The organism is Streptomyces triculaminicus (assembly GCF_017349075.1).
Taxonomy (GTDB): domain Bacteria; phylum Actinomycetota; class Actinomycetes; order Streptomycetales; family Streptomycetaceae; genus Streptomyces; species Streptomyces triculaminicus.
In genome coordinates, this window is sequence record NZ_JAFMOF010000003.1 from 974,225 (window position 1) to 1,031,191 (window position 56,967).

The 56,967-nt window shown below is 73.3% G+C and carries 49 protein-coding genes and 1 pseudogene (2 of these 50 only partly in view); 30 read left to right on the forward strand and 20 right to left on the reverse strand.

What is annotated here, in order from left to right; translation table 11 throughout:
• A protein-coding gene (locus J1792_RS22845) for an FAD-binding protein (RefSeq protein WP_207248070.1) crosses the window boundary here: on the forward strand, nt 1–770 show its 3' portion. The gene continues 535 nt to the left of window position 1, outside the view; the window shows 770 of its 1,305 coding nt (coding positions 536–1,305); its start codon lies off the left edge, out of view; its stop codon occupies nt 768–770.
• Here J1792_RS22845 and J1792_RS22850 read toward each other — a convergent pair.
• Complete coding sequence (locus J1792_RS22850; protein WP_086566837.1) at nt 760–1,407, reverse strand: TetR/AcrR family transcriptional regulator; 648 nt, start codon at nt 1,405–1,407, stop codon at nt 760–762. The genes J1792_RS22845 and J1792_RS22850 overlap by 11 nt on opposite strands.
• Before the next feature lie 187 nt (nt 1,408–1,594).
• On the opposite strand from J1792_RS22850, the gene J1792_RS22855 reads away from it, so the two are divergent.
• From J1792_RS22855 to J1792_RS22875, 5 genes are all read left to right on the forward strand, one after another.
• The gene (locus tag J1792_RS22855) at nt 1,595–2,572 is read left to right on the forward strand and encodes a PDR/VanB family oxidoreductase (protein ID WP_086566835.1); all 978 of its coding nucleotides are present in this window, start codon (nt 1,595–1,597) and stop codon (nt 2,570–2,572) included.
• Nucleotides 2,573–2,672: 100 nt separating this feature from the next.
• Complete coding sequence (locus tag J1792_RS22860; protein WP_207248071.1) at nt 2,673–3,929, forward strand: cytochrome P450; 1,257 nt, start codon at nt 2,673–2,675, stop codon at nt 3,927–3,929.
• 161 nt (nt 3,930–4,090) lie between these two features.
• Nucleotides 4,091–5,584: an MFS transporter gene (locus J1792_RS22865; RefSeq protein WP_242705334.1), complete on the forward strand. Its 1,494-nt coding sequence runs from the start codon at nt 4,091–4,093 to the stop codon at nt 5,582–5,584.
• A 67-nt stretch (nt 5,585–5,651) separates the two neighbouring features.
• Complete coding sequence (locus tag J1792_RS22870; RefSeq protein WP_086566834.1) at nt 5,652–6,950, forward strand: aminotransferase family protein; 1,299 nt, start codon at nt 5,652–5,654, stop codon at nt 6,948–6,950.
• A 39-nt stretch (nt 6,951–6,989) separates the two neighbouring features.
• Nucleotides 6,990–7,283 (forward strand): DUF1905 domain-containing protein, encoded by a 294-nt coding sequence (locus tag J1792_RS22875; RefSeq protein ID WP_086566832.1) that lies wholly within the window; start codon nt 6,990–6,992, stop codon nt 7,281–7,283.
• A 56-nt stretch (nt 7,284–7,339) separates the two neighbouring features.
• Here the strand turns inward: J1792_RS22875 and J1792_RS22880 are convergent, their stop codons facing one another.
• Nucleotides 7,340–8,161, reverse strand: coding sequence for an alpha/beta fold hydrolase (locus tag J1792_RS22880; RefSeq protein WP_086566831.1), 822 nt, complete (start codon nt 8,159–8,161; stop codon nt 7,340–7,342).
• A gap of 149 nt (nt 8,162–8,310) precedes the next feature.
• Complete coding sequence (locus J1792_RS22885) at nt 8,311–9,072, reverse strand: SDR family NAD(P)-dependent oxidoreductase (protein ID WP_086566829.1); 762 nt, start codon at nt 9,070–9,072, stop codon at nt 8,311–8,313.
• 218 nt (nt 9,073–9,290) lie between these two features.
• Here J1792_RS22885 and J1792_RS22890 point away from each other — a divergent pair, with 218 nt between their 5' ends.
• On the forward strand, nt 9,291–9,680 hold the full coding sequence (locus J1792_RS22890; protein WP_086566828.1) for a YciI family protein: 390 nt from the start codon (nt 9,291–9,293) through the stop codon (nt 9,678–9,680).
• Complete coding sequence (locus J1792_RS22895) at nt 9,677–10,981, forward strand: RNA polymerase sigma factor (protein WP_207248072.1); 1,305 nt, start codon at nt 9,677–9,679, stop codon at nt 10,979–10,981. Before J1792_RS22890 ends, J1792_RS22895 begins: the two co-directional genes overlap by 4 nt.
• Here J1792_RS22895 and J1792_RS22900 read toward each other — a convergent pair.
• The 3 genes from J1792_RS22900 to J1792_RS22910 all read right to left on the reverse strand — a co-directional run bounded on the left by J1792_RS22900 (nt 10,920) and on the right by J1792_RS22910 (nt 14,286).
• The gene (locus J1792_RS22900) at nt 10,920–12,158 is read right to left on the reverse strand and encodes a cytochrome P450 family protein (protein ID WP_086566824.1); all 1,239 of its coding nucleotides are present in this window, start codon (nt 12,156–12,158) and stop codon (nt 10,920–10,922) included. The two genes, J1792_RS22895 and J1792_RS22900, sit on opposite strands and share 62 nt — an antisense overlap.
• Before the next feature lie 51 nt (nt 12,159–12,209).
• Nucleotides 12,210–13,052, reverse strand: a complete 843-nt coding sequence (locus J1792_RS22905; protein ID WP_207248073.1) for an alpha/beta fold hydrolase — start codon at nt 13,050–13,052, stop codon at nt 12,210–12,212.
• Between the two features lie 124 nt (nt 13,053–13,176).
• Nucleotides 13,177–14,286, reverse strand: coding sequence for an epoxide hydrolase family protein (locus J1792_RS22910; RefSeq protein WP_086573307.1), 1,110 nt, complete (start codon nt 14,284–14,286; stop codon nt 13,177–13,179).
• A 218-nt stretch (nt 14,287–14,504) separates the two neighbouring features.
• On the opposite strand from J1792_RS22910, the gene J1792_RS22915 reads away from it, so the two are divergent.
• Together J1792_RS22915 and J1792_RS22920 are read left to right on the forward strand one after the other, a co-directional pair.
• Complete coding sequence (locus J1792_RS22915) at nt 14,505–15,893, forward strand: FAD-dependent oxidoreductase (RefSeq protein ID WP_086573298.1); 1,389 nt, start codon at nt 14,505–14,507, stop codon at nt 15,891–15,893.
• Nucleotides 15,890–17,422 (forward strand): MFS transporter, encoded by a 1,533-nt coding sequence (locus tag J1792_RS22920; RefSeq protein WP_207248074.1) that lies wholly within the window; start codon nt 15,890–15,892, stop codon nt 17,420–17,422. Before J1792_RS22915 ends, J1792_RS22920 begins: the two co-directional genes overlap by 4 nt.
• A 4-nt stretch (nt 17,423–17,426) precedes the next feature.
• Here the strand turns inward: J1792_RS22920 and J1792_RS22925 are convergent, their stop codons facing one another.
• From J1792_RS22925 to J1792_RS22940, 4 genes are all read right to left on the reverse strand, one after another.
• Nucleotides 17,427–18,164: a class I SAM-dependent methyltransferase gene (locus tag J1792_RS22925; protein WP_086573301.1), complete on the reverse strand. Its 738-nt coding sequence runs from the start codon at nt 18,162–18,164 to the stop codon at nt 17,427–17,429.
• Nucleotides 18,165–18,217: 53 nt separating this feature from the next.
• A complete protein-coding gene (locus tag J1792_RS22930) occupies nt 18,218–19,801 on the reverse strand; it encodes a tryptophan halogenase family protein (protein ID WP_086573302.1) in 1,584 nt (527 codons plus the stop codon).
• 88 nt (nt 19,802–19,889) lie between these two features.
• Nucleotides 19,890–20,447: a carboxymuconolactone decarboxylase family protein gene (locus J1792_RS22935; RefSeq protein ID WP_086573304.1), complete on the reverse strand. Its 558-nt coding sequence runs from the start codon at nt 20,445–20,447 to the stop codon at nt 19,890–19,892.
• Between the two features lie 79 nt (nt 20,448–20,526).
• Nucleotides 20,527–22,218 carry a (2,3-dihydroxybenzoyl)adenylate synthase gene (locus J1792_RS22940; protein ID WP_242646348.1) on the reverse strand — a complete coding sequence of 564 codons (1,692 nt, stop codon included), beginning with the start codon at nt 22,216–22,218 and terminating at the stop codon, nt 20,527–20,529.
• Nucleotides 22,219–22,303: 85 nt separating this feature from the next.
• On the opposite strand from J1792_RS22940, the pseudogene J1792_RS35875 reads away from it, so the two are divergent.
• Together J1792_RS35875 and J1792_RS35880 are read left to right on the forward strand one after the other, a co-directional pair.
• Nucleotides 22,304–25,080 (forward strand): annotated as a pseudogene (locus J1792_RS35875) (type I polyketide synthase); the annotation flags it as partial.
• A gap of 219 nt (nt 25,081–25,299) precedes the next feature.
• Nucleotides 25,300–27,915 carry a KR domain-containing protein gene (locus J1792_RS35880; RefSeq protein ID WP_372446166.1) on the forward strand — a complete coding sequence of 872 codons (2,616 nt, stop codon included), beginning with the start codon at nt 25,300–25,302 and terminating at the stop codon, nt 27,913–27,915.
• A gap of 129 nt (nt 27,916–28,044) precedes the next feature.
• Here the strand turns inward: J1792_RS35880 and J1792_RS22965 are convergent, their stop codons facing one another.
• Nucleotides 28,045–29,049, reverse strand: coding sequence for a methyltransferase (locus J1792_RS22965; protein ID WP_086574019.1), 1,005 nt, complete (start codon nt 29,047–29,049; stop codon nt 28,045–28,047).
• 228 nt (nt 29,050–29,277) lie between these two features.
• On the opposite strand from J1792_RS22965, the gene J1792_RS22970 reads away from it, so the two are divergent.
• The 4 genes from J1792_RS22970 (at nt 29,278) to J1792_RS22985 (ending at nt 31,915) form a co-directional block, all read left to right on the forward strand.
• On the forward strand, nt 29,278–29,685 hold the full coding sequence (locus J1792_RS22970; protein WP_086574021.1) for a cell division protein SepF: 408 nt from the start codon (nt 29,278–29,280) through the stop codon (nt 29,683–29,685).
• A gap of 25 nt (nt 29,686–29,710) precedes the next feature.
• A complete protein-coding gene (locus J1792_RS22975; protein ID WP_086574023.1) occupies nt 29,711–30,859 on the forward strand; it encodes an AAA family ATPase in 1,149 nt (382 codons plus the stop codon).
• Between the two features lie 104 nt (nt 30,860–30,963).
• Complete coding sequence (locus J1792_RS22980; RefSeq protein WP_207555535.1) at nt 30,964–31,341, forward strand: nucleotide pyrophosphohydrolase; 378 nt, start codon at nt 30,964–30,966, stop codon at nt 31,339–31,341.
• A 115-nt stretch (nt 31,342–31,456) separates the two neighbouring features.
• Nucleotides 31,457–31,915, forward strand: coding sequence for a DUF6099 family protein (locus J1792_RS22985; protein WP_086566235.1), 459 nt, complete (start codon nt 31,457–31,459; stop codon nt 31,913–31,915).
• A gap of 14 nt (nt 31,916–31,929) precedes the next feature.
• Here the strand turns inward: J1792_RS22985 and J1792_RS22990 are convergent, their stop codons facing one another.
• Nucleotides 31,930–32,136 carry a hypothetical protein gene (locus J1792_RS22990; RefSeq protein ID WP_086566234.1) on the reverse strand — a complete coding sequence of 69 codons (207 nt, stop codon included), beginning with the start codon at nt 32,134–32,136 and terminating at the stop codon, nt 31,930–31,932.
• Between the two features lie 283 nt (nt 32,137–32,419).
• Between J1792_RS22990 and mmuM the strand changes: the two genes are divergently transcribed.
• The 7 genes from mmuM to J1792_RS23025 all read left to right on the forward strand — a co-directional run bounded on the left by mmuM (nt 32,420) and on the right by J1792_RS23025 (nt 43,211).
• Complete coding sequence (gene mmuM / locus J1792_RS22995) at nt 32,420–33,334, forward strand: homocysteine S-methyltransferase (protein ID WP_207248077.1); 915 nt, start codon at nt 32,420–32,422, stop codon at nt 33,332–33,334.
• Between the two features lie 25 nt (nt 33,335–33,359).
• Nucleotides 33,360–34,886, forward strand: coding sequence for a 3' terminal RNA ribose 2'-O-methyltransferase Hen1 (locus tag J1792_RS23000; RefSeq protein WP_086566231.1), 1,527 nt, complete (start codon nt 33,360–33,362; stop codon nt 34,884–34,886).
• Entirely contained in the window at nt 34,883–37,525 is a 2,643-nt protein-coding gene (locus J1792_RS23005) for a polynucleotide kinase-phosphatase (RefSeq protein WP_086566230.1), read from the forward strand. The genes J1792_RS23000 and J1792_RS23005 overlap by 4 nt, the downstream gene beginning before the upstream one ends.
• Before the next feature lie 102 nt (nt 37,526–37,627).
• On the forward strand, nt 37,628–38,860 hold the full coding sequence (locus J1792_RS23010) for an arginine deiminase (protein ID WP_086566229.1): 1,233 nt from the start codon (nt 37,628–37,630) through the stop codon (nt 38,858–38,860).
• A gap of 84 nt (nt 38,861–38,944) precedes the next feature.
• Complete coding sequence (argF, locus tag J1792_RS23015; protein WP_086566228.1) at nt 38,945–39,955, forward strand: ornithine carbamoyltransferase; 1,011 nt, start codon at nt 38,945–38,947, stop codon at nt 39,953–39,955.
• Nucleotides 39,956–40,119: 164 nt separating this feature from the next.
• A complete protein-coding gene (locus J1792_RS23020; protein ID WP_086566227.1) occupies nt 40,120–40,947 on the forward strand; it encodes an enoyl-CoA hydratase family protein in 828 nt (275 codons plus the stop codon).
• Nucleotides 40,944–43,211: a bifunctional salicylyl-CoA 5-hydroxylase/oxidoreductase gene (locus tag J1792_RS23025; protein WP_086566226.1), complete on the forward strand. Its 2,268-nt coding sequence runs from the start codon at nt 40,944–40,946 to the stop codon at nt 43,209–43,211. The genes J1792_RS23020 and J1792_RS23025 overlap by 4 nt, the downstream gene beginning before the upstream one ends.
• A gap of 98 nt (nt 43,212–43,309) precedes the next feature.
• On the opposite strand, the gene J1792_RS23030 is transcribed toward J1792_RS23025, so the two are convergent.
• Nucleotides 43,310–44,149 carry a PaaX family transcriptional regulator gene (locus J1792_RS23030; protein WP_086566225.1) on the reverse strand — a complete coding sequence of 280 codons (840 nt, stop codon included), beginning with the start codon at nt 44,147–44,149 and terminating at the stop codon, nt 43,310–43,312.
• On the reverse strand, nt 44,142–45,782 hold the full coding sequence (locus J1792_RS23035; RefSeq protein ID WP_207248078.1) for an AMP-binding protein: 1,641 nt from the start codon (nt 45,780–45,782) through the stop codon (nt 44,142–44,144). Before J1792_RS23035 ends, J1792_RS23030 begins: the two co-directional genes overlap by 8 nt.
• 171 nt (nt 45,783–45,953) lie before the next feature.
• Here J1792_RS23035 and J1792_RS23040 point away from each other — a divergent pair, with 171 nt between their 5' ends.
• Together J1792_RS23040 and J1792_RS23045 are read left to right on the forward strand one after the other, a co-directional pair.
• Complete coding sequence (locus J1792_RS23040) at nt 45,954–47,099, forward strand: acyl-CoA dehydrogenase family protein (RefSeq protein WP_207248079.1); 1,146 nt, start codon at nt 45,954–45,956, stop codon at nt 47,097–47,099.
• Entirely contained in the window at nt 47,096–47,494 is a 399-nt protein-coding gene (locus J1792_RS23045) for a RidA family protein (RefSeq protein ID WP_086574801.1), read from the forward strand. Before J1792_RS23040 ends, J1792_RS23045 begins: the two co-directional genes overlap by 4 nt.
• A gap of 50 nt (nt 47,495–47,544) precedes the next feature.
• Here J1792_RS23045 and J1792_RS23050 read toward each other — a convergent pair whose 3' ends face one another.
• Nucleotides 47,545–48,024, reverse strand: coding sequence for a histone deacetylase (locus tag J1792_RS23050; RefSeq protein WP_307843062.1), 480 nt, complete (start codon nt 48,022–48,024; stop codon nt 47,545–47,547).
• Nucleotides 48,025–48,405: 381 nt separating this feature from the next.
• Between J1792_RS23050 and J1792_RS23055 the strand changes: the two genes are divergently transcribed.
• Complete coding sequence (locus J1792_RS23055) at nt 48,406–48,822, forward strand: hypothetical protein (protein WP_207248190.1); 417 nt, start codon at nt 48,406–48,408, stop codon at nt 48,820–48,822.
• Nucleotides 48,823–48,867: 45 nt separating this feature from the next.
• On the opposite strand, the gene J1792_RS23060 is transcribed toward J1792_RS23055, so the two are convergent.
• On the reverse strand, nt 48,868–49,446 hold the full coding sequence (locus J1792_RS23060; protein ID WP_086573889.1) for an HD domain-containing protein: 579 nt from the start codon (nt 49,444–49,446) through the stop codon (nt 48,868–48,870).
• Nucleotides 49,447–49,467: 21 nt separating this feature from the next.
• Nucleotides 49,468–50,466 carry an XRE family transcriptional regulator gene (locus tag J1792_RS23065; protein ID WP_207248080.1) on the reverse strand — a complete coding sequence of 333 codons (999 nt, stop codon included), beginning with the start codon at nt 50,464–50,466 and terminating at the stop codon, nt 49,468–49,470.
• A gap of 563 nt (nt 50,467–51,029) precedes the next feature.
• Here J1792_RS23065 and J1792_RS35130 point away from each other — a divergent pair.
• From J1792_RS35130 to J1792_RS23075, 3 genes are all read left to right on the forward strand, one after another.
• A complete protein-coding gene (locus J1792_RS35130) occupies nt 51,030–51,161 on the forward strand; it encodes a hypothetical protein (RefSeq protein WP_278186362.1) in 132 nt (43 codons plus the stop codon).
• Between the two features lie 340 nt (nt 51,162–51,501).
• Nucleotides 51,502–51,771, forward strand: a complete 270-nt coding sequence (locus J1792_RS23070) for a pentapeptide repeat-containing protein (protein ID WP_086573895.1) — start codon at nt 51,502–51,504, stop codon at nt 51,769–51,771.
• Between the two features lie 27 nt (nt 51,772–51,798).
• A complete protein-coding gene (locus tag J1792_RS23075) occupies nt 51,799–52,539 on the forward strand; it encodes a hypothetical protein (RefSeq protein WP_207248081.1) in 741 nt (246 codons plus the stop codon).
• 182 nt (nt 52,540–52,721) lie between these two features.
• Here J1792_RS23075 and J1792_RS23080 read toward each other — a convergent pair whose 3' ends face one another.
• Together J1792_RS23080 and J1792_RS23085 are read right to left on the reverse strand one after the other, a co-directional pair.
• Nucleotides 52,722–54,251 carry a helix-turn-helix domain-containing protein gene (locus J1792_RS23080; protein ID WP_086573899.1) on the reverse strand — a complete coding sequence of 510 codons (1,530 nt, stop codon included), beginning with the start codon at nt 54,249–54,251 and terminating at the stop codon, nt 52,722–52,724.
• A 79-nt stretch (nt 54,252–54,330) separates the two neighbouring features.
• The gene (locus J1792_RS23085; protein ID WP_207248082.1) at nt 54,331–54,885 is read right to left on the reverse strand and encodes a Uma2 family endonuclease; all 555 of its coding nucleotides are present in this window, start codon (nt 54,883–54,885) and stop codon (nt 54,331–54,333) included.
• A gap of 203 nt (nt 54,886–55,088) precedes the next feature.
• On the opposite strand from J1792_RS23085, the gene J1792_RS23090 reads away from it, so the two are divergent.
• Nucleotides 55,089–55,985 carry an alpha/beta fold hydrolase gene (locus J1792_RS23090; protein WP_086573903.1) on the forward strand — a complete coding sequence of 299 codons (897 nt, stop codon included), beginning with the start codon at nt 55,089–55,091 and terminating at the stop codon, nt 55,983–55,985.
• A gap of 17 nt (nt 55,986–56,002) precedes the next feature.
• On the opposite strand, the gene J1792_RS23095 is transcribed toward J1792_RS23090, so the two are convergent.
• On the reverse strand, nt 56,003–56,967 hold the 3' portion of the coding sequence (locus tag J1792_RS23095) for a PP2C family protein-serine/threonine phosphatase (protein ID WP_242646350.1). The gene runs 103 nt beyond the window's last position; the window shows 965 of its 1,068 coding nt (coding positions 104–1,068); its start codon lies beyond the right edge, outside the window — the gene reads right to left on this strand; the stop codon is at nt 56,003–56,005.

Genomic DNA, 56,967 nt, shown 5'->3' on the forward strand with positions numbered 1-56,967 from the left:
ACGCCGCGCTCTTCGACGCGGTGCGCGGCACCCAGGGCGAGCACGGGATCGTCACCCGCGCCACCCTCGCGCTGACACGGGCCCCGGGCGCGGCCCGACGCCACCTGCTCCCGTACCGCGACCTCGGCACGTTCCTCGCCGACCAGCGACGGCTGATCGAGGACGGCCGCTTCCACCACGTGGAGGGCCAGGCCCGGCCCGCCGGGGACGGGGAAGGGGCGGGCTGGGTCTTCGTCCTCGAGGCCATGGCCGCCTTCGACCCGCCGCACGAGCCCGACGACCGCGCGCTGCTCGCCGGCCTCTCCCACCGGCGCGGCGCCGAGGAGACCGAGACCACCGGCTACGGCGACTTCCTGCGGCGGGCCGCGCCGCTGGAGGCCCGGCTGCGCGACACCGGGTCGTGGCAGGACGACCCCCATCCCCGCTGCAACGTGCTGCTGCCGGGCCGGCACGCCGAGGACGTCATCGCCGCCACGCTCGCCGGCCTCACCGCCGCCGATATCGGCCCCGGCGGCGGCGTCCTGCTCTACCCGGTGCCCACCGAACGCATCCTCGCCCCGCACGCGCCGAAGGCGGCGGGCGACGCCGTCACCGTCCTCTTCGGACTGCAGCGCACGGCGCCGCGCGGGGATCCGGACGCCCTCGAGCGGATGCTGCGCGGCAACGAGGCCCTGCGCGAGGCCGCGGCGGCCGTGGGCGGCGTCCGCTACACCGCGCCCACCGCGTTCCACGAGGCGCGGGCGACCTCGGGTACGCGGCCTACGACTTGATCTCGTCGACGATGGTGTCGACGACGTGCGCGGCGAGCCCGTCGACCATGGCGCGGTCCTGCCCCTTGAGCGGGCCGCGGGTCGCCAGGTCGGCGAAGCCGTGGACCATCGACCAGCACACCCATTCGGCGTTCACCCGGCGTTCGGGGGTCAGCGCGCCGGCGGCGACCATCTCGTCGAGGGCGTCGAGCAGCAGCTGGTAGGGCGGCGCGACGCGGTCGCCCACGGTGGCGGGCGGGGCGTCGCCGTCGGACTCGTCCCGGGTCAGGATGGCGACGTCGAACCAGCCGGGCTCGCTGAGCGCGAAGTGGATGTAGCCCAGGCCCACTCCGCGCAGGTTCCGCACGGCCCGCGCGGCGCGGTCGGCGCCGGGGTCGTCGTCCCCGAGGGCGGTCATCCGGTCGCGCATGGCGTGGGCGAGCCGGTCCTGGGCCTCCGCGGCGACGGCGAGGACGAGGGCGCGACGGTCGGCGAAGTGCCGGTAGGCGGCGTTCGGGGTGACCCCCACGGAGCGGGTGACCACCCGCAGGCCCAGCGCTCCGGCCCCGCCCTCGCGCGCGAGCTTCACCCCGGCCTCCACCAGCGCGGCGCGCAGGTCGCCGTGGTGGTACGAGCGCGAGCGCGTGTCTTGGCTCATGGTCCGCAATTCCTCCCCGGCCCAGTGTACAGGGTGAACATCGCTGGTCAGCGGCCCGAGGGCGGTCCCGGCCGATGCCCGGGGGGCCGTACTGGCGTGATGCGGCGGGTGTTTGAGCACGTCAGGAGAAGACGGCGCGGAGGTCGGCATGGAAGCGTTTGACGGGAGCGGAATCACTACTTTTCGAATGTTCGAACACCGAGGGAGGGAGCCCGGTTTGGAGCCGCGCGAGCTGACGCTGCGCGTGACGGCCAAGGACGCCGTCGCCGACGACGTGGTCGTCCTCCACCTCGCCCACCCCGACGGCGACCGGCTGCCGGACTGGACGCCCGGCGCGCACATCGACCTCGTCCTGCCGTGCGGGGTCACCCGCCAGTACTCCCTGTGCGGGGACCGCTGGGACGCCCACCGCTACCGGATCGCCGTACTGCGCGAGCCGGACGGCCGGGGCGGCTCGGCGTACGTGCACGACCGGCTCCGGGTCGGGGACGGCGTCGGCGTGGGCGGCCCGCGCAACAACTTCCCGCTCGTGCCCGCCGCGCGCTACCTGTTCGTCGCGGGAGGCATCGGCATCACCCCGCTGCTGCCGATGATCCATCAGGCGCGGCTGGTCGGAGCCGACTGGCACCTCCTCTACGGCGGCCCCCGCCGCCGGTCGATGGCCTTCCTCGACGAGCTGGCCCGCTACGGCGACCGCGTCCACGTCCTGCCCGAGGACGAGCGCGGCAGACCCGACCTGGAGGCCTGGCTGGGGGAGGTGCGCGACGGCCTGCGGGTGTACTGCTGCGGCCCGGCCGGGCTGCTCGCCGCCGCCGAGGCCGCGTGCGCCCACTGGCCCGCCGCGACGCTGCGGACCGAGCGGTTCACCGCCCGCGAGCAGCAGGCGCCGGTGCGGGACGCGCCGTTCGAGGTCGTCCTGGCGCGCACCGGGGCGAGGGTGACCGTAGCCCCCGGCACGACCGTGCTGGACGCCGTGCGGTCGGCCGGCGCGGACGTGCTGTCGTCGTGCCGGGAGGGCACCTGCGGCACCTGTGAGGCCGCCGTGGTCGACGGCGTGGTGGACCATCGCGACGCCCTGCTCACCGACGACGAACGCGCCGCCGGGGACCGCATGTACCCCTGCGTGTCCCGCTCCTGCGGCGCCCGGCTCGTACTGGACCTGTGAGGTCGGGCCCGGTGGGACCCGGACCCGTGGGACGACCGCGCCCGCGACGGACACCACGACCGGCCGGACCCCCGGCCCCGAGGCGACGGAGGTCGCGACCATGACCGAGACCCTGGCCGGCGGGGCACCCGCCGGCGGGCCGTCCCTGCCCGTCATCGACACCGACCCCTTCGGCCACGAGGTGCTGACGGACCCGCTGCCGCTGGACGCCGCGCTGCGCGAGGCCGGGCCGCTGGTGTACCTGAGCGCGCACGACATCTACGCGGTGGCCCGCCACGAGCACGTGTACGCGGCCCTGCGCGACTGGCAGGGCTTCCAGTCCGGGGCCGGAGTGGGCCTGTACAACTTCCGTACGCAGAAGGCCTGGCGGCCGCTGAGCGCGCTGGTGGAGGCCGACCCGCCGCACCACGACGCCCCGCGCCGGGTGCTGTCCGCCCTGCTCGGGCCCCGTACGCAACGCCGGCTGCGCGCGGAGTGGACGGCGGCGGCACGGGACATGGTCGACCGGCTGCTGACCACGGGCCCGGGGGACGGGCGCGCCGGCTCCGTCGTGGAGTTCGACGCCGTCACCTGCCTCGCGGAGGCGTTCCCGCTGCGGGTGTTCCCCGACGCGCTCGGCCTTCCCGAGGACGGGCGGGAGAAGCTCCTGCCCTTCAGCGACTTCCTGCTCAACGCCTTCGGCCCGCGCAACGAGCTCGTCGCCCGGGACGCGCCACGGGCGAGGGAGCTGTCGGACTGGGTCGTCGCCCACTGCGAGCGCGAGGCGCTCGCCGAGGGCGGGTTCGGGACGGAGATCTGGTCGGCGGCCGACCGCGGCGATATCACCCCCGAACAGGCGCCCTCCGTGGTGCGCTCGCTGTTCGCGGCCGGCGTCAACACCACCGTGCACGCCCTGGCCGCCGTGCTGTACGCGCTCGCCACCCACCCCGCGCAGTGGCGGCGGCTGCGCGCCGAACCGGGTCTGGTGCGGGTGGCGTTCGAGGAGGCGGTGCGCTGGGCGTCGCCGGTGCAGACGTTCTTCCGTACCGCCACCGCCTCCGCGCGGGTCGACGGCGTGGCGGTGCCGGACGGCGCGAAGGTCCTGCTGTTCCTCGGCGCCGCCAACCGCGATCCCCGGCGCTGGGCCGACCCCGACGCCTACGACCTGTCCCGCGACCCGTCCGGGCATGTGGGGTTCGGCTTCGGCATCCATCAGTGCGTGGGCCAGAACCTGGCGCGCCTGGAGGCCGAGTGCCTGCTCACCGCCCTCGTCGAACGGGTCGCGGAGCTGGACGCCGCCGGGCCCGCCCGACGCCGCCTCAACAACACGCTGCGGGCCTGGGATTCGATTCCGGTTCGGGCCCGCATCGCACCGTAGTGCGGGGGTCGCTCCGTTCCCATCTGGGTGTTTGCCTCGCTCATCGATGCGATATACCGTGTGGGCACAGCTGATGTGGACAGTGTGAACTCCCGTCCTCATCGCGCGGCCGGCCGAGCGTCATCTCGCAGGCGCACAACGCTGATCAAGGGAGAAATCGCGTGACCACGGTCAATTCGAGTGCGGCGGCGGATGACGCCGAGGTCCCCCGCACGGCAGCGGACCCCCGCCGATGGCTGGTGCTGGCCCTCTTATCCGGTCTGCAGTTCATGATCCTGCTGGACATGACCGCGGTGAACGTGGCGTTACCGCAGATCCAGAACGGGCTCGGCTTCTCCCCGGCCGGCCTGGCCTGGGTCGTCAACGGCTATGTCCTCGCGGCCGGCGGGCTGTTGATGCTCGGCGGCCGGCTGGCCGACGTCTTCGGCCGACGACGACTGCTGGTGACCGGCGTCGTCGTCTTCGCGGTCTCCTCGGCGGTCTCCGGGGCGGCCGTCGACCCCTGGATGATGATCGTGGGCCGGGTCGGCCAGGGCACCGCCGAGGCGCTCGCCGCCCCCGCCTCCCTCGGCCTGATCGCCCTGCTCTTCACCGACGCGAAGGAGCGCACGAAGGCGCTCGGCGTCTGGGGCGGCATCATCGGACTGGGCAGCACCGTCGGCTCCGTCATCTCCGGACTGCTGACCGACCTGGCGTCCTGGCGCTGGATCTTCTTCATCAACCTCCCCGTCGCCCTGCTCGTCCTCGTGATGGTTCCCCGGCTGGTGTCCGAGAGCCGGATGGTGCGGGAGAAGGGCCAGGCGCTCGACGTCGTCGGCGGCATCACCCTCACCCTGGGCCTGACCGGCGTCGTCTACGGCCTGCTGCACGCGGCCGACCACTCCTGGGGCTCCACCACGGTCGTGGTCCCGCTCGTCGCCGGCGCCGCGCTGCTCGTGGCGATGCTCCTCATCGAACGCCGCGCCCGCAACCCCCTCATCCCGCTGGGCTTCTTCGCCAACCGGACCAGGTCGGTCGTCAACGCCGCCACGCTGTTCTTCATGGCCGCCTTCATCTCCTACAGCTTTATGCTGACCCTCTTCGAACAGCAGGTGCTGGACTACTCCCCGCTGGTCAGCGGGCTGGCCTGGCTGCCGCTGAGCGTCGCCATCGGCGCCGGCATCGCCGTGGGCACCGCCCTGATCCCCCGCGTGGGCATCCGCCCGGTGGCGGCCGTCGGATACGTCGGCGCCGGCGTGGGCCTCTTCATCACCAGCACGATCGACGTCCACAGCTCCTACCTCGGCGGGATCCTGCCGGGCATGGTGGTGTTCGGCCTGTTCGCCGGCGCCAGCATGCCCGCCGCGACCAACGCCGCGCTGCACGGCGTCACCGTCCAGGACTCCAGCCTGGCCTCGGGCGTACAGAGCACCATGCAGCAGATCGGCGGAGCGCTCGGCGTGGCCATCCTGGTGGCCCTCGCGATCCGGCACGCCGGCGACGCCATCGGCGGCGGCACCCGCCCCGACATCGCGACGACGGAGGGCTACGCCCTGGCCATCCGCATCGGCGGGGCGCTGATCGTCTTCGGCGGGATCCTCCTCGCGGCACTGCTGGAGAAGGTCGACACCACACTGCGGGACCCGACGGCCGAGCGCCTCGCGGACGCCCGCTGATGAGGGCCGCCGGGAGGTCCGCGACCGCTCGGCGGCCTGCCCAACCGAGCCGGAAGGGGTACGAGGGATGAACGCGCTCCCCACGGACCCGGCCGTCGAGAGCCGGGCCGGCCTGCTCGCCGTCGACGCCGACCACCTGTGGCACCCCTGGTCGCCGAGCCGCGTCAGCCCGGACACCGTCGTCGCGGTGTCCGGGCGGGGGTGCGAGGTGTGGGACGCGGACGGCCGCCGCTACCTCGACGCCAAGTCCTCGGGCCTGAACGCCACGCTCGGCTACGGCTGCCGTCCCGTCATCGACGCGGTGAACGCCCAGCTGTCCCGCCTGATGACCTACGACATGGGCGAGGGCGCCAACGTGCCGGCCATCCGGCTGGCGCGGCGCGTCGCGGAGCTGACGGGGCCGCCGCTGACCCGCACCTTCTTCTGCAACAGCGGGTCCGAGGCGATGGAGACGTGCATCCGCATCGCCCGCTTCTACCACGCGGTCCTCGGAGCGCCCCGGCGCCACCTCGTCGTCTCGTTCGAGAACGCCTACCACGGCGCGACCATGGCCGCCGCCGCGTGCTCGGCGGGCTCGTCGCCCGTGGCGAAGGAGGTGACGCCCGCCGGCTTCGTCACCCTGCCCCGGCCCGGCCGGGCCGCCGACGGGGCCGGCGCCCTGCGGGACTTCCTCGCCCGGCACGGCGACCGCACCGCCGCGGTGCTCGTCGAGCCGGTGCAGTCACGGGGCGGCCACCTCCTGCCCGACGCCAGCCTGCGCGCCGTACGGGAGCTCTGCGACCGGCACGGCGCCCTGCTGGTCCTCGACGAGGTGACGACCGGATTCGGCAGGACGGGCCGGATGTTCGGCTACCAGCACTCCGGGGTCCGCCCCGACCTCCTGGCCACCAGCAAGGGGCTGACGGCCGGGTACATGTCGCTGGCCGCGGTCACCACGACGGAGCACGTCTTCGACGTCTTCGACGCGAACAAGACGAAGGCCGGCTTCGTCCACGGCCACACCCACTCCGGCCACGCCGCCGCCTGCGCGGCCGGGCTGGCGGTGCTCGACGTCGTCGAGTCCGAGGGCCTGGTCGCCAACGCCGAGGCCCGCGGCGCCCAGCTGCTGGCCGCCCTGGAGGAGACGCGCCCGCTGCCGTACGTCCGCGACGTACGCGGCCGCGGGCTGCTGGTCTCCCTCGAACTCGACGGCTCGCGGCGCGCCGCACGCGTGCGTGCGCACATGAAGGACGGCGGCGTCCTCGTCCGGCGCACCGGACCGAACGTCCTCGTCGCCCCACCGCTGATCGTCACCCGGGACGAGACCGAGCGGATAGCGACAGCGCTGCTGGCCGCCGTGTCGGCGACGGCGACGCCCGCGCCATAACCCCCGCCACAGAGAACGACGGAACAAGGAGAACGCACCATGCCCGAGGCACCGAAGACCGCCCAGACCATCGACACGAAGTTCACTGCGCCCATCACCCAGGACAACAACAGCGGCTGGACCTGTGTGCTCATGCCCGGATCCAGCGAGTTCTTCGGCACGGGCAGGGCCGTCAAGGTCGCCGGCACGGTCGACGGGCACGCGTTCCAGGCCACCATGCTGCCGGTCGGCAACGGAGTCCACATGCTCCCGCTCAAGGCGGCGCTGCGGAAGGTCCTGGCCAAGGACCAGGGCGACGAGATCACCGTGCACCTCGAGCAGCGCTTCAGCTGACCGGGCGCACGCAGGGCCCCGCCGTCCCGTGACGGCGGGGCCCTGCGTGCGCGGTGCTACGCCAACGGGCTGCTCAGCACCTTCCGCAGCACGTCGGCGAACTCCTCGGGCCGCTCGAGGAAGCCGACGTGCTCGCCGGGGAACTCGACCGGCAGCGAGCCGAGCAGCTCGCACAGCGCCATGGACGTCCGGTACGTCTCCAGGGCGCCGGAGTCGGCGCCGATGCCGACGACGACCCGCGCCGGACCGGAGGCCAGGGCGCGCGTCCCGGGCACGTAGCGGGTGGTGTGCCGCAGCTCGTGGGCGAAGAAGCGGGCGCCGTCCACGAGATCCATGGGCGAGGGCTCGTCCGGCGCGGCCGCCGGGGCATCGCCGTCCCCGTCGCCGGCGAGCCCGGATCCGGCCATGAACTTCCACCAGGCCGCCTCCGCGCCTTCCCGGTGGAACGTCTCCACGATGTCGTCGACCATGGCACGCCGGTCGGCGGCGTCGGGCAGCAGCTCCAGCAGCGGAGGCTCGTGCGCGACGAGGGTCCGCACCCGCTCCGGGTGCCGCTCCACCAGCGCGAGCCCGGTCACCGCGCCGCCGCTGCTGCCGAACACGTCGGCGGTGCCGGCCCCCACCACGTCCAGGAGGGCGGCGACGTCGTCCGCCCGCAGCTCGGGGGTGGAGTCCTGCTCGGGGTCGTCGAGGGCGCTGCCCGCGATGCCGCGCGGGTCGTGGGTGACGACGGTGTAGTCGCCCACGAGCGCGTCGGCCAGCGGCGCGAAGGCGGCGATGCCCATGGGCGACCCCAGGAGCAGCAGCACCGGTCCCGCCCCGCGCACCTCGTAGCGCAGGTGCGCTCCCGGGACGCCGAGGGTCCGCGTCATCGTCATGGCCGGTGGTCCTTCCGTGAGCGGTCGTGGCGACGGCGGGGGAGGGGGCCGCTTCGCCCGTCCAACTCCCGTTCGTCACGCAGCTCAACGTTTCTGCAGCCCCTCAGGTCACTGCCGAGGACCCGCGAAGGACATACCGTTACCGCGTCTCAGCGGAAGACGCGCTCCATCACCCTGCGGGCGACGGGCCGCGGCGCGTGGTCGAGCGCCGCCGTCATCAGGCGCGTGACGGTGCCCGGGACGGTCACCGTGCGCCCGGCGTCCCACGCCCGCAGCGCCCCGGCCACCACCTCCTCGGCCGTGGTGTGACCCGGCGTCTTCTCCACCCGGTCGCCGAGCCCCGCGACGTCGCCGAACTCCGTGACGGTCGGCCCCGGGCACAGCGCCATGGCCCGTACGCCGGTGCCCCGCAGCTCGCACGACAGCGCCTCGGCGAACGACAGCAGGAACGCCTTGCTGGCCCCGTACGCCGCCAGATAGGGCGTGGTGACGAAGCCGAGCGTCGACGCCACGACGATGACGCCGCCGGAGCCGCGCGCGACCATCCGCGGCACCACCCGGGAGGTCAGGTCCACGCTCGCCATCACGTTCAGCCGCAGCATGGCGAGCGTGTCGGAGGGATCCGTCTCGGTGAACCTCCCGCGGATGCCCCGGCCGGCGTTGCAGACGAGCAGGCCGGCGCCGCCGAGCTCCTCGGCGCGGGCGGCCACCGCCTCGGTCGCGCCGTCCGCGGTCAGGTCGCGGACCTCGGCGACCACCCGCCCGTTCGAGCCGGCCTCGAGGGCCGCGAGGCGGTCGGCCCGCCGGGCCACGGCCAGGACCCGGTGGCCGCGCGCGAGCAGGACGCGGGTGAACTCCGCGCCGATACCGGAGGACGCCCCGGTGACGATCGCCAGTGGTGCATCAGACATGGTTGCTCCCAGGGGAAGACGCCGGCGCACGATCGGTGTCTCGAAACTACGTGCCCCGGCCTTCCGCCCGCTTCTCGCTGTGTGCCGTATGTGCGAGGGTGGCCGCGTGATCGGCGTCACGCTCCCGGCGGCCGTGCGCCGATGTCGAAATCCGCCCCGCCGCTCCGACTCCTTGGTGAGGCGCCGCCACCGGCACCCGCGATCCGAGGGAGAGTGACGTGAAGTACCTGATCCTGCTGCACAACAACCCCACCAGCTGGAAGCACCCGATGTTCCTCCACCAGGACAAGGAGCTGTCGGCCGAGGAGCGGGACGCGCGCATGGCCGAGTTCGGGATGCTGATGGAGGAGATCTCCAAGTCCGGCGAACTGGTCGACGCGCAGCCGCTGGCCGACCCGGTCCTGGGCCGGACCGTGCGGATGCGCGACGGGGCGCTGGCGGTCACGGACGGGCCCTTCGCCGACTCCAAGGAGCAGATGGCGGGCTACTTCGTCGTCGACTGCGACAGCATGGACCGCGCGGTCGAGATCGCCTCCCGGTTCCCGGACACCCGTGACGGCGTCGCCGAAGTCCGCCCGATCATGGACCAGTCCGGCTCGGAGATGTGACGGCCTCCCCCGCCATCGAGGACCTGCTGCGCGAGCTGGCGCAGCAGGTCCTCGGCCTGCTCGTGCGGCGGCACCGGGAGTTCGACGCCTGCGAGGACGCCGTCCAGGAGGCGCTGCTCGCCGCCTTCGTGCAGTGGCCCGAGAAGGGGATCCCTGACAACCCCAAGGGCTGGCTGGTCACCGTGGCCACCCGGCGGCTCGCCGACGCCTGGCGCAGCGACTCGGCCCGTCAGAACCGGGAGAGCACGGTCTTCGCGCTGACGCCCGCCGACGAGCTGCGCGCGCCCGGCCCCGGCGAGGAGGCCGCGGCCCGGGGCGACGACACGCTGACCCTGCTGTCGCTGTGCTGCCACCCGGTGCTGTCGCCCGCGTCCCGGATGGCGCTCACCCTGCGCGCCGTCGGCGGGCTCACCACCTCGCAGGTGGCCCGGGCGTTCTTCGTGCCCGACGCCACGATGGCCCAGCGCATCAGCCGGGCCAAACAGCGGATCAGGGAGGCCGGCCTCGACTTCCCGCTGCCGCCGGAGGAGGAGCGCGAGCGTCTCCCGGTCGTCATGCACGTGCTGTACCTGATCTTCAACGAGGGCTACACCGCCTCGTTCGGCGCCGACCTCGGCCCGGGCGACCTGACCCGCGAGGCCATCCGGCTCACCCGCGAGCTGCACGGCCGGCTGCCCGGTGACGCCGAGGTGGCGGGGCTGCTGGCCCTGATGCTGCTGACCGAGGCCCGCCGCCCCGCCCGCACCGGCCCCGGCGGCATCCTGGTGCCGCTCGCCGAGCAGGACCGCGGCCGCTGGCGGCAGGACCTGATCGACGAGGGCACCGCGCTCCTGGACCGCACGTTCGCCCGCGGCCCGGTCGGCCCGTACCAGCTGCAGGCCGCGATCGCGGCGCTGCACGACGAGGCGAAGTCCTCCGAGGACACCGACTGGAAGCAGATCCTGGCGCTCTACCACCTGCTCGAGACGGTCTGGCCCAGCCCCGTCGTCCAGCTCAACCGGGCCGTGGCGCTGGCCATGGTGCGCGGGCCGCACGCCGCGCTCGAGCTGCTGGAGACCCTGGAGGCCGACGCCCGGATGGCGCGCCACCACCGGCTGCACGCCGTCCGGGCCCACCTGCTGACGATGGCCGGCGACGCCGCCGGCGCGCGGGCCGCCTTCGAGACGGCGGCCCGGCGCACGACGAGCCTTTTGGAGCGGCGCTACCTCGAGGCCAGGATCGAGGAGCTGTCGCCCGGCCTCACGCGCCGGCCGGGGCCGGCTCGCCCAGACGCACCGGCAGCTCCTTGTGACCGTTCATGATGAAGGTGCCCTGCGGCTCCAGCTCCTCGGGCGCCACCGCCAGGGACAGGTCGGGGAAGCGCTCGAACAGGGCGGGCAGGGCGATCTTCAGCTCCAGGCGGGCCAGCGGCGCGCCGAGGCAGAAGTGCACCCCGTGACCGAACGAGAGGTGCGTCTTGTCCGCGCGCGCGGCGTCGAACTCCCCGGCGCTCGCTCCGTGCACCTCCGGGTCGCGGCCCACCGCCGCGAAGCCCATGAGCACCGGGTCGCCCCTGCGGACGACGACGTCCCCCAGCGTGACGTCCTCGGTCGCGAAGCGCAGCGGGAGCTGGGCGACGGGCGCCTGCACCCGTAGCGTCTCCTCGATCACGTCGTCCCAGGAGACCTTCCCCCGCACCAGCAGCTCGCGCTGGTCGGGCTGGGTGAGCAGGGCGAGCACGGCGTGGCTGAGGGCGTTCATCAGCGTCTCGGAGCCGGCGCCGAGCATGAGGTGGAGGGTGCCCACCATCTCCTCGTCGCTGAGGTGGGTGCCGTCGGCCTCCCGGGCCGCGAGCAGCAGGCTGGTCAGGTCCTCGCCGGGCGTGCGCCGCTTGAGCTCGGCGAGTTCGTACAGCTCGCGGTGCCACTGCTCGACGTTGGCCTCGGCCTCGTCGCCGGTGATGGAGGTGCTGACGTTCACCCCGGCGCCGCGCAGGGCGGCGGCCCGGGCCGACTCCGGTACGCCGAACATGTCGCAGATGACCCGGGCGGGCAGCGGGGTGGCGAAGCGGCCCTTGAGGTCGACGACCTCGCCGGGCGGGGTGTCGGCCAGGCGGTCGAGCAGGTCGCGGACGATGTTCTCGATGAGCGGCCGGGTCGCCTCGACCTGCCGGGTGGTGAAGCCGCGCTGGATCAGCTTGCGCAGCCGCATGTGGTCGTCGCCGTCGTTGGTGGTCATGTTGTCCATCAGGAGCCAGCCGATCAGCGGCCAGTTCGAGGGGATCTCGCCCGCCGCGAACGCCGGCCACTTCTGCGGGTCCTTGACGAAGCGGGGGTCCGACAGCACCTGCTTGGCCATCTCGTAGCCGGTCACCGACCAGCCCTCGACGCCGCCGGGCAGCTCGACCCGGGCGACCGGTCCCCGCTCGCGGATGCGGGCGCCTTCCGCGTGGATGTCCCGGCCCGTGGTGTCCAGGACGACGGGGCAACGATTCTCCATCGGGTGTCTCCTCCAGGGGTCAGACGGAACCAGGGGTCGGACGGAACCGGGTCAGACGGAAGTGAAGAACTCCGCGAGCAGGGGTGCGCCCAGCTTCTGGTTGAACAGGTGGCCCTCGCTCGGCATGCTCACGAACCGGCCGCGGGGAATCCCCGCGGCCAGGGCCCGGCACGGGGCGAGCATCCACTCGGGGCTGTCGTCGCCGCCGATGACGAGGGTGGGAACGGCGATCTTCGGCAGGAGGTCGAGGGGGACCTCGGTGCTGTCGTCGCTGATGACCGAGTCGTAGATGACGGTGGGTGCGACCGCCTCGAAGGACGGCCAGACCGGGTGCTCCCGGAACCGCTCGATCGACTCCTCGCCGAAGCCGATGTCGACCTTGAGGAACAGGGCCACCGCGTCGCCCCTGCGGTCGGCCGCGATCAGCCGGCGCAGCTCGTCGTGGTAGCCCTCGGGTACGCGGGGGCCGCCGTACGGGGGCTCGTACATCGCCAGGTTCGCCATGGGCAGGCCGGCGGCCGCGCCCCGGACGGCTATCATCCCGCCGGTGCAGTTGGCGAAGACCGAGGCCGATCCGCCCGCCGCCTCGAGCACCGCCGCCAGGTCCTCGACCTCCCGCTCGACCGACCACCGCTCCGGCTGCGCGTCCCCGCTCCCGCCCCGGCCGCGGCGGTCGTAGTTGAAGACGGTGAACCGCTCCGAGAGCGCCTCGGCGAGCCGGGCGAACATCGCCTTCTCGTTGAGGCCGCCACCGAGGATCACCACGGACGGCCCGCTGCCGGACCGCTCGAACGCGATCGGGGTGCCGTCGGCCGACGGCACCCTCTCCAGCTCGATGCCGCGTAACCCGAAGCCGACGTTGTCGAGGTTGGCCGCAGTCTCTGGTGTCTCCATCGGGATTCTCCTCGCGGTCGCGGTCGTACGGGCCTGTGACGACCGCTCACCACGCTAGATCCCGGACCGGCCCGTGACTTCCTCCAGATTGCCGACTTGAGGACCCCGACCGACCGACCGACCGCTACCGGGCCCGGAGCGTGCGCAGGAACGCCCGCAGGTCGTCGGTGAACAGCCCGGGCTCCTCCAGGGCGGCGAAGTGCCCTCCCCGCGCGAGCTCGTTCCAGTGCGCGAGGTCCGGGAACGCGGCCTCGGCGAGGCGCCGTTCGGGCCGCGCGATGTCGTGCGGGTACACCGCCACCCCCAGCGGCCCGGGGACCGGTGGCAGCGGGCGGGGCGGGGCCGCCGACGTGGGCAGGAACGCGGCGTTGTCGTAGTAGAAGTGGGCCGACGAGCCGGCGGTCCCGGTCAGCCAGTACAGCGTGACGCCGGCGAGCAGCGCGTCGCGGTCCACGGCCTCCTCGGGCGCCTTGTCCGCGCCGGTCCACTCCAGGAACTTCTCGGTGATCCAGGCGAGTTGGCCGACGGGCGAGTCGGTCAGGCCGTAGCCGAGGGTCTGCGGCCGGGTCGTCTGGACGGCCATGTAGCCCAGGCCCTCGGCCGCCTTCGGGTCCGGCTCCTCCGGGGGCGTCAGCAGGAAGTTCACATGCGTGCCCACGACGTGCTCGCTGTCGGTCGCGCCGAGGAGCAGGGAGACGAAGGCGCCGAGGTCGCCGCCCTGCGGGACGTAGCGGTCGTAGCCGAGCGAGGCCATCAGCGCGGCCCACACGCCCGCCACCCGCTCGACGGACCAGCCGTGCCGCGTCAGCGGGCCGGAGTAGCCGAAGCCGGGCAGCGAGGGGACGACCACGTGGAAGGCGTCCGCGGGATCGCCGCCGTGGGAGCGGGGGTCGCTCAGCGGGCCGAGGACGTCCAGGAACTCGAGGAACGATCCGGGCCAGCCGTGGGTGAGCAGCAGCGGCATCGCGCCGGGCTCGGGGGAGCGGACGTGCAGGAAGTGGATGTCGGCGCCGTCGACGGTGGCGACGAACTGCGGGAACGCGTTGACGCGCGCCTCCGTGGCGCGCCAGTCGAACTCCTCGCGCCAGTAGTCGGCGAGCTCCTGGAGGTAGGGCTGCGGCACCCCGCGGCTCCAGCCGGTGTCGGGCACCGGAGCGGGCCAGCGCGTCGACGCCAGCCGCGCGCGGAGATCGTCCAGGGCTGCCTGCGGGGTCGCGACGCGGAACGGGCGTATCACCTGGTCCTCATTTCTGCTTCCGCCGTGAGGGGTCGAGCCCGGACGCTACAAGGCGGGCCGCCGGCCGCCTACGGTCCGGGACGGATCGAGCAGTCCCGGAGAAATCGGCCGCGGTCCGGTCCGTACGCCGCAACGTGGGAGAAGAGGAGTTCGCGGCCGTCGCACTAGCGTTTCCCCCACCGCTTGCTCATTCGGATCACGGGGAGGCGCACTTCATGGCAGCCAAGATCGGCGACCACGCCGTCGTGCTCGGTGGCAGCATCGGCGGCCTGCTCGCCGCCCGCGTGCTCTCCGACGCCTACGACCGGGTCACCGTCATCGACCGCGACGACCTCACGGGCGCGGGCGCGGACGTGCGCCGCTCGGTGTCCTGGGCCGTCCACATCCACGCCCTGCTCGAGCGCGGCCGGCAGATCATCGAGGAGCTGTTCCCCGGCTTCGTCGACGACATGCTCGCCCTCGACGTGCCCGTGGGCGACTACGGAACCACCTGCCACTACTACTTCAACGGCCGGATGCTCGCGGAGACCGAGACCGGGATGGCGTGCGTGGCCGCCAACCGCCCCGTGCTCGAACACTTCCTCCGCACCCGCGTCGCGGCCCTCCCCGGCGTCGTCCTGCGCGAGGGCACCGACATCACCGGCCTGCGCGCCTCGGCCGGCAACGGCCGCATCACCGGGGTCACCGTCCGCCCGCACGGCGACGGCGACGCCGAGGGCGCGGCCGAGACCATCGAGGCCGACCTGGTCGTCGACGCCACGGGACGGGCGTCGCGCACGCCGCGCTGGCTGGAGGAGCTCGGCTACGCACCGCCGCCCGAGGAGAAGGTCCACATGGACCTGACGTACACGACCATGGACTTCGTCGGCCCGCTGCCCGACGACCCGCTCGGCGAGGACATCGCGCTGGTCCCGACCGCGACCCCCGCGTTCCCGCGCGGGGCGATCTTCGCGCGGCTGGCCGACCGGTACGCCCTCACCCTCACCGGCATCAACGGCGACCGCGCGCCCACCGACCGCGAGGGCTTCCTCGCCTACGCCAGGACGCTGCCCATACCCCAGGTCCACGCGGCCGTCCGCGACGCCGAACAGCGCGCCCCCGCGGGCAGTTTCCGCTTCCCCGCCAGCGTCCGGCGCCGCTACGAGCGCCTGCGGCGCTTCCCGGCGGGGTACCTGGTCATCGGGGACGCGGCCTGCGTCTTCAACCCCGTCTACGCCCAGGGGATGACGGTGGCGGCCCTCGGGGCGACCGTGCTGGCCCGGCACCTCCAGACGCCCGGCGGCCCCCGGGCGGACGCCTACTTCCGCGACCTCGCCCGCGTCACCGACGCGCCCTGGAGCATGTCGGCCGCCGCCGACCTCGGCTACCCCCAGGTGCGCGGCCGGCGGACGGTGGCGACCCGGATGGCCAACGTCTTCATGCCCCGCGTGCAGGCCGCCGCCGCCAACGACCCCGTCGTGGCGCGGAAGTTCATCCGGACGATCTCGCTGATCGACCCGCCGCAGGGGCTGATGAAGCCGTCCGTGATCGGGCGGGTGCTGTTCGGGCCGGGCGCACGGTCCCGCTCCGGGGTTCCCGCGAACACCCCGGCAGCCTTCCGGTGACCCGACCCCGACCCACCGGCCGGCGGACCGGCGCGCCAGGGGCCGGCGGAACCGGGAGCACCGACGAACCCGGGAGCACCGACCGGCCCGGGACCGCCGGCCCGCCCGCCGCGCGCTTCCGGTGGGGCGCGCTGGTCCTTCTGTGCTTCGCCAACTTCGCGGTCCTCCTCGACTCGCAGAGCGTCATCCTGGCGCTGCCCCGGCTGGCCGCCGACCTCGGCATGTCCACCGGCGACGCGCAGTGGGTGCTCAGCGCCAAGCTGCTGACCTTCGGCGGCCTGCTCCTGCTGGGCGGCCGGACCGCCGACCGCCTCGGGCGCCGCCGGGTCTTCATGACCGGCACGGCGCTGTTCCTCGTCAGCTCGACGGCCTGCGGCCTGGCCCCGAACGGCGCGGTGCTCATCGGCGCCCGGGCGCTGGGCGGGGTGGCGGCCGCCCTGATGGTGCCCACCGCCCTGTCGATCCTGGTGAACACCTTCCCCGAGGGCCGGAGCCGCAACACCGCGCTCGCCGGCTGGGCGGGCATCGGCGGCATCGGCGCCACGGCCGGCCTGCTCGTGGGCGGCCTGCTCACCCAGGCGCTCGGCTGGACCTGGGTGTTCTTCATCAACGTGCCCGTCAGCCTGCTCGTGCTGGCGCTCGCCCCCGCCCTGCTGACGGAGAGCCGCGCCGCCGAGCGGCAGGGCTCGTACGACGTCGCCGGAGCCGTGACCGGCACCGCCGCGCTCTTCGCGATCGTCCTCGCCGTCATCCGGGCGTCCGCCACCGGCTGGACGAGCCCGCGGACCCTCGGCCTGTTCGCCGTCGCCGCCCTGCTCGCCGCGGTGTTCGCGGCCGTCGAACGGCGGTCGGCCTCACCGCTGCTGCCCCCGGCCATGCTGCGCCGCCGCGCCCTGGCCGGCGGCGACCTCGTCACGCTGACGATGGGCATGGCGGCCTTCGGGCTGTCGGTGGCGAGCTCGCAGTACGGGCAGGTCGTGCTCGGCTACGGGCCGCTCGAGTTCGGCCTGCTGCAGTCCGTCATGCCGACCCTGGCCTTCGTGGGCGCGTACGCCGGGCAGAGCGTGGTGACCCGGGCGGGCCTCCGGCCGGTGGTCGTGGCCTGCCTGCTCCTGCTGGGCGCGGGTTCCCTGCTGCTGTCCCGGGTGCCCGCGGACGGGAGCTACGTGCCCGACATCCTGTGGGGCCTGGTCGTGTTCGGCCCCGGCCTGGGCGCCGGCACGGCCGCGGCGTCGGTGGCCGCGCTGGCGCGCGTCCCCGAGCACGCCAGCGGCGTGGCCTCCGGGCTCAACGTCGCCTCGCTGCAGATCGGCGGGGCGCTGGGGGTCGCGGTGATCACCTCGACGGCCACCACGTTCACCGCCGCGCCGGGCGGCCCGGACGGGCTGACGGCGGGCCTGCGGGCCGCCTTCCTCGCGTGCGCCGCCTGCGCCGCGCTCGGGCTGGTGCCGGCGCTCACCCTGCTGCGCCGCTCCCCGGCCGACGCCCGGCGCGAGGCCGGGCAGCGGCCGGGGACGGGGCGGGCTTGAGCGCTCACTCCCGGACGCCGCGGACGATCAGCCGCCTGGCGCGGGGGTCGTAGACGCGGCCGTCGAAGTCGCCGAAGCACTCGACGCCGGTGAAGCCGGCTTGCTCGAACATCGCCCGCAGCTCGGCCGCGCTGTAGACGTACGAGGTCAGCGACGCGGAGTGGGACCGGCCGTCGCGGATGAGCGTCCAGTCGGTCCGCAGCCGGGTGAAGTCGTCGAGGACGGTGTCGCGCAGCAGGACGGTCGCCCCGGGCAGGTCGACGACCTGGGGCCGCCCCACGCGCCGGGCCAGGACCTCCTTGCCCAGGACGTCGATCAGCAGCCGTCCGCCCGGGGCGAGGCTCGCGTGCGCGTTGCGCAGGACCTGGAGGTTCTTCTCCGGGTCGGAGAAGTACCCGAACGACGTGTACATGTTGATCACCACGTCGAAGGCGGCGGGCCGCGCGAACTCGGCCATGTCGGCCTCGACGAGCCCGGCGGACGCCCCGGCGGCGGCGCAGGCCTCCTTGGCCCGCTCCAGCATGGCGGCGCTGAGGTCGACGCCGGTCACCTGGTACCCCTGCCGGGCGAGCGGCACCAGGTACAGGCCGGGCCCGCAGCACAGGTCCAGCACCCGGGAGCCGGCCGGGAACGCCAGCAGCGGCGAGAAGGCCACGTTCTCCGCCGCCTCGGCCGCCCGCCGCGGGGAGAACATGAACTCGGCGAATCCCGACCACAGGCCGTCGTTCTCGTACCAGTGCATGAGCGTCCCGTCCTCGTCCTCTCGATGGCCTTCGTGTCCCGCCCGGATGCCGCTCACGCGCGCGTGCCGTGGGCGCCGTGCAGGACCTTGAGGTAGGCGAGGTGGTCGGGCAGGGCGGCCGCGTAGATGTCGCGCTCCTTGTCGATGTGCTCGAACATCTCCCACGCGGCGTCGTCGTTCATCAGCTCCACCGACGGTGGGGCCTTGGTGAAGCCGAACTCCATCCCGGACAGGATCGCCCACAGGCTGCGGGTCTCGAACAGCCGCAGCTGGCTGCCGTCGGGGATGATCACGCTCTGCGCGTACTCGGTGAGCTTCTGCGCCAGGCTGTCGGGAACCGGCGCCTCGCGGACCGCCCGCCAGAACTCGGTGTCGTCGCGGTCGGTGAGGCAGTAGTGCATGACGATGAAGTCGCGCAGGTCCTCGAACGCGCTCGTCATCAGCTCGTTGTAACGGGTGACCCGGCGCTCGTCCAGGTCGCTGTCCGGGAAGTGCAGGACGAGCAGCGCCAGCTGGTACTCGATCAACGCGATGGTCGTGGACTCGAGCGGCTCGACGAAGCAGCTGGACAGGCCCACCGCGACGCAGTTGTTCACCCAGGACCGGCGGTTGTGCCCCACCCGCATCCGGATGTGGTTGGCCGGCACGTCGTGCGCCCGGGGGCCCAGGAAGTCGCGCAGCTCCTGCTCGGCCTTCTCCGGGGTCGTGGTGCGGCTCGAATAGACGTAGCCGGTGCCCTCGCGGTGGTAGAGCGGGATCTCCCAGATCCAGCCGTCGCCCCGGGCGTTGGCCGTCGTGTAGGGCCGTAGTCCGTCGCCGGGGTGGTCGGCCGGCAGGGCGATCGCCGAGTCGCACAGCAGCGTGTCCCGCTCGCTGACGAACGGCTCGTGCAGGGCCTCGTTGATCAGTAGCCCGCGGAATCCGGAGCAGTCGAGGAAGAGGTCGGCGTGGAGTTCGGCGCCGGTGTCCGTCACGACCTTCTCGATGTGCCCCCGGGGGTCGAGCGCGACGGCCTTCACGTCGGCCACCAGGTGGCGCACTCCCCGGCCCGTCGCCAGGTCCCGGAGGTACTCGGCGATGAGGGCTGCGTCGAAGTGGTAGGCGTAGCGGTAGCCGGGGTCGGGCGCGTCGGTGCCCGGCAGGGGCTTGGGGGCCTTGTCGAGCTCGCACAGCCGCTGCAGGGCCATGCCCGCGTCGCCGAACGTGGCGCGGACGCGCGGATCCCCCGCCAGCCGTTGCTTCAGCCAGAAATGGGCCAGTGAGACGCCCCGGCCGAAGCGCTTGTGAAAGGGCTGCTCGTAACTCGGCACCGGTGGTTCGGGAACGGTGAAGAAGGGATGGAAATAGGTGTGCCGGCTGCCGTCCGGACGCGGTTTCCGCCAGTCGTTGAACCGGACCGCCGACTTGAACGCCGCATTGCACCGCGGCATCCAGTCCTCCTCCTTCATGCCGAGAAAGGCGAATGTCGTCCGCAGGGTGGGGACCGTGGCCTCGCCCACCCCGATCCGGCCGATGCGGGCCGATTCGACGAGTGTTATCTCGACTTTCCCGCCGAACGCGCGGTTCAGATAGGCGGCGGACAGCCAGCCCGCTGTTCCGCCGCCGACGATCACGATCTTCCGGATGGGGCGTGCCACGGACGGATCTCCTTTACGAGCGACGGTCGGCCGGCGGGGACACGGCCGGGCGGCCGCGTCCCCCTCCCTCTCGGCGTTGCGGTGCCTCTCACCGGCCCCCGGGGGCCCCGGCGAGACCGGGGTAGCCCACCTGGACCAGCTGCTGGGCGGCCCCCGCGTACCACTCCGGGGCGTCCGGAGCCTCGGTGCCCAGGCCGTCGACGTAGCGGGTGAACAGGGAGAACACCGCCGCGATCAGCACGGTGTCGTGGATCTCGGTCTCGGTGGCGCCGGCGGACCTGGCGGCCGCGATCTGCTCCGCCGTCACCGACTTCCCGCTGTCCCGGGTGGTCAGGGCGATCCGGAGCAGGGCCCGCATCTTGTCCGACAGCGGGGCGTTGTGCGGGTCCTTCTGGGTCCGCTCCACCAGATCGGAGCCGCCCTCGAGCTGGGCCGCGGCGAACGCGCCGTGCGCCTGGGAGCAGAAGGAGCAGTCATTGCTCCGCGACACCACCGCGCCGATCAGTTCCCGCTCCCCGCGGCTGAGGGAATTCGGGCCGCGCAGCAGTACCTCCACCAGTTCGCCGAGCGGTTTCGCGGTCTCCGGGCGGAAGTCGAACAGGCCGATGATGCCGGGCTTTTCGGGGTCCACTGCGATGTGTGGCATTGCGAGCGCCCTCCACGGATTGACGTCGGTCAGGCCGATAATCCGTGCGCGGATCCGCGGAATCCATACTCCAGGTTGCTCATGCCGGGCCGCCCAGAGGCCCCGCCCCGATGCGCCGTACGGCCTCGGCTCGCAGTGCCTTCTTGTCGACCTTGCCGATCGGTGTCATCGGCAGGGACGGGATTGTCAACAGCCGCTCCGGCAGCTTGAACGCGGCCACGCCGGCCGCCAGCATCACCGCCCGTACGTCCGCCAGCGCCACCTCCCGTGTGCCGTCCGGAACGACGAACAGGCATACGCGCTCGCCGAGTTCGGGGTCCGGCGTCGCCACCGCCGCCGCGTGCGCGACGCCGCCGGCCCGTAGCGCGAAGTCCTCGACCTCCTCGGCGTTGATCTTCTCGCCGCCCCGGTTGACGACGTCCTTCTCCCGGCCGGTCACGACGAGATTGCCGCCCGGCCCCTCGCGCACGATGTCGCCCGTGCGGTACCAGCCGTCCTCGGTGAACGAACGCGCGTCGGTCGCGGGGGAGTCGTAGTAGCTCCGGGCGGTGTACGGGCCCCGGGCGAGCAGCACGCCGGGCTCGCCCGGCGCCACCGGCTCGCCGTCCGCGCCGACGACGCGGATCTCGTCGTCCGGGGAGATGGGCCGGCCCTGGGTGTGATGGACGACCTCGTCCGGGTCGTCGAGCCGCGTCAGGCACAACAGGCCCTCCGCCATCCCGAACACCTGCTGCAGCGTGCAGCCCAGCACCGGCGCGACCCGCCGCGCCGCCTCCGGCGTCAGCCGCGCCGCGCCGGCCTGCAGCAGCCGCAGCGAGGAGAGATCGGCGTCGCGGTTCTCCTCGCGGTGCTCCAGCCAGCGCATGACGACCGCCGGGACCACGGACGTCGCGGTGACGCGCTCCCGCTCGATCGCCGCGAACGCAGCCTCCGGCGCCGGGGAGTCCGCTATCACCACCCGGCCCCCGGCCAGCAGCGCGCCCAGCACGCCGGGACCGGCGTTGGTGAAGCCGTGGCCGAGCGGCAGCACGGCGAGGTAGACGGTGTCCGGCCCGAACCGGCACAGCTCGGCCGCGCGCGTGATCATGTAGGCGAAGTCGTCGTGGGTCCGGGCGACGAGCTTGGGGAGCCCGGTCGTCCCCCCGGAAAGCAGGAACGTCGCGACCCCGGCGGCGTCCGGCGCGGCCTTGTCGAGCAGGGCCGCCGTCGCCTCGGGGTCCTCCGCCGGCGCGCACAGCTCCCGCAGCGAGAGGCCGCCCGGCGCGACGTCGTCGCCCGCCACGACGACGTGCTCCGCGCCCGGTACCGCCGCGACGATCTCGTGGGCCATCGCCTGGTGGTCGAACCCCTTGAGCGTGCCGGGTACCACCAGCGCCTTCGCCCGCGCGTGCGCCACCACACCGGACAGCTCGTGGTGGCGGTGCTGCGGCAGCGCCCACACCGGCACGGCGCCCAGCCGGAAGCAGGCCACCGTGACGACCACGTGCTCCCAGCGGTTCGGCAGCTGCACCACGATCCGGTCGCCGGCGCCGATCCCCAGCCCGCTCATCCGCGCCGCCGCCCCGTCCGCGCGCGCCATCAGCTCGCGGTGGCTCAGGCGGACCGGGCCGTCCACGAGGCAGATCGCCTCCGGGGTGCGGCGCGCGGCCTCGGCGAGCCGGGATCCCAGCGAACGCCCCTCCCAGTAGCCCTTGGCCGCATAGCGGGCCGCCGCGCCGGCCGGCCACGGAACGACGTCCGGAGGGGAGGAAGTGACCGCTTGCTCGGGCATGTCTGCTCCTTCGGGCATGTCTGCTGCGTGCGTGCGCGCCTTTCTCCCCGCAGCCTAGGGACGCCGTCCGGCCCCGGCCGTCTCGGTGATTGCTGAATCGGGGCGCCCTCCTGAAGCCGCACGTCAGAAGTTGTCAGACGGTCCTCGCCGGGCAGAACCTGTCGCTCAGTGGGGCGGCCCGCCCTCGCGTGAGCCCTTCCTGACGTACAGGCAAAGGGCCGGACGCCGCCGCAGAAACGGCTGCCGGAGAAGGCGATCACCGGCCCCCTTTGCGTCGTGTCCGCTCGGTGAACCGAACAGGAGCGAGGACTTGACGGAGAAAGCAGCACCCGAGGAAGCAATCGCCATCATCGGCATGAGTTGCAGGTTCGCCCCGGACCTCGACTCGCCGGAGAGGTTCTGGGAGTTCCTCGCGAGCGGCCGCAGCACGGTCGGCGACATGCCGGACAAACGCTGGAAGCCCTACGCCTCGAGCAGCCCGCAGGCCACCGCCGTGATGCGGACGACCATTCGGCGCGGATCCTTCCTCGACGACATCGAAGGCTTCGACGCGGAATTCTTCGGGATCTCCCCCCGGGAGGCCGACTTCCTCGATCCGCAACAGCGGTTCATGCTCGAACTCTCCTGGGAGGCGCTGGCCGACGCGGGCATTCCCCCGCTCTCCCTGCGCGGCACCGACGCGGGCGTGTACGTCGCCGCGAATTCCAACGACTACGGCCGGCGACTCCTCGAGGACATCCCCCTCACCGGTGCGTACGCCGTCAATGGCGCCACCTTCTACGGAATCGCCAACCGCGTCTCCTACTTCCTCGACCTGCGCGGCCCCAGCATGGCCGTCGACACCGCCTGCGCCGGCGCGCTGACCGCCCTGCACATCGCGGCCGGCGCCCTGCTGACCGGGGAGACGCCCCTGGCGATCGTCGGCGGCGTCAACATCATGTCCACTCCCGCGCTCAACGTCGCCCTCCACGGCGCCGGGGCGATGTCCCCCGACGGCCGGAGCAAGGCCTTCGACAAGAACGCCGACGGCTACGGCCGGGGCGAGGGCGCCGGGGTGGTCGTCCTCAAGCGCCTCTCCGACGCCCTCCGCGACGGCGACTCCGTCCAGGCGGTCGTCCGCGGCAGCGGCCTGTTCCAGGACGGGCGCTCCGAGGGCATGATGGCGCCGAACGGCGACGCGCAGGAGCACATGCTGCGGCAGGCCTACGAGCGGGCGGGCGTCGACCCCGCCGGCGTCGACTACGTCGAGGCGCACGGTACGGGCACGCCGGCGGGCGACGGCGAGGAGGTCACCGCACTGGCCAGGGTCTTCGGCGCCGGCCGGCCGCCGCACCGCCCCTGCCTGATCGGATCGGTGAAGCCCAACATCGGCCACATCGAGGGCGGTTCCGGGATCGCCGGCGTCATCAAGACCGTGCTCGCGCTGCGGCACGAACAGCTGCCGCCCAGCCTGCACGACGAACCCCACCCCGACGTCGACTGGGCCTCCTCCGGGCTGCGCCTCGTCGGCGAGCCGGGGCCCTGGCCCGCGGCCGCCGGCCGGACCCGGCGGGCCGGCGTCTCCAGCTACGGCGTCGGCGGCACGATCGCCCACGTCATCCTGGAGGAGGGCCCGACAGGCGAGTTGGGTCCGACCGGCGAGGAGAGCCCCGCCGGCGAGGAGAGCCCCGGCGGCCGTACACCCGAGGACACCGGCGCGCCGGTCCGTACCCCCGCGGTGTTCCCCCTGTCCGCCGCGTCGGAGGCCGGGCTGCGCGCCCTGGCGGACTCCGTCGCCGACTGGCTGGACGCCCACCCCAGCGTCGCGCCGTCCTCGGTCGGGCACACCCTCGCCCTGCGCCGCTCGCACCTGGCGCAGCGGGCGGCTCTCGTCGCGGACTCCGCCGGGGGCCTGGCCGAGCGGCTGCGCGACCTCGCCGCGGGCCGTACCGGCCCCGGCATCGCTTCGGCGCGGACCGCGCCCGGCCACGAGGGCGAGGTCGTGTGGGTGTTCTCCGGGCACGGCGCCCAGTGGTCCGGAATGGGACGCGGACTGCTGGCGAGCGAACCGGCGTTCGCGGCACAGATCGACGCGCTGGCGGACGTCTTCCGCGACGAGCTCGGCTGGACGCCCCGCGAGGCGCTCGAGACCGGCGGCCCCTGGACGGCGGCCCACGTCCAGGCGCTCACCTTCGCCGTCCAGCTCGGCCTCGCCGAGGTGTGGCGCGGCCACGGCCTCGAGCCGGGCGCGGTCATCGGGCACTCCGTCGGCGAGATCGCCGCCGCCGTGACCGCCGGCGCGCTCGACGAGCAGGAGGCCGCCCGGTTCGCCTGCCGCCGGGCGGCCGCGCTGCAACGCCTGGAAGGGCGGGGCGCCATGGCCATGGCGGGCCTGCCGTTCGAGGAGGCCCGGCGGCGGCTCGCCGGACGGCCCGGCGTGGAGGCCGCGATAGCGGCGGACCCCGGTGCGACGGTCGTCTCCGGCGACCGGGCGGCGGTCGCCCGGATCGCGGAGGAATGGCGGGAGGCGGGAATCTGGATCCGGGACGTCGACTCGGACGTGGCGTTCCACAGCGCGCACGTGGAGGAGGTGGCCGGCGAGGTCGGCGCGGCCGCCCGCCGCCTCACCCCCGCCCGCCCACGGTGCCCCTCTACGGCACGGCCCTGGACGACGCCCGGTCGAAGGCCGCCCGCGACGGCGACTACTGGGTGGCGAACCTGCGCCGGCCCGTCCGCTTCACCCAGGCCGTCCAGGCCGCCGTCGAGGACGGCCACCGGCTCTTCCTCGAGATCTCCTCGCACCCCGTCGTGGCCCACTCGGTCGGCGAGACGCTGCTGCACCTCGGCGTCGAGGACGCGGCCGTCACCGGCAGCCTGCGGCGGAACGCCGACGAGACGGCCACACTGCTGGACGGCCTGGCCCGCCTGCACTGCCACGGCGCGGCGATCGACTGGACCCGGGACCACGGCGTCGGCGCACCGCTGCCCCTGCCCGCGACCGTGTGGCAGCACCGCCCGTACTGGATCTTCCCCGAGGACACCGGCGGCGCCGGCCTGGGCAGCGGCCACGACCCGGACAGTCACACGCTGCTCGGCGGCCGGATGACGGTCAGCGGCGCGCCGTCCCGGCAGGTCTGGCAGACACGGCTGGACCTCTCCAGCCGCCCCTACCCGCAGAGCCACGGGCTCGTCGGCGTGGAGGTCACCCCGGCCGCCGCCATCATCAACACCTTCGCCGAGGCCGCACGGGAGGACGGGCCGCCGGCGCTGACCGACATCGTGCTGCGTACGCCGCTCGCCGTCGAACCGCCCCGCGTCGTGCAGGTCGTACGCGAGGGCCGGTCGCTGTCGCTGGCGACCCGCATCGCCGACGACACCGAGGACGACGGCGACGAGTGGATCACCCACACCACGGCCACCCTCGACCCGGGCGCCCCCGCGCCCTCCGGCCTCCTCGACGCCGCGCGGCTCCGCGCGCGCCTCACGGAGGGTTCGCTGACCAAGGCCGACGAGATGTTCGAGCGGATGGGCGTCGAGGGCTACGCCTTCCCCTGGGACCTGGAGGAGCTGCGGCACGACGAGGACGAGCAGCTCGCCGTCCTCACGATCGAGCCGGCCCCCGCCCGCCGGGCGAGCAGCTGGGCGCACGTCATCGACGGCGCGCTGACCATCAGCGCCATGGTGGTGGCGCCCGGCGACGCCTCCGTCCTGTGGATGTCGCGCTCGATCGAGAAGGTGACCTGGCGCGGGGAGCCGCCCGCCCGCATCGTCGTGCACAGCACCCGCTCGCCCCGCTCGCCGCACGACACGGTCGACGTACGCGTCGCCGACGAGAGCGGTGACGTCGTCTGCGAGGTCCTCGGCCTGCGCTTCGCGGCCGTCGAGCACCTCGGCACGGCGGTGCTGCCCCGGGACCTGGTGCACGAGGTCGTGTGGCGGCCGCTGGACCTCGGCGAGGGTGCGGGGGCGGGCGCCGCCGCCGTGGAGCAGGTGCTCCTCGTCGGCGAGGCGGACGTGACCGATCCGCTGGCGGAGCAGCTCGAGGCCGCCGGGGTGCGGTGCGTACGGATGGGCGAGGGGCCGGAAGCGGACCTGCGGCCGGAACTGTTCGCCCGGCCCGGCGCGCTCCTCGTCGCACCCTCGCTCTCCCGCGAGGGCGAACCGCTCGATCAGGCCACCGAACGCGTCACCTGGACGCTGATCCGCGTCGTGCAACGCCTCGCCGAGATCCAGGCGAACGCCCCCGGACACCTCGCCCCGCAGCGCGTGTGGTGCCTGACCACCGGCGTCCGCGAGGCGCGCGACGAACGGTCGGTCGCGCACGGCCCGCTGTGGGGCGTCTCCCGGATCATCGCCGGCGACCACCCCGAGCTGTGGGGCGGCGCCGTCGACCTCCCCGCGCTCGACGCCGGCACCGGCGCACGGCTGCTCACCGTGCTGCGCGGGGCCGCCGGCCAGGAGGACGTCATCGCGCTGGACCCGGACGGCCCCCGGGCCGCCCGGCTGAGCCGGATCGAGCGCAGCGCCGACGGCACACCCCTGCGCTGCTCGCCGTCGGGCACCGTACTGATCACCGGCGGCCTGGGGGCGCTCGGACTGGAGACCGCCCGGTGGCTGGTCGACCGGGGCGCGCGCAGAATCCTGCTCGCCGGCCGGCGCGGGCTGCCCGACCGCGGGGAATGGGAGACCGTCACCGACCCGGAGACCCGGCGCCGGATCGACGGCGTCCTCGCGCTGGAGGCGTTGGGCGTGACGGTGAGGGTGCTCGCCCTCGACATCACCGACGCCCGCCAGGTGGCGGCCGCGCTGGACCCGGGCACGCTCGGGCTGCCGCCGGTGTGCGGGGTCGTGCACGCCGCCGGCGTCGTCAACAACGCCCTGGTCGACAAGGTCGAGTTGGACGGGCTGCGCGAGGTGCTCGCCCCCAAGGCCGGCGGCGCCCTGGTGCTGCACCGCCTCTTCCCGCCCGGTCGGCTCGACTTCTTCGTCATGTTCTCCTCGTGCGGCCAGTTCGCCCGGCTTTCCGGTCAGGCCGGCTACGCGGCGGCGAACTCCTTCCTCGACGCCCTGGCCGCGCACCGCAACGCCGGCGGCCACACCGAGACGATCAGCCTCGGCTGGACGGCATGGCGCGGGCTGGGCCTGTCGGCGGACATCGCCACCACCATGTTCGAGGCCAACTCGCGGGGACTCGAGGCCGTGTCGGGGGCCGAGGCGCTGCGGGCGTGGGCGTTCGGCGACCGCTTCCGGGCGGACTACCAGGCCGTCCTGCGCGTCGTCCCGACCCCTTCGCACACCCCGCGGCTGCCGATGTTCCGGGAGCTGGCCGTCTCGGAGGAGACCGCGGCCGCCGGCACGGGCGGCCTCCTCGCGGCCGACATCGCGGACCTGCCCGAGGAGGAGGCCCGCGAACGCGTCACCGCCGACGTCCGCGAGCAGGTGGCCGCCGAGCTCAACCTCGACGCTCCGGCGGTCGAACTCAAGCGCCCGCTCGTCGAACTCGGCGTCGACTCCGTCATGACCGTCGCGCTGCGCGTACGCCTGCAGCGCAGGTACGCGCTCGACCTGCCGCCGACGATCCTGTGGGCCAAGCCGACCGTGGCCGCCCTGGCCGGCCACGTCTACGACAGTCTCTGCCCGCCGTCGGAGGAGGCGCCCGGCGTGGTGGCTGGCGCGGTGGCCGAGGACCCGGGGGTGCCGGCCACGGCCGGGCGGTGAGCGGCGACCGCCGGACCGGTGCGCGCCCGCTCCTGGCGGTGCGCGGCCGGTCCGGCGGTCCGGCGGGGCGTCCGGCCGGACCGTGGCGATCCGGCACCGCGTCCGGCTGGCGGGCGCCCCGGCCGGTGGTCAGGCCGGGGTCATCTCGATGAGCGAGACGTAGCCGGCCGGGCGCACCGCGCGGACCGCCAGGCCCGCCCGCGCGGCGAGCGCGCGCATCTCGGCGAGTCCGCGCTCCCTGCCGCCGTTGTAGGCGAGCATGCGCAGGTCCATCGCCGTGCTCGGCGACTCGCCGTCGCCGCCGACCGCCTCGACGACCAGGACGACCCCCTTCTCCCCGGCCGCCTCCGCGCACCGGCGCAGGATCGCGGCGGCCGGCTCGTCGGCCCAGTCGTGGATGACGGCGGACAGCACATAGCCGCCCGCCCCGGGCGGCAGCGGGTCGAAGAAGCTGCCCGCGACGGCCCGTGCGCGCCCGGCCAGTCCGCGCTCGTCGAACATCCGGCGCGCGGCGGCCGCCGGGCCCGGCAGGTCGACGACGGTGCCGTGCAGCCCCGGATGCGCCGCCAGCAGCGCGCCGAGGAGCGCGCCGCTGCCGCCGCCCACGTCGACGACGTGCCCGAGGGCCGCCCAGTCGTAGGCGTCGGCGATCCCGGCGTTGTCCAGCTCGATGTGGTGGCCCATCAGCGCGTCGAAGGACGCGGACAGCGATGGGTCGGCGCCGAGGTCCTCCCAGAACGACGTGCCGTAGCGCACCGGGTAGGCCGCCTCGCCGGTCAGCACGGTGTGGCCCAGCTCGACGAAGCTGAGGTCGCCCCTGCCCACCGCCCCGCCGAGGTCCAGCCACCTGCGCTTGCCCGCCGGGTGGTCGTCGCGCAGCTGCCGTCCGTACTCCGTCACGGCGTACGCGCCCGCGTCGTCCCTGGTGAACAGGCCGACGGTGACCAGGTGCCGCAGCAGGCGATCCAGTGCGTCCGCGTGCGCTCCGGTGGCCTCGGCGATCTCCGCGGCGGTACGCCGCCCGTCGGCCATGTGGTCGGCGACCCGCAGGGTGGCCGCCACCCGTATCGCCATCGGTGTCGCCAGGTCGGCCAGCGTCGTCAGTCCGACGCGCGGGGCCCGGTCCTCCGCCATCCGCGCTCTCCCTTCGTCCGTCTGTGGCGAGCGTAGGGGGAAAGGGGAGCGCCGGAGTTGTTCGTAAATGCTGAAGAGGCCGAAGGGCCGGGCCGGGCCCGGCCGGACGGTCCCCGGCGTCGTCGGCGGCTGGGCCGGACGGGGCGTGTCACTCGGCCTAACGGGGGGTGTTTGTCCCTAGAATCGTGGGATGTACATAGCCAGCACGTTCCCCGGAAGGGTGATCCGGTGAACAGGTCCGAAGCCACCGACGAGCAGTGGGAGGGGCTGGCCGAGGTCGTCCCGCTGCGCGGTCACCAGACATGGCCGTCCTGGCCCGATCACCGGGCCCTGCCCGAGGAGGAGCCCAAGGAGAGCCGGCGGCGGATGGTCGTGCTGCGCGTGCAGGTCTTCGCGGACGCGCGCGAGGTCGCCGAGCATCTGATGGCGCGGATTCCGGTGCTGCTGGATCTCACCAGCGCCGACATCGACGTCGCCAAGCGCATCCTGGACTTCTCCAGCGGTGTCGTCTTCGGCCTGGGCAGCGGTATGCACCGGGTCGACACCAATGTCTTCCTGCTCGCGCCCGAAGGGACGGAGGTGGCCGCCGGGTACCCCGATCGTAGGAAGAATGATCAGCTGAAACGGTTTGGCTGAGCGGCGGGCCCCTACGGTCCGGGGCATGGACGCCGCCCCCCGCCCTCAGCGCCCCGCCGTGACCGAACTGCGGCTCTCCGCCTTCAAGTCGCACCGCAACGCCGTCTTCCCGCTCGGGCCCATGACCCTCTTCCGGGGCGCGAGCGGGAGTGGTAAGTCCAGCGCCCTGCACGCCTACGCGGCGCTTGCCCGGCTCGCCGGCGGCGACAGCCTGGAGGAGGCCCTGGCCTCCGTGCCCGGCGGAGCCAGGGCCTGCGTCCCGCACACCGCCAGGCCCGACGCCCAGGGGCGGCGCGGATTCCGGATCGGCTGCACCGTGGACGGGCCGGCCGGTCCGGTCCGGCTGGACGTCGCCGTGCAGGCCGAGCCGGAGCTGCGCGTCGTCGGCGAACGGCTGACCGGCGCGGGGCGCACCCTGCTCTCCACGGCGCTGCGCGACCCGGGCCTTCCCCGGGTCGAGGCCGCCTGGCACACCGCCGGCTCCGTCCCCGTCACACGCGCCCCACTGCCCGACGACCGGCTGGGCACCGCGCTGCTGCCGCTGCGGGTCGCGGGCAAGACGGCCGGGCAGCGCATGGTCCTCGACGCCGCCGAACAACTCGTGGTCGCCCTGCGCTCCGTCTTCCCCTGCGACCCGCGCCCGGAGCTGATGCGCGCCCCCGTCGCCGCGCGGGACGGTCGGCTGCGCGGCGCGTGTGACAACGTTGCCGCGGTCCTGGGGCGCACCCGCGACGAGTGCGGCACCCGGCACGCGCTGCTGGTCGCGGCGGCGCGGGCGGGATGTCGCGGCCCGGTCGAGGGCCTCGCGGCGCAGGGCCTGGAGGGCGGGCTGGTGCGGGCCGTGCTGGCCGGGAGCGCTGGGGCGGTGACCCCGCTGGAACGGCTGGGGGACGGTGAGCTGCGCTATCTGGCGCTGTGTCTGGTGCTGCTGACGGGGCCCGGGGTGCTGGCGGTGGATCCGGCGGCCGAGGTGCTGCCGGCCCGGCAGGTGCTGACGGTCCTGGCGGACGGCCTCGACCGGTGCCTCGACGCACGGCAGGCACGGGAACTGCTGGGGCTGGCGGCGCGGATGTGCGAGCGGGGCCACATCAGGCTGGTGGGGACGGTGCGGGGCGAGGTGGGCGAGGCGGCGGAAGAGGCCAAGGGGGCGTCGATGGTAGACCTTGAGGGGTGAGCGATGAACCCCTGGACGTACCGAACACCCCACCCTTCGACCCCCTCGCGGCCCCTGCACCGGCCCCCGGACCCGCCCCGGACCTCGGGGATCTTCAGCGCCGGCTGGCGGCGTTCGCGGCGGCGCGCGACTGGCAGCCGTTCCACACGCCCAAGAACCTGGCCAGCGCGCTCAGCGTGGAGGCGTCCGAACTGGTCGAGATCTTCCAGTGGCTGACGCCCGAGCAGTCGGCCCGGGTGATGAAGGAACCGGAGACCGCGGGGCGCGTCGAGGACGAGGTCGCGGATGTGCTGGCGTACCTGCTGCAGTTCTGCGACGTCCTGGGGATCGACGTTCTGACGGCGCTGTCGGCGAAGATCGACCGAAATGAGCTGAGATTTCCGGTGCCGGGGAGCGGGGCGGCCGGGCCGGGGGCCGGGACGGCGGACAGGGTGGCGCGCGGGGCGGTGAATGAAAAGATCGTCACTCTCCGGAGTGATTGAGTTATCCACACCGCATCTGGTATCCACAGATTTCTGAATTCCCCTGGCTTTTCCGGCGGTTAGTCATCACTCTGGGTAGTGAGAGTGGGCGGAGCGGGAAACGTGGGGGACGGTCATGGACGCAGCGCGGCTCATCGAAGCCACGAGGCAGGCCCTGGCGCGGGCCAGAGGGGTGGCGGACATCGTCGCCGAGGCATGCCAGGCGCAGGCTCTCGCCGAGGCCGTCGGCAGCCGGCTCGCGGTGCAGGGGTCGTACGACATCCGTGCGGCGGCCCGGGGTCTGAGCGAGGCCGGCGGAAGTGCCTCCGGCGCGCTGCGCCAGTCCGCGCTGTACGCCGGAGGCCTACGGGCGGCGCAGCTCACCGAACTACGCGACCCCTGGCGGGCGTTGACCGACCTCGGCGAGCTCCTCGGCGAGGTCGGCATAGCCCTGGTGGGCGTGGCCTGCGTCTGCGACGAGGACGCCGTGTACTGGATGTGCATGGAAGCGATCGACGCCGCCGACGAGACGAGCGACCGGGTCGGCGGTCTCCTCAGACGGCTGGCCCTGCGTGAGCGGGGAGGTGCGGCGTGAGGGTTCTTCGGGGTTCAGTCCGTGCCGGCGCCGCCCTGGGCCGGGGGCCGCTCGGCGGGCTGCTGGCCCGACGACTGAAGGTCGGCGTCGAGCTGTGTCAGATCGGCGTTGAGCGCCGCCATCAGCTCCTCCATCTGCTGCAGCAGGCCCTTGGGTGCGCCCTGCTGCTGGGAAGCGGCCTGGCCGGGCACTGCCTCTTCGGGCGCGGCTTCCTGAGTCATGGTGGCCTCCTCGGCCCTCGCCCTCCCGGTGCGGGCGGGCGGCTATGCGATCGTCGCCACCAGCCTCGAACGCCGGTGCGCGGGCCGGGCGGTCCGGCTCCGCCCGAGCCAACGATCACCGGGGGCGCCGGACACTGGCATCTACTCCGTCGTCCCGGCCGGGCGGGGGAATTTCACCCGGCCGGAGTGAGTCGGCGGGCCCGGTCAGCAGTGGGTTGACGTGTGTTCGAGCGTGCAGGATGGAGGCGGTCAGCAGTCCGGAGACCGAAAGAGGAGCCTCGCGATGTCCGCCCCCACCGTTCCGCTCGCCACCGCGCTCGCGCGCGGCCCGCTCGTCCTGGACGGCGGGCTGTCCAACCAACTCGCGGCGCAGGGCTGCGACCTGTCCGACGAGCTGTGGTCGGCCCGCCTGCTCGCCGACGCCCCCGAGCAGATCGAAGCGGCCCACGCGGCCTACGTCCGGGCCGGCGCCCAGGTGCTCATCACCGGCAGCTACCAGGCCACGTTCGAGGGCTTCGCCCGCCGGGGCCTGGGCCGGGAGGAGACCGCCGCCCTGCTGCGCCGCAGCGTGGAGCTGGCGCGGGGCGCGGCGGCGCTGGGGGAGCGCGAGGTGTGGGTCGCGGCATCCGTCGGGCCGTACGGCGCGATGCTCGCGGACGGCAGCGAGTACCGCGGCCGCTACGGCCTGAGCGTGGCGGAGCTGGAGCGCTTCCACCGCCCCCGCGTCGAGGCGCTGGTCGCGGCGCGCCCCGACGTGCTCGCCCTGGAGACCGTGCCCGACGTCGACGAGGCCCGCGCCCTGCTCGCGGCGGTGCGTGGCTGCGGGGTGCCGGTGTGGCTGTCCTACAGCGTCGCGGGCGGCCGCACGAGGGCGGGCCAGCCGCTGGCCGAGGCCTTCGCCCTGGCCGCCGACGACGACCAGGTCATCGCCATGGGGGTGAACTGCTGCGAACCGGCCGACGCGGACCACGCCGTGCGCCTGGCGGCGCGCGTCGGCGGCAAGCCGGTGGTGGTCTACCCCAACAGCGGAGAGACCTACGCCCCCACCCGCACCTGGCAGGGCCCGCCCGGCTTCGCCCCGTCCCGGGCCGCCTCCTGGCGGACCGACGGCGCCCGCCTCATCGGCGGCTGCTGCCGCGTCGGCCCGGACCTCATCGGGAAGCTGGCGGAGGTGGTGGAAAAACAACAGCGACCGTGACGTACGGAAAGGGATAATCGGCCACGTGTTCCTGACGATCAGTACCTCCGGCGACGCCGGGCGCCCCGCGACCGACCTCGGCTTTCTGCTGCACAAACACCCCGACAAGGCGCAGCGGTTCTCCACCTCGTACGGCACCGCGCATGTGCTCTACCCGGAGGCGGGCGAGGAGCGGTGCACGGCGGCGCTGCTGCTCGAGGTCGATCCCGTGGCGCTGGTGCGCAAGGGCAAGGACAGGGGGCGGGGCGGCGCGCCGGACTCGGCGCTGGCGCAGTACGTCAACGACCGGCCGTACGCCGCCTCCTCGCTGCTGGCCGTGGCGATCGGCAGCGTCTTCTCCAGCGCTGTCAGGGGGCAGTGCGCGGCCCGGCCGGAGCTGCCGGGGCAGGTGCGGCCGCTGCGGATCGAGGTGCCGGTGCTGCCGGCGCGGGGCGGGGCCGGCCTGGTGGAGCGGCTGTTCGCGCCGCTGGGCTGGCGGGTGACGGCGCGCCCGGTGGCGCTGGACGAGCGGTTCCCCGAGTGGGGCGACTCGCGGTATGTGTCGCTGGTGCTGGAGGGCGAGCTGCGGCTCGCGGACGCGCTGCGGCATCTGTACGTCCTGCTGCCCGTGCTCGACGACGCCAAGCACTACTGGATCTCGTCCGACGAGGTCGACAAGCTGCTGCGCGCCGGCAAGGGCTGGCTCGAGGGCCACCCCGGACAGCGCCTGATCACCGACCGCTATCTGGGCCGCCGCCGGGGCCTGACCCGTGACGCGCTCGACCGGCTCGAGCGGCTCGCCCTCGCGCGTCTCGCCGAGTCCGACGACACCGAGCCCGAGGCGCTCGACAACGCCGTCGACGAGGACGAGGACACCGCGGAGCGGCCCCTGCCGCTGGCCGTGCGCCGGCGCCAGGCCATCCTCGGGGTGCTGCGCAGGTCCGGGGCGGCGCGCGTGCTCGACCTGGGCTGCGGGCAGGGCCAGCTCGTGGGCGAGCTCCTCAAGGACGCGCGCTTCACCGAGGTCGTCGGCGTCGACGTGTCCGTACGGGCGCTGAAGGAGGCCTCCCGGCGGCTGCGGCTGGAGCGGATGACCGAGCGGCAGGCCGCCCGGGTGGCCCTGTGGCAGGGCTCCCTCGCCTACACCGACCGCCGGCTCGCCGGCTACGACGCGGCCGTGCTCAGCGAGGTCGTCGAGCATGTGGACCCGCCGCGGCTGCCCGCCCTGGAGTACGCGGTGTTCGGCGCCGCGCGCCCCGGGACGGTGGTGGTGACCACACCCAACGCCGAGTACAACGTGCGCTGGGAGTCGCTGCCCGCCGGGCAGGTCCGGCACGCCGACCACCGCTTCGAGTGGACCCGGGAGGAGTTCGGCGCCTGGGCCGCCAAGGTCGCCGAGCGGCACGCCTACACCGTGGACTTCGCGCCCGTGGGCCCTGAGGACCCCGAGGTGGGCCCGCCGACCCAGATGGCCGTCTTCCGCAAGTGCGCCGCACACGACCCGCACGGTCCCCACGACCCGCAGGACACGACCGGCACCACCAGGGCCGCGAAGGAGGCGAAGGCCGCATGACCGGCACCAGCACCACCACCGGCGCCCCTGCGCCCCTCGCCGTGCCCGACCTGTGCCTCGTGGTCCTCGTCGGCGCCACCGGCTCCGGCAAGTCCACCTTCGCCGCACGGCACTTCAAGCCCACCGAGACCATCTCCAGCGACTTCTGCCGGGGCCTGGTCAGCGACGACGAGAACGACCAGAGCGCCGGCAAGGACGCCTTCGACGTCCTGCACTACATCGTCGGCAAGCGCCTGGCGGCCGGCCGGCTGACGGTCGTCGACGCCACCAACGTCCAGCCCGAGGCCCGCCAGAGCCTTGTGGCGCTGGCGCGCGAGTACGACGTGCTGCCCGTCGCCATCGTCCTGGACATGCCCGAGGAGGTCTGCGCCGAACGCAACGCCGCCCGCCCGGAGCGGGCCGGTGCCGGCCTCCGCGTCATCCAGCGCCATCGGCGCGAGCTGCGCCGTTCCCTCAAGCACCTGGAGCGGGAGGGCTTCCGCAGGGTGCACGTCCTGCGGGACACCGCACAGGCGGACGCCGCGGAGATCGTGCGCGAGCGCCGGTTCAACGACCTGCGCCACCTCACCGGCCCCTTCGACATCGTCGGCGACATCCACGGCTGCCGCTCGGAGCTGGAGAGCCTGCTCACCGCGCTCGGCTACGCCCTCGTCCGCGACGAGGCCGGCCGGCCCGTCGACGCCGCGCACCCCGAGGGCCGCACCCTCGTCTTCGTCGGCGACCTCGTCGACCGCGGCCCCGACAGCCCCGGCGTGCTGCGCCTGGCCATGGGCATGGTCGCCGCCGGGCACGCCCTGTGCGTCCCCGGCAACCACGAGAACAAGCTGGGCCGCTGGCTGAACGGCCGCCAGGTCAACGTCGCGCACGGCTTCGCGGAGACCATCGAGCAGCTGGAGCGGGAGGAGCAGCGGGATCCCGCGTTCCGGGAGCGGGCGCGGACGTTCGTCGACGCGCTCGTCAGCCACTACGTCCTCGACGGCGGCCGGCTCGTCGTCTGCCACGCCGGCCTGCCCGAGAAGTACCACGGCCGCAATTCGGGCCGCGTCCGCGCGCACGCCCTGTACGGCGACACCACGGGCGAGACCGACGAGTTCGGCCTGCCCGTGCGCTACCCGTGGGCGGAGGACTACCGCGGCCGCGCCGCCGTCGTCTACGGCCACACCCCGGCCCCGGCGGCGACGTGGCTGAACAACACCATCTGCCTGGACACCGGCGCCGTCTTCGGCGGCAAGCTGACCGCCCTGCGCTGGCCCGAGCGCGAGCTGGTGGACGTACCCGCCGAGCAGGTCTGGTACGAGCCCGTGCGGCCGCTGGCCTCCGAGGCGCCCGGCGGCGCCGACGGCCGCCCGCTCGACCTGGGCGACGTCACCGGCCGCCGGGTCGTGGAGACCCGGCACCTGGGCCCGGTGGCGGTCAAGGAGGAGAACGCCGCCGCGGCCCTGGAGGTCATGAGCCGCTTCGCCGTCGACCCCCAGCAGCTCCTCCACCTCCCGCCGACCATGGCCCCGTGCGCCACGTCCGCCGAGGAGGGCTATCTGGAGCACCCGGCCGAGGCCTTCGCGGCCTACCGGGCGGACGGCGTGCGCCAGGTGATCTGCGAGGAGAAGCACATGGGCTCCCGCGCGGCCGTGCTGGTCTGCCGTGACGCGGACGTCGCCCGCGAGCGCTTCGCGGTGACCGGCGGCGTGCCCGGCACGGTGCACACCCGCACGGGACGGCCGTTCTTCGACGACGCCGCCCTGACCGCGCGGATACTCGAGCGGCTGGGCCGCGCCGTGGAGGAGGCCGGGCTGTGGGAGGAGCTCGGCACGGACTGGCTGCTGCTCGACGCCGAGCTGATGCCCTGGTCGCTGAAGGCGACCGGCCTGCTGCGCCACCAGTACGCGGCCGTGGGCGCCGCCTCCCGCACGGTCCTCCCGGCCGCCCTCGCGGCGCTGGAGTCGGCGGCGGCGCGCGGTGTGGACGTCTCCGGCCTGCTCGGCCGCCAGCGCGAGCGTGCCGAGGACGCCGCGGCCTTCACCGAGGCGTACGGGCGGTACTGCGCGCCGGTCGGCGACGACGCCGACCCGGCGGCCGGTATCCGAATGGCTCCCTTCCAGATCCTGGCGGCCCAGGGCCGCAGCCTCGCCACGCTCCCGCACGACGAGCAGCTCGCCCTGATCGACCGCCTCGTCGCGGCGGACGGCGGCGGTGACGGCGACGGCGGCGAGGGGGGTGACGTGCGGGGCCTGCTCGCGCCCACCCGCCGTCTGGTCGTCGACACCGAGGACGAGGCCTCCGTCGCCGAGGGCACCCGGTGGTGGCTGGAGCTGACGGCCGCCGGCGGCGAGGGCATGGTCGTCAAGCCGCTCGGGGCCCACGTCCGCCGCCCCGACGGCCGGCTCGTCCAGCCGGGCGTCAAGTGCCGCGGCCGGGAGTACCTGCGCATCGTCTACGGCCCGGAGTACACCCGTCCGGACAACCTCGCCCGGCTGCGCGTACGCCACCTCGGCCACAAGCGCTCGCTCGCCCTGCGCGAGTACGCCCTCGGCCTGGAGGCGCTGGACCGGCTGGCGGAGGGGGAGCCGCTGTGGCGCGTCCACGAGGCAGTCTTCGCCGTGCTGGCGCTGGAGTCCGAGTCGGTCGACCCGCGCCTGTAGGCGGGCTGCGCGGGGGCGGGCGGCCCGGGCCGCCCGGCCCGTGGCGGCACTCCGTGCCCCGCGTACCGAGTGATCACGGCGGGTTCAGGTGAGGATGGGGGGATGGGATTCCATGTCGATTCCGAGGCCGGGCGGCTCCGCCGCGTCATCCTGCACCGCCCCGACCTGGAGCTGAAGCGGCTCACGCCGTCGAACAAGAACGCGTTGCTCTTCGACGACGTCCTGTGGGTGCGCCGGGCCCGCGCCGAGCACGACGGCTTCGCCGACGTGCTGCGCGAGCGCGGGGTGGAGGTGCATCTCTTCCAGGACCTGCTGGAGGAGAGCCTGCGGGTGCCGGCCGCGCGGGCGCTGGTGCTGGACCGGGTCTTCGACGAGAAGGAGTACGGGCCGCTGGCCACCGACCACCTGCGAACGGCGTTCGAGGCGATGCCGGTGCCGCAGCTGGCGTCGCTGCTGGTCGGGGGGATGACCAAGCGCGAGTTCCTGGCCGGCCACGCGGAGCCGGTCTCCGTCCGCTTCCATGTGATGGACCTCGACGACTTCCTGATCAACCCGCTGCCGAACCACCTGTTCACCCGGGACACCTCCGCCTGGATCTACGACGGGGTGAGCATCAACGCGATGCGCTGGCCCGCCCGTTGGCCCGAGACGGTGCACTACGAGGCGGTCTATCGCCATCACCCCATGTTCGCGGGGGGCGGCTTCCACGTCTGGTGCGACGGGCAGTCGGCGTACCCCTCGACGATCGAGGGCGGCGACGTGCTCGTCATCGGCCAGGGCGCCGTACTGATCGGGATGAGCGAGCGCACCACCCCGCAGGCCGTGGAGATGCTGGCACGGGGGCTGTTCGCGGCCGGCTCGGCGCGCACGATCGTGGCGCTGGACATGCCCAAGGGGCGGGCGTTCATGCACCTGGACACCGTGATGACGATGGTGGACGGCGACACCTTCACCCAGTACGCGGGCCTGGGCATGCTCCGCTCGTACACCATCGAGCCCGGCGTCGGCGAGCGCGACCTGAAGGTCACCGACCATCCCCCGGAGCACATGCACCGCGCCATCGCCGCCGCGCTGGGTCTGGACTCCCTCCGGGTGCTGACCGCCCGGCAGGACGTGCACGCGGCCGAGCGGGAGCAGTGGGACGACGGCTGCAACGTCCTGGCGATAGAGCCGGGCGTGGTGGTCGCCTACGAGCGGAACGCGACGACGAATACTTTCCTCCGTAAGCACGGGATCGAGGTCATCACCATTCCGGGCAGCGAGCTGGGGCGTGGCAGGGGTGGGCCGCGCTGCATGAGCTGTCCGGTCGAGCGGGATCCGGTACCGGGTGCTTAGCCGGAGAGACGCATCTGCATAATGATGCTGACTGATGTATACAGTTCCATTTACCGTGCAGTGCTGACGACGTAGGAGCCACCCATGGCGACGGACCTCAAGGGCCGCCACTTCCTCAAGGAGACGGATCTCACCGCCGAGGAGTTCCGCAGTCTGGTCGAACTGGCCGCGGAGCTGAAGGCCGCCAAGCGGGCGGGCACCGAGGAGCCTCGCCTGACGGGGCGCAACATCGCCCTCGTCTTCGAGAAGACCTCCACCCGCACCCGCTGCGCCTTCGAGGTCGCCGCCGCCGACCAGGGCGCCCGTACGACCTATCTCGACCCCGCCGGTTCGCAGATCGGACACAAGGAGTCGGTCCGGGACACCGCCCGGGTGCTCGGCCGGATGTTCGACGCCATTCAGTACCGCGGTCATGGCCAGCACATCGTCGAGGATCTCGCCGCCTACGCCGACGTGCCCGTCTACAACGGCCTGACCGACGAGTGGCACCCCACCCAGATGCTCGCCGACGTGCTCACCATGACCGAGCACACGGCCAAGGCGCTGGAGCACGTGGCGTACGCCTACCTCGGCGACGCCCGGTACAACATGGGCAACTCCTACCTGATCACCGGCGCCCTGCTCGGCATGGACGTGCGCATCGTCGCCCCCGAGGAGCTCTGGCCGGCCCCCGAGATCATCGCCCGCGCCCGGCAGCTCGCCGAGACCAGCGGCGCCCGGATCACCCTCACGGCCGACGTCGCCGAGGGCGTGCGCGGCGCGGACTTCATCGCCACGGACGTCTGGGTGTCGATGGGGGAGCCCAAGGAGGTCTGGGACGCCCGCATCGCCCTGCTCGCCCCCTACGCCGTGACCATGGACGTGCTGCACGCGACCGGCAACCCGGCCGTGAAGTTCCTGCACTGCCTGCCGGCCTTCCACGACCTCGACACCACGGTCGGCCGGGAGATCTACGAGCGGCACGGCCTGACCTCGCTGGAGGTCACGGACGAGGTCTTCGAATCGGTGCACTCCGTCGTCTTCGACGAGGCGGAGAACCGGCTGCACACCATCAAGGCCGTGCTGGTGGCGACCCTGGTGGGCTGGGGACGGTAGCGCCCCTGCGCACCGCCCGAAGGGGCGGCGGGCCCTGTGCCCGCCGCCCCTTCTTCGCGCGCTCTTCCCGCTGTTGCGTATCGCGTACTCGTGACGACAGTCACAGGACGGTGATAACTTCACGGGGCAGGCACCAGCCCCCAGGCTGAAGGAGGCCGTGCTCCATGAGTCCGTTCACCGGCTCCGCGTCCCGCACCGAGAAATGGCGCCACCTGCGCCTGACCCTCGACTCCGGCGTCGCCACCGTCACCCTCGCCCGCCCCGACAAGCTCAACGCCCTCACCTTCGGCGCCTACGCCGACCTGCGCGACCTGCTGCCGGAACTGGCCCGCGACGGCTCCGTACGGGCCCTCGTGCTCGGCGGCGAGGGCCGCGGCTTCTGCTCCGGCGGCGACGTCGACGACATCATCGGCGCCACCCTGGCCATGGACACCGGCCGGCTGCTGGACTTCAACCGCATGACCGGCCAGGTCGTCCGCGGCTTACGGGAATGCCCCTTCCCCGTGATCGCCGCCGTGCACGGCGTGGCGGCGGGCGCGGGCGCCGTCCTGGCGCTGGCCGCCGACTTCCGCGTCGCCGACCCCACCGCGCGCTTCGCGTTCCTCTTCACCCGCGTCGGCCTCTCCGGCGGCGACATGGGCGCCGCCTACCTCCTGCCCCGCGTCGTCGGCCTCGGCCACGCCACCCGCCTGCTGATGCTCGGCGAGCCCGTACGCGCCCCGGAGGCCGAGCGCATCGGGCTCATCAGCCAGCTGGCGGAGGAGGGCGGCGCGCCCGACGCGGCCCTCGCCCTCGCCCGCCGGCTCGCCGCGGGCCCGGCCCTGGCCCACGCCCAGACCAAGGCGCTGCTCACCGCCGAACTCGACATGCCGCTCGCGGCCGCCGTCGAACTCGACGCCGCCACCCAGGCCCTGCTCATGAACAGCGCCGACTACGCCGAGTTCCACGCGGCCTTCACCCAGAAGCGGGCCCCCATGTGGCGGGGGCGATGACCGGCGCGCCGCCGGCGGTGGCCGGGCGGGTCGCCGTCATCGGCGGCGGCCCCGGCGGCCTGTACGCCGCCGCCCTGCTCAAACGCCACGAGCCCGGGCGCGAGATCACCCTCTGGGAGCGCAACGCCCCCGACGACACCTTCGGCTTCGGCGTCGTCCTCTCCGACGAGACCCTCGGCGGCATCGAGAGCGCCGACCCGGAGGTCTTCGCCGCGCTGCGCCGCGAACTGGTCCGCTGGGACGACATCGACGTCGTCCACCGCGGCACCACGCTGCGCTCCGGCGGCCACGGCTTCGCCGCCCTCGGCCGGCACCGGCTCCTGGAACTCCTCCACGAACGCTGCCGGGACCTCGGCGTCCGGCTCCGCTTCCGTACCGAGGCGCCGCCCGCCGCCGAACTGGCCCGCACCCACGACCTCCTCGTCGCCGCCGACGGCGTCCACAGCCGCACCCGCGACACTCACCGCGACGCCTTCCGCCCCACCCTCACCACCCACCGCTGCCGCTACATATGGCTCGCCGCCGACCTCCCCCTCGACGCCTTCCGCTTCGAGATCGCCGAGACCGAGCACGGCGTCATGCAGCTGCACGCCTACCCCTTCGGGGGCGGCGCCTGCACCGTCATCGTCGAGATGCGCGACGAGGTCTGGCGGCGCGCCGGCCTCGACCGGTGCGACGAGAAGGACGCCGCCGAACGCTGCGGCGCGTACTTCGCCGACTTCCTCGGAGGCCGGCCGCTGCGCTCCAACCAGTCGGCGTGGACCGCCTTCCGCACGGTCGTCAACGAGCGCTGGTCCCACGGCAACACGGTGCTGATCGGCGACGCCGCGCACACCGCGCACTTCTCCATCGGCTCCGGCACCAAGCTCGCCGTCGAGGACGCGCTGGCCCTGGCCGGCTGCCTGCGCGACACCCCCGCCCTCCCCGACGCCCTGCGGGCCTACGAGGAGCTGCGGCGCCCGGCGGTCGCCTCCACACAGCGGGCCGCCCGGGCCAGCCTGGAGTGGTTCGAGAACCTCTCCGGCCACGTCGAACGGCCGCCGTACCGCTTCGCCTTCGACCTCCTGACCCGCAGCCGCCGCGTCACCCACGACAACCTCCGCCTGCGGGACGCCGGGTTCGTCGCCGCCGTCGAGGCGGAGGCGGGCATCCCGCCCGGCACGCCCCCGATGTTCACCCCCTTCCGGCTGCGCGGGCTGACCCTGCGCAACCGCGTCGTCGTCTCGCCCATGGACATGTACTCCGCCCGGGGCGGCACCCCCGGCGACTTCCACCTCGTGCACCTCGGCGCCCGCGCCCTCGGCGGCGCCGCCCTGGTCATGACCGAGATGGTCTGCGTCAGCGCGCGGGGCCGGATCACACCCGGCTGTACGGGCCTGTACGCGCCCGAGCACGAGGATGCCTGGCGCCGGATCACCGGCTTCGTGCACGAACAGGCCCCGGGGACGGCCATCGGCGTCCAGCTCGGCCACAGCGGCCGCAAGGGCTCCACCCGGCTCATGTGGGAGGGCATCGACCAGCCCCTCCCCGAGGGCAACTGGCCGCTGGTCGCCGCCTCCCCGCTGCCCTACCACCCAGGCGTCAGCCAGACGCCCGAGGCGCTGACCGCCGCCGGGCTCGCCGCGGTCCGCGACGACTTCGTCCGCTCCGCCGAGGCCGCCGACCGGGCCGGCTTCGACCTCCTGGAACTGCACTGCGCCCACGGCTACCTGCTCTCCGGCTTCCTCTCGCCGCTCACCAACCACCGTGACGACGCCTACGGCGGCACCCTGGCGGGACGCCTGCGCTACCCCCTCGAGGTCTTCGACGCCGTACGGGCCGTCTGGCCCGCCCACAAGCCGATGACGGTGCGCGTCTCCGCCACCGACTGGGCGGACGGCGGCACCGGCGCCGACGACGCCGTCGCCATCGCGCGCGCCTTCGCCGAGCACGGCGCCGACGCCATCGACGTGTCCACCGGCCAGGTCGTCCCCGACGAGCGGCCCGCCTTCGGGCGCTCGTACCAGGTGCCGTTCGCCGACCGGATCCGGCACGAGGCGTCGGTGCCGGTCATCGCGGTCGGGGCCATCTCCTCGTGGGACGACGTCAACTCGCTGATCCTGGCCGGCCGCGCCGACCTGTGCGCGCTGGCGCGGCCGCACCTGTACGACCCGAACTGGACCCTGCACGCCGCCGCCGACCAGGGCTACACCGGCCCCGGCGCGCCGTGGCCCGCGCCGTACCGGGCGGGCAGCCGCAAACCGCCGACGGGGCGGAGTGCCTGAGGGGCACACCCAGCCCGGCCGGCGTTTGAGGCCAACGGGGTCCGGGGCGGAGCCCCGGTTACGGGAAGGGGCGGGATCGGGGAAAGAACCCCTCACCCCTACGCCAGCACCGGCCGCACGAAGTGCTCCCCCGCGTCCCGCAGCCGTGTGTGCAGGGCGGCGAAGACGCGGGCCGCCCTGCCGCCCGGCCATTCCTCGGGCAGCAGGGCCGCCGGCAGGCCGGGATCGGCGTACGGCAGCCGCCGCCACGAGTCGAGGGCGAGGAGGTAGTCGCGGTAGGCCGCCTCCGGCGGGATGGGCCTGCGCCGCGACCAGCGGTGCAGCACGGGCTCGTGGGTGTCGAGGAACGCCTGGTGCTGCCGGGCCAGCGCCTCGAGGTCCCACCACCGGGCCACGGCCTCGGCGGTGGGCTCGAAGCCCAGATGGCTGCCCTTGAACAGGTCGACGTACGAGGCCAGCCCCAGCCGGTCCAGGGTGTGCCGCGTCTCCTCGTGGACGTGCGCCGGGGCGATCCACACGCCGGGCGCAGCCGTACCGAAGCCCAGCCGGGCCAGCCGCGAGCGCAGCAGATGCCGCTTGTGCCGCTCCTGTTCGGGGACCGAGAAGACGGCCAGCAGCCAGCCCTGGCCGGGCCGCGCCGAGGAGCGGCCGTAGATGCGCCGGTCGCCGTCGTCGAGGAGCTGCCGCGCGGCCTCCGACAGCCCGTAGCCCGCCGCGCCGTCCGCCGTGCGGCCGGCGACGAGCAGCCCGCGCCGTTTGAGCCGGGAGACGGCCGACCGTACCGACGGCGAGTCCACGCCCACCGCGCCCAGCAGCCGGATCAGGGCCGCGATCGGCACCGGGCCGGCGGGGGCGTCGGCGCCACCGCGTCCGTACGCGCCGTAGAAGGTGACGATGAGGGACCGGGGGGTGTGGAGCGGTTGCTGGTGGTCAGTCACGGGGAAACTGTAAAGGGCCCGTGCGCAGCCGGAATCGCTGCAGTTTGCCGGTGGGCGTGCGCGGGAGGGCGTCGAGGAACTCGATCTCGCGAGGGCACTTGTAGGGAACGATCTCCTTTTTGGTGAACTCCCGTAGCTCCGCGACCGTTTCCGCGGTCCGTGGTACGCCCGGCCGCAGCACGACGTGGGCGACGACGATCTGGCCGCGGCGGTCGTCCGGGCGCCCGGTGACGGCCGCTTCGAGGACGTCGGGGTGGCGCAGCAGGGCCTCCTCGACCTCGGGTCCGGCGATGTTGTAGCCGGCCGAGATGATCATGTCGTCGGCGCGGGCCACGTAGCGGAAGTAGCCGTCCGGTTCGCGGATGTAGGTGTCGCCGGTGAGGTTCCAGCCCTCCTGTACGTACCGGCTCTGGCGCTCGTCCGCCAGGTAGCGGCAGCCGGTGGGGCCGCGCACGGCGAGGAGTCCGGGCTCGCCGTCGGGGACGGGGTGCCCGGCCGGGTCCACGACGCGCGCTTCGTAGCCGGGGACGGGCAGTCCGGTGGTGCCGGGGCGTATGAGGTCGTCGGCGGCGGAGATGAAGATGTGCAGCATCTCGGTGGCGCCGATGCCGTTGATGACGCGCAGCCCGGTGGCGCGGTGCCAGTCGTGCCAGAGGGCGGCGGGCAGGTGCTCGCCGGCCGAGACGCATCTGCGCAGCGAGGAGACGTCGTACGCACCGAGCCGGCCGAGCATCGCGCGGTAGGCGGTGGGGGCGGTGAACAGGACCGAGACGCGGTGGCGTTGGACGTCGGCGAGCAGGCGCTCGGGTCCGCCCCAGTCGGCGAGCAGGGTCTGGGCGCCCGCGCGCAGCGGGAAGACGACGAGGCCGCCGAGACCGAAGGTGAAGCCGAGCGGCGGGCTGCCCGCGAAGACGTCGTCGGGGCGGGGGCGCAGCACATGGGCGGAGAAGGTGTCGGCGATGGCGAGGACGTCGCGGTGGAAGTGGACGCAGCCCTTGGGGCGGCCGGTGGTGCCGGAGGTGAAGGCGATGAGCGCGACGTCGTCGGCGGAAGTGTCGCACGCCACATAGGATGTGGGTTTATTTGCCGCGAGCCGCAGAAGGTCGCCGGGGGCCTCGCCGCCGAACAGCGCGATCCGTAAGTGTGGCACCTCCGCCTTGATCAGGTCGTCGGCCGATCGGGTGTCGCAGAGGGCGTGGCTGACGCGCGCGATCCGGCAGACGGTCGCGAGCTCGTGGGCGCGCTGGGCGGCCAGTACGGTCACGGCCACCGCTCCCGCCTTCATCACCGCGAGCCAGCAGGCGGCGAGCCAGGGCGTGGTGGGGCCGCGTAACAGCACGCGGTGGCCGGGCAGCACCCCCAGGTCGTCGGTGAGGACGTGGGCGATCCGGGCGGCGTGCGCGGAGAGTTCGCCGTAGGACCATACGAGCCCGGAGGCGTCCCGCACCGCCGGCCGGTCCGGTCCCAGCCGTGCCACGGTCGCGTCCAGCAGCTCCGCACCGCAGTTGAGCCGGTCCGGGTAGGACAGCGCGCCGGGGCCGGCGAGGTCGAAGCGGAGGTCCGGCCACTGCCCGGCGGGCGGGAGATGGTCGCGCGCAAAGGTGTCGGCATGGGCCGACGGCTTGAGCTCCATCGCGGATGCGCCCCCTCGCGCCGAGAAGAAGAAGGAGGTGAACGGGGGTCTTGCCAGCGATACGGATCCGCTGTCAGCGTAGCGAGTTGGTGACGGCAGTCAACAGAGCGCGATAACTTCCGCACCTCGCACAGCAGGGTGCGGCAGGACACAAGGGAAAGGGTGGACCCGGTGACCACAGCGTTCACACTGGACAGAAAGCAGCGCGCGTGGTGCGCCGAGCTGCGTGCGCTCGCCGCCGACACCCTGCGCCCCCTGGCCGACGAAGGCGCCCCCGGCCGCGTCAACCGCCCGCTCGTCGCCGCACTCGGCCGGCACGGGCTGCTGTCCCACGTGGCGCCCGCCGACGGCCCGGTCAGCGCCATGGACCTGTGCCTGCTGCGCGAGTCGCTCGCTCAGGAGTGCACCGAGGCCGAGACCGCCCTCGCCCTCCAGGGCCTCGGCACCCACCCCCTGCTGCGCTGGGGCACCGCGCGGCAACGGGCGCGCTGGCTGCCCGAGATCGCCGCGGGCCGCGTCGTCACCGCCTTCGCGCTCAGCGAGCCGGACGCCGGCTCCGACGCGGCGGCCCTGCGCCTGCGCGCGGACCCCGACCCTGACCCCGGCGTCGGGGTCGACGTCGGCTGGCGGCTCACCGGAGAGAAGTGCTGGATCTCCAACGCCCCCGAGGCCGACCTCTACACCGTCTTCGCCCGCACCGGCCCCGCCCCCGGCGCCTTGGGCATCACCGCCTTCCTCGTCCCCGCCGACCGGCCCGGCCTCGGCGGCAGCCCCCTCGAGATGCTCAGCCCCCACCCCGTCGGAACCCTCGTCTTCGACGGCGTCCCGGTCGGACCGGACGACGTCGTCGGAGAGGTCGGCGGCGGCTTCGCGGTCGCCCTGGGCACCCTCGACCTCTTCCGCCCGAGCGTCGGTGCCTTCGCCGTCGGCATGGCCCGCGCCGCCCTGCGCGCCGCAGTGGGCCATGCGGGCGAACGCCGGGCCTTCGGCGGCCCGTTGAAGGACCTCCAGGCTGTCTCCCACCAGCTCGCCGAGATGGCCACCCGCACCGAGGCCGCCGCCCTGCTCGTCCTCGCCGCGGCCGCCTCCTACGACGCGGGCGAGCCGGGCGTCGCCCGCCGCTCCGCCATGGCCAAGCTCTTCGCCACCGAGACCGCGCAGTACGTCGTCGACGCCGCCGTCCAGATCCACGGCGCCCGCGCCCTGCGCCGGGGCCACCTCCTGGAGCACCTCTACCGCGAGGTCCGCGCCCCGCGCATCTACGAGGGCGCCACCGAGGTCCAGCGCACCATCATCGCCAAGGAGCTCTACCGATGACCCTGCACCGCCTCAACCCGGCCGGCCTCTCCCCGCCCACAGGCTTCAGCCACGCCGTCACCGCCACCGGCAGCCGCCTGGTCCTCCTGGCCGGCCAGACCGCGCTCGACGCCGACGGCGCCATCGTCCCCGGGGGCCTCCCGGAACAGTTCGAGAAGGCCCTCTCCAACCTCCTGGCCGCCCTGCGCGCTGCCGGAGGCGAGCCGGCGGACCTGGCCCGCGTGACCGTCTACGCCACCGACGTCGGCGCCTACCGCGCCCACGCCCGCGAACTCGGTGCCGTCTGGCGTCGCCTGGCCGGGCGCGACTACCCCGCGATGGCGGTCATCGGCACCACCCGGCTCTGGGACGAGCAGGCGCTGGTGGAACTGGACGGGGTGGCCGTGCTGCCGTGACGGGACGCGCGGGCCCTCGTCCGCCCGCCGGTGGTTCCGACCCCCTCCGCTCACTCCCCGGAGAACAGGGCCGTGACCTGCTCCACGGTCCAGTTCTCCGCCGCGCCGGGAGCCCGGCAGAGGTAGGAGGCGATCGCCTGGTCGTCCCACGCCCCCGCCATGCGCAGCCCGGCCGTGAGGTGCCGCAGGTAGGCGGTGGACGGGCGGGTGTGGCTCACCGCCGACAGCGACCAGGGAGCGGTGAAGGTGAGCACGGGCACGCCCTCCAGATACCCGGGACACACCAGCGTCTCGTACCGCCCGGGCCCCAGCACATGCCGCCCCTCCCTGAGCACCACCCCGAGATCGAGGTCGGCCCCCGGCGGCTCGTACATCTCCTGAGCGGCGATGTCCCCGAACTGCTGCGCGGTGACAAGATGCGCGCACGCCCACACCGTGCCGGGCGCCTGCGGATCGTAGAACGCCCTCCCGCCGGTCCACACCGACGACTCGGTCGCGAAATACAACGCCCCCGGCAGCTCGACCGGCACCGACCTCCGAGGAGGCGTCCGGTCACGACTCCCCGGATACGACCTCCCCGCCCCGGGCGGCCGCCCCCCGGACAGGTAGTAACGCAGCCTCCCCGGATCCATGTTGGACCCGTAGGAGGCGTACCAGACGCTCCCGGGCCGGGAGGAACAGCCGGGAACTCCCGGCCTGACGGGACGACGGGCGCTGGACAAGCTCACTCCGTGGAGGCTGAGGCCAAGGCTGGCAACCCAGCCGGACGCCAAGCTACGCTCACGATCACAACCCCATACACAGGTGACCCCGGCGGTGCTACCAACACCCCGGGGTCCGACACCGAAGAGAGTATTCTTCGATGCGCATCCACCTTAGCGCGCGCAAGCGCGCGTTCACGGTGCTGGGCAATGAGGTCCTACGAGACCGGAGGCTCAGCTTCACTGCCCGCGGTCCTCGCCCTGGCACCACTGGCCGCCCCATGGCTGGAGCGCGGCCTGTCCGAGCTGGAGGTCCGGACCCTGCTCACCGCCGGGCTGCCACCCACCGTGCACTCGCCGCGTGCCCTGCTGGCCGATCGCCTGGCCCGCAAACTGCCCGCCCCCCGCCCGCGCCGGGACGCCGCCGCACCTGCGGCTTCCCTGGCCGAATGCGGGGAGTGCCGTGATCCCCTGCCCCGCGGCCAGCAGAGCGGCATCTGCGCTACCTGCGCCGGTGCCGGCGGGCGAAGCGTTGCTTCACCTGCGGTGGACGAGGCGCTGGTGGCCGACCGCGTGGCTTCTCTGCGAGCGGTCCTGCGCGGCGGGCCCACGCCTGCCGCTGCCTAAGCACCGCCTAGCGGACGACAGTGCGTGTACAGGATGGCAGCGGGCCTATTTGGGTAGATAGGTCCGCTGCCATTCGAGAGAAGACATGGTCTGCGCGGCCTCGGCGAGTGCGAGAGCTGAGGGTGTCTTGAGCTTGGCGCGGGTGCTGTCGACCCATTCCTGGGCGTTGCGGTAGCCCTGCTCCAGGTACTCCAAGCCCTGGATCATGCACTCGAGCTTGTCGGCGTCGCGCGCGACTCTCACTTCGAGCGTGTCGCCGTTCTCGTACTCCTGGACGATGGCCTGGATGCCTGCTGCGACGGCCGGATGGGCCTTCGAAACCTGGTCGGCCGTGACCCGTTCGTTCCCGGCCGCGGTGACGTACCTGCGGCCGATCCACGGGATGTCGCCGACGCGCGTCTCCTGTGTGTCGTGGAAGGTGCACAGCAGCGCGACCTTGGCAGGGTCGGCGCCCTCCATCATGGCGAGGACGGACCCGATGACGGCGGTGCGGAAGCTGTGCTCGGCGATCGTCTCGGGATCCTTGACGCCGGCGATCCACCACCCCGAGCGCTTCATGCGCTTGAGGGCGCCTACTTCCATCATGTAGCCGACAGTCCCCTTGTCGTGCTGTTCGTCAGACATACGACCTGTCCCTCCCGTGGATCATGGACTGCTCAGCTTCAGACCGTAGTGCACGGCGTCGAGCTCGCGCCGGGCTTGTGGTGAGATCTGGCTGCCGTCCAGGAGGATGGTCACTCGCCGTCGGAGCTCTGACGCGAGCTGTGGGTCGGCCGACAGCAAACCCGGCCGCGAGGCGATGAGCGCCCACACGGAGTGCACGTTCAGGTCGACGCAGCCCAGTGCCGGGTCGAGGCGGTCCGCGAAGCCGCGCAGCAGAGCCCCGGCGTCCCAGCGGTGCGGTGAGCGCTCGGCCATGAACGAGTCGTCGGGATAGGGGGAGCGGTCGAAGCCGAGCCAGTGTGCCCAGTAGTTGAGGTTGGCGATCTCGCCCGCGTCGTCCCCCATGGCGCGCTCGATGAAGCCGTGCAGAACGTCCAGTTCTCCGTACCGGGTCAGGGACGTGGCCACGGAACGCGCGTCGGCCCACTGCGGTGACCAAGTGGCGTGGGAGAGGCGGAGCGGGCGACGGGAACGCAGATCGGCCAGCCACGTGTGCGTGTCCGGGGCGGGGTCGTAACTGCACAGGTACAGGGCCTGGCGGCGAAGTAGCGCGCCGGGCTCTCCCGCGTGGTCGGCGAGCTCGGCGCACCGGCGCATGTGGGTATGGAATCGCTCCAGCAACGCCGGCGGAAGAAGGGGGCTGTCCCGGGTAGGGCCACGACGGCGCGGGGGCTCGACCGTGGCCGGCGGTACGGCGGCCGGGGCTGCCCCGGTAAGTGCCCAGGCGATCATGTGGGTCGAGGTTCGGGTGAATACCCAGCTCGCCAGAGGGTGCATGGCGAGATCGCTGCGACAGTCGACGTCGTTCAACACATGGGCGATGACCGCGTCGGCCTCCATTGCGGAATCGAAGAGGGTGAGCAAGGCCCGTTCGGCCCCATGGGTGAGAAGACTGCGGCGCAGAGCCAGGAACTTCCCGGCGGCCATGGCGGTCAAGGGGCGACGTCCGCTTTCCCAGCCCTGCACGGTGGTTGTGTCCACGCGGGGCAGCTCTGCGAGCTGCTGCTGCGTGCAGGGCAAACGCTCCCGGACGATCTTGAACAGGTGTCCTGCTACTAACCCTTCGAGGGCTCGCTCACGGGAACGCCGACCCGTGGTCAGTGTTCCCGTGGCCGGACTGTGGCGCGGTGGGGTCATCGCCTGTTCTCCACTGGCGCGACTGGAGTGGAACTCGTACAGAGGGTCAGTTCCCGGAGTCGGTGGCCGACCGTAGGTTCAACGCATGGGGTGCACAGCACGCACAGTCGAAGAATAACCGCGCACAGTAGCGGTTGCGTGCGCCTGGCCCTGGCCAACGGACAGGAGGAGGAGTGCCCGTGCGCGACGAAACGGAGGCGTCGGGGAGGGAACCCCGGCCGCCTGATCACGCCACTGCTCCCCAAAGCCAAGCGGCTTCGGGAAGCCGGGCGCTTCGCCCGGGCGGCCTGATCATGACCGTCAGGCCCCAACAGGGCGGTCCCTGGCCTGTGCGCTGCCTCCACCCGCCTGAGTTGTGCGCTATCGAGCTCGGGGTGGCCACCTGCCGGTGCGGTGCCCAGATTTTCATGGACTACCAGGCGCTCGATGGCGCGGCGTTGGACGTTGGCGAGCGCCTGCCCGACCTGCCCGCCGGGCGCACGAACAGTGGCGCCGGAATCGGCACGCTCATATTCGGCAGCACGACACATGGTCCCTGACCGCAGGCGGCGGCCCGTGTCCGCGGCAGCTGCGGTGGCCGCGCAGAGATGGAGGCTCACATGGCTCAACGCTCCGGTGCCGGTCTACGCCACCGGTATGACCAGTGGTTCGCACCAAGGCCGCAGACAGTCGTGCTCCAGCCGACGAGTTTCTGCAATATGGACTGTTCCTACTGCTACCTGCGGGACCGGGGCCTGAAGAACGACATGCTGCCCGAGACCGTCGACGCCGTGGCGAAGTCGGTGGAGGGCCTCGCCGACAGCGGTCGGCCGCTGGGTCTCGTCTGGCACGGCGGGGAGCCCCTACGCCACCCTCGACCGGGTCCGCGCTACGGGTCCGGTGATCTTCTCGAAGTGCACCCTGCGGGAGACGACCATCAGGGCATCCGATCTCAGCTCTGTCGCCTTCGAAGCATGCGATCTACGGCTCGCCGAGTTCGAGGGTGGCAAGTACCGCGACTGCGACCTGCGTGGCAACGACCTGACCACGCTGCGGGGAGTGGCCGCGCTCAAGAAGGCCCTCATCGACCGTGCCCAGGTCGCCCAGCTGGCCGAAGCGCTGGCGGCCGAGCTGGAGGTCACCTACGGCGAAGACCTCGACGACGACTGACCGCTGCCGGGGATGAGAGGGACAGCCATGGCAGTGAGCTTGGCGTTCAGCCAGTGCGGAAGCCTGCGGGAGCGGTGCGAGATCGGGTCCGTCCGGCTGAGCCACGGTGAGGCGGACTACGACGAAGGGGCTGTCGTACCGGTCTGTGACTGGAGGCCCTTGAACACACGGGAAGCCCAAAGGCTCCAGGCTGAGCCTGGCATCCCCGATGGCGCCCTGATCGAACTGGTACGCCAGCCTTTACCGGATACCCAGGTGGAAGCGGCACCGGACCTCCATGCGGTCGCCGCCGGCCTCTATCCGTTCGCAGACCGCTGGCCTGCCGATTTTCTGGGCTGCGTCACGAACCCCGGCGACGCGCCGACGACCACCGAGGACCCTGCCACCGGGCGTCGGCTCGGCCTCCACGTCGACAACTGGGACCGGCTGCCGTACGGGCGCCGCCACGAAGGCCGGCGCAGGCTCTGCCTGAACCTCGGCCCCGGAGTCCGCTACTTTCTCCTCGGCGACCGGGAGATCGAAGAGATCTACCGACTTGTGCATCCCGACCCGGAACACCACTACCCGCACACGGACGACGTGAGGCGATACGTCGCTCGGGGACGACCGTTGCAATGCCTGCGCATCCGCCTGGAGCCCGGCGACTGCTACCTGGCCCCCACCGAACTACTGCCGCATGACGGCTCCACCCTGGATGGCGAACAGCCTTCCACAGCCGCCTTCTGGCTGGGGCGGTGGCCGGCCGGGGCCGGCAGCACGGAGCCGTGATTCCGTCCCGTGGCCCGCGAGATCAAGGCCCGTTCATCGCGTTTGAAGCCCCTTGAGGCCTGCGGACGCGCACCCGCCTCGCGCGAAGGGCCGTCGACCGCGTCTTCCGCCGGGGCGGGGACATGGGCGACGGCCCACAGGCGGCCCAGGGCGAAGGAATATCGCCCTGACCTGGCCAGATGTTAAATGTCCCGGAACGTTTCGATCTGGGCGCCGACCGAGTTGAGGCGTTCGGCGAGGTCCTCGTAGCCGCGGTTGATGACGTAGACGTTGCGGAGGACGGAGGTGCCCTCGGCGGCCATCATCGCCAGGAGCACGACCACGGCCGGGCGCAGGGCGGGCGGGCACATCATCTCGGCGGAGCGCCAGCGGGTGGGGCCCTCGACGAGGACGCGGTGCGGGTCGAGGAGCTTGACGTCCGCGCCGAGGCGGTTGAGGTCGGTGAGGTAGATGGCGCGGTTGTCGTAGACCCAGTCGTGGATGAGGGTCTGGCCCTGGGCGAAGGCGGCGATGGCCGCGAAGAAGGGCACGTTGTCGATGTTGAGGCCGGGGAACGGCATCGGGTGGATCTTGTCGATCGGCGCACGGAGCTTGGAGGGGCGCACCGTCAGGTCGAGCAGGCGGGTGCGGCCGTTGTCGGCGCGGTACTCGGTGCTGCGCTCGTGGTCCAGGCCCATCTCCTCCAGGACGGCGAGCTCGATCTCCATGAACTCGATCGGCACCCGGCGGATCGTCAGCTCCGACTCCGTCACCACGGCGGCGGCCAGCAGGCTCATGGCCTCCACCGGGTCCTCGGACGGCGCGTAGTCGACGTCGCGGTCGATGGTGGCCACGCCGTGCACGGTGAGCGTGGTGGTGCCGATGCCCTCGACGCGTACGCCGAGCTCCTCGAGGAAGAAGCAGAGGTCCTGGACCATGTAGTTGGAGCTGGCGTTGCGGATGACGGTCACGCCGTCGTGCCGGGCGGCGGCCAGCAGGGCGTTCTCGGTCACGGTGTCGCCGCGCTCGGTCAGGACGATGGGGCGCGTGGGGGAGACGGAACGATCCACCTGGGCGTGGTACGTGCCGTCGGTGGCCGTGATCTCGAGGCCGAAGTGGCGAAGCGCCGTCATGTGCGGCTGTACGGTCCGGGTGCCGAGGTCGCAGCCGCCCGCGTACGGGATCTTGAAGTGGTCCATGCGGTGCAGCAGCGGGCCCAGGAACATGATGACGCTGCGGGTGCGGCGGGCCGCCTCGGTGTCCATCGCGCCCAGGTCGAGCTCGGCGGGCGGCAGGATCTCGAGGTCGTTGCCGTCATTGATCCACCGGTGCCGGACGCCGATGCTGGCGAGCACCTCGAGGATCCGGTACACCTCCTCGATCCGCGCGACGCGACGCAGCGTCGTACGACCGGCGTTGAGCAGCGTGGCGCACAGCAGCGCGACGCACGCGTTCTTGCTCGTCTTGACGTCGATGGAACCCGACAGCCGGCGCCCGCCGACGACGCGCAGGTGCATGGGCCCGGCGTACCCGAGCGAGACGATCTCGCTGTCGAGGGCCTCTCCAATGCGGGCGATCATATCAAGACTGATGTTCTGATTTCCCCGCTCAATGCGGTTGACCGCGCTCTGGCTGGTCCCCAGAGCGTCCGCGAGCTGGGACTGCGTCCAGCCACGGTGCTGGCGGGCGTCGCGGATGAGCTTGCCGATACGGCTGAGGTAGGCGTCTGTCATGAGACAGACGGTATCTCAGATATGAGATCTCCGCCCGTCGCGCCATGGCTCCTGCACAGGTTCTGCGCCTGTACGGCGGTCAGAAGCCGGACGTGTCGAGTTCGAGGGCGAAGGGGGCGGGAAGGTGTACGGAGGTACCGAAGGGGCGCGGGCCGTCCGTCTTCGCGTAACCAAGCCTGCTCGGCTCGCTGAAGAGCGTGCAGGTCCGCTCCTGGCGGTCCACGAGGAGGTAGAGGGGAGCGCCGTACTCGGCGTAGCGGCGGCGCTTCACGATACGGTCGGTGTCGCCGTTGGACTCGGAGGTGACTTCGACGACGAGCAGGGTCTGGTCGGGTACAAGGGCGCCACCGCCCTTCGCCAGCTCTCGGGGTACGACGGCCAGGTCCGGTACGTACCAGTTGGAGCTGCCCGGCAGGTCGAGGTCTCCGGAGCCCGCCCTGCACCCGAGCTTCCGCAGGGTGGGTCCGAGCTGTTCGCGGATCTCGTCGGCTACGTTCTCATGATCCCATGTGGGCACGGTTGTCTGGATGACCCCCTCGACGATCTGCGTCCGATCGCCCTTGACGTGCTGGATCGCGTACTTCAGCGCCTTTTCGGGGTCGTCGGCTGCGTACGAATGGGGCTGTGCGCTCATCGGTCCTCCCAGGGACTGTGTGACTGCAGCATGACGACTGTCCCTGATCTACAGCAATTGCCATGGCCGACCCGCCCGTTCGGCCCAACGCTCACCCGAACTGGTGAACCAGACCCGCGTGTTCTCCGGGAGTTCCGTCCTGCGAGGATCGGATCAACGGCGGCGGTCGTACGGGTGGCCGCCCGCAGGGGGAGGTGGGCTTGATGGCAGCTCAGATCGGTTCCTTCGCCAGTGACGAGGCGCGGACGCGGGTGCTCGCCGCCTACGACCGGGCCATGGCGTTCTGGCCGGAGCCGTGGGACGAGCGGGACGTCGAGACGGCCTATGGGGCCACCCGGGTGTACGGGTACGGCGCGGAGGGCGACGGCGTTCCCGTCGTGCTGCTCCACGGGCAGAGTGCCGCGCCCACCGAGTGGGCGCCGCACGTCGCCGCGCTCGCCGAAGGGCGGCGGGTGTTCGCCGTGGACCGGGTGGGGGAGCCCGGGTACAGCACGCAGACCGCGCCGGTGCGGACGCCGGAGGACACGGCCGCGTGGCTGGAGGAGGTCCTCGCCGGGCTGGGGCTCGAGCGGGTGCATCTGGTGGGGCACTCGTACGGCGGATGGGTAGCGCTCAATCACGCCGTACGCGCCCCCGGGCGTGTCGCGTCGGTGGCCGTCTACGACCCGCCGCGCGCCCTCGCGCCCCTCAAGGCCGGATTCGTGTTCGGGGCCGTCGCCCAGTTCGTCGGCCCCGAGAGCTTCCGGACCCGCTGGTTCGACGAACTGATCGGACCGACGGGCCTGCCGGCGGAGGAGGCCGAGGTCCAGGCCCGGTTCTCGCTGGAGGCGATACGCGGCTTCCGTATCCGTCTGCTGCCGCCCCAGCACATAAGTGACGAGGAACTGCGCGGCGTCACCGTGCCCGCCCTCGTCCTGCTCGGCGGCGAGAGCCGGGTGCACGACGCCCGGCGGGCGGGGGAGCGGGCGCGGCGCCTCGTGCCGGGCGCCCGCGTGGAGGTCGTGCCCGGTGCCGGTCACGGCATCCCGGTGGCGCTGTTCAACGACCGGGTGCCGGAGTTCGTGCGCGAGGTGGAGGACCGGCAGGACGCCCGCTCCTGAAGCTCACGCGACTGAGCTCACGCACCCGGCCCGCCCGCGCCGCGGGTCACGGCGAGCAGGGCCATGTCGTCGCTGATGCGGCCTCCGGTGTGGCGGTCCACGTCGTGGAGGAGGGTGTCGAGCAGCTCGTCCGGGCCGGGGAGGTCGCGGCCGGTCAGGCAGGCGACGGGGTCGTAGAAGGCGCCGACCCGGTCGCGCGCCTCGGTGAGGCCGTCCGTGTAGAGCAGGAGCGTCGTTCCGGGAGGGAAGGGCACGGTGTGGACGCGGTCCTCGCCGGTGCCCGGCTCCGCCAGGGCCAGGGGCAGGGCCGGCTCGGGGGGCTCGGCGGTGCGTACCGTGCCGCCGTGCAGCAGGAGCGGCGCCGGATGGCCGCGGTTGACCAGCCGCAGTTCGTCGCCGGAGGGCGGGATCTCGGCCAGGACGCCGGTGACGAAGCCTTCGGTCCGCTCGAATCCCGACCGCCGCTCCGCCTCGCGGATCAGCGCCCGCTCCAGGCGGGCCGCGATGCCGGCGAGGGTGGCCTCCTCGTCGGCCGCCTCGCGGAACGCGCCCAGCGCCACGTCCACCGCCTTGACCGCCTCCATGCCCTTGCCCCGCACGTCGCCGACGACGCAGCGCATCCCGTACGGGGTGTCCTGTACGCCGTACAGGTCGCCGCCGATCTGCGCGTCCTTCACGGCCGACTGGTACCGCACGGCGATCCGCAGCGCCCCGACGGCGGCCGGCGGCTCCGGCAGGATGGCGCGCTGCACGGCGAGGGCGACCCGGCGGGCGGACTGCAGCCGGACGTCGCTGTAGTACATGAGGCGGTTGACGACGACGGCGAGGGCCGAGACGGTCGCGACGGCCGCCAGCTCGCTGCGCCCGCCCGTGTCCCCGATGAGGCCGAAGTGGGTGAGCAGCGCGGCGTCGGCGGCGCAGGCGCCGAGGCCCGCGAGGATCGTCGCGCGCAGGGACAGCAGGGCGGCGGCCGTCATCGGCG

Excerpts from the sequence above, each read along its gene's own strand:
- J1792_RS22880 (WP_086566831.1), bottom strand. The coding sequence starts at position 8,161 with ATGACGATGACGCGGACCCTCGGCGTCCCGGGAGCGCACCTGCGCTAC.
- J1792_RS22965 (WP_086574019.1), bottom strand. The coding sequence starts at position 29,049 with ATGGCGGAGGACCGGGCCCCGCGCGTCGGACTGACGACGCTGGCCGAC.
- argF (WP_086566228.1), top strand. The coding sequence starts at position 38,945 with ATGGCGACGGACCTCAAGGGCCGCCACTTCCTCAAGGAGACGGATCTC.
- J1792_RS22925 (WP_086573301.1), bottom strand. The coding sequence starts at position 18,164 with ATGCACTGGTACGAGAACGACGGCCTGTGGTCGGGATTCGCCGAGTTC.
- J1792_RS23060 (WP_086573889.1), bottom strand. The coding sequence starts at position 49,446 with ATGTCTGACGAACAGCACGACAAGGGGACTGTCGGCTACATGATGGAA.
- J1792_RS22940 (WP_242646348.1), bottom strand. The coding sequence starts at position 22,218 with ATGCCCGAGCAAGCGGTCACTTCCTCCCCTCCGGACGTCGTTCCGTGG.
- J1792_RS23075 (WP_207248081.1), top strand. The coding sequence starts at position 51,799 with ATGGCAGTGAGCTTGGCGTTCAGCCAGTGCGGAAGCCTGCGGGAGCGG.
- J1792_RS22870 (WP_086566834.1), top strand. The coding sequence starts at position 5,652 with ATGAACGCGCTCCCCACGGACCCGGCCGTCGAGAGCCGGGCCGGCCTG.
- J1792_RS23045 (WP_086574801.1), top strand. The coding sequence starts at position 47,096 with ATGACCCTGCACCGCCTCAACCCGGCCGGCCTCTCCCCGCCCACAGGC.
- J1792_RS23035 (WP_207248078.1), bottom strand. The coding sequence starts at position 45,782 with ATGGAGCTCAAGCCGTCGGCCCATGCCGACACCTTTGCGCGCGACCAT.
- J1792_RS22905 (WP_207248073.1), bottom strand. The coding sequence starts at position 13,052 with ATGGAGACACCAGAGACTGCGGCCAACCTCGACAACGTCGGCTTCGGG.
- J1792_RS35880 (WP_372446166.1), top strand. The coding sequence starts at position 25,300 with ATGACGGTCAGCGGCGCGCCGTCCCGGCAGGTCTGGCAGACACGGCTG.
- J1792_RS22850 (WP_086566837.1), bottom strand. The coding sequence starts at position 1,407 with ATGAGCCAAGACACGCGCTCGCGCTCGTACCACCACGGCGACCTGCGC.
- J1792_RS23090 (WP_086573903.1), top strand. The coding sequence starts at position 55,089 with ATGGCAGCTCAGATCGGTTCCTTCGCCAGTGACGAGGCGCGGACGCGG.
- J1792_RS22860 (WP_207248071.1), top strand. The coding sequence starts at position 2,673 with ATGACCGAGACCCTGGCCGGCGGGGCACCCGCCGGCGGGCCGTCCCTG.
- J1792_RS22935 (WP_086573304.1), bottom strand. The coding sequence starts at position 20,447 with ATGCCACACATCGCAGTGGACCCCGAAAAGCCCGGCATCATCGGCCTG.
- J1792_RS23020 (WP_086566227.1), top strand. The coding sequence starts at position 40,120 with ATGAGTCCGTTCACCGGCTCCGCGTCCCGCACCGAGAAATGGCGCCAC.
- J1792_RS23010 (WP_086566229.1), top strand. The coding sequence starts at position 37,628 with ATGGGATTCCATGTCGATTCCGAGGCCGGGCGGCTCCGCCGCGTCATC.
- J1792_RS22885 (WP_086566829.1), bottom strand. The coding sequence starts at position 9,072 with ATGTCTGATGCACCACTGGCGATCGTCACCGGGGCGTCCTCCGGTATC.
- J1792_RS23085 (WP_207248082.1), bottom strand. The coding sequence starts at position 54,885 with ATGAGCGCACAGCCCCATTCGTACGCAGCCGACGACCCCGAAAAGGCG.
- J1792_RS35130 (WP_278186362.1), top strand. The coding sequence starts at position 51,030 with ATGGACTACCAGGCGCTCGATGGCGCGGCGTTGGACGTTGGCGAGCGC.
- mmuM (WP_207248077.1), top strand. The coding sequence starts at position 32,420 with ATGTCCGCCCCCACCGTTCCGCTCGCCACCGCGCTCGCGCGCGGCCCG.
- J1792_RS22915 (WP_086573298.1), top strand. The coding sequence starts at position 14,505 with ATGGCAGCCAAGATCGGCGACCACGCCGTCGTGCTCGGTGGCAGCATC.
- J1792_RS23055 (WP_207248190.1), top strand. The coding sequence starts at position 48,406 with ATGAGGTCCTACGAGACCGGAGGCTCAGCTTCACTGCCCGCGGTCCTC.
- J1792_RS22855 (WP_086566835.1), top strand. The coding sequence starts at position 1,595 with ATGTTCGAACACCGAGGGAGGGAGCCCGGTTTGGAGCCGCGCGAGCTG.
- J1792_RS23080 (WP_086573899.1), bottom strand. The coding sequence starts at position 54,251 with ATGACAGACGCCTACCTCAGCCGTATCGGCAAGCTCATCCGCGACGCC.
- J1792_RS23025 (WP_086566226.1), top strand. The coding sequence starts at position 40,944 with ATGACCGGCGCGCCGCCGGCGGTGGCCGGGCGGGTCGCCGTCATCGGC.
- J1792_RS22875 (WP_086566832.1), top strand. The coding sequence starts at position 6,990 with ATGCCCGAGGCACCGAAGACCGCCCAGACCATCGACACGAAGTTCACT.
- J1792_RS22975 (WP_086574023.1), top strand. The coding sequence starts at position 29,711 with ATGGACGCCGCCCCCCGCCCTCAGCGCCCCGCCGTGACCGAACTGCGG.
- J1792_RS22900 (WP_086566824.1), bottom strand. The coding sequence starts at position 12,158 with ATGGAGAATCGTTGCCCCGTCGTCCTGGACACCACGGGCCGGGACATC.
- J1792_RS22985 (WP_086566235.1), top strand. The coding sequence starts at position 31,457 with ATGGACGCAGCGCGGCTCATCGAAGCCACGAGGCAGGCCCTGGCGCGG.
- J1792_RS23005 (WP_086566230.1), top strand. The coding sequence starts at position 34,883 with ATGACCGGCACCAGCACCACCACCGGCGCCCCTGCGCCCCTCGCCGTG.
- J1792_RS22990 (WP_086566234.1), bottom strand. The coding sequence starts at position 32,136 with ATGACTCAGGAAGCCGCGCCCGAAGAGGCAGTGCCCGGCCAGGCCGCT.